This is a genomic window from Pseudomonas sp. CCI1.1, from assembly GCF_034348165.1.
GTDB classification, from domain to species: Bacteria; Pseudomonadota; Gammaproteobacteria; order Pseudomonadales; family Pseudomonadaceae; genus Aquipseudomonas; species Aquipseudomonas paracarnis.
This window is the reverse complement of the sequence record NZ_CP133780.1, coordinates 1-56,948: the sequence shown is the minus strand read 5'-3', so window position 1 is coordinate 56,948 and position 56,948 is coordinate 1. Positions and strand designations below refer to the sequence as shown.

The 56,948-nt window shown below is 59.3% G+C and carries 55 protein-coding genes and 2 pseudogenes (1 of these 57 running past the window's edge); 29 read left to right on the top strand and 28 right to left on the bottom strand.

What is annotated here, in order from left to right:
* Nucleotides 1–673, bottom strand: partial view of a glycine betaine ABC transporter substrate-binding protein gene (locus tag RHM69_RS00280; protein WP_003233255.1) — the 5' portion only. Its footprint begins 179 nt before the window's first position; only the first 673 of its 852 coding nucleotides appear in the window; it begins with the start codon at nt 671–673; its stop codon lies off the left edge, out of view.
* 332 nt (nt 674–1,005) lie between these two features.
* Between RHM69_RS00280 and RHM69_RS00275 the strand changes: the two genes are divergently transcribed.
* Entirely contained in the window at nt 1,006–2,559 is a 1,554-nt protein-coding gene (locus tag RHM69_RS00275; protein WP_014717725.1) for a glycosyl hydrolase family 17 protein, read from the top strand.
* Between the two features lie 106 nt (nt 2,560–2,665).
* Here RHM69_RS00275 and RHM69_RS00270 read toward each other — a convergent pair whose 3' ends face one another.
* The gene (locus tag RHM69_RS00270; protein ID WP_014717724.1) at nt 2,666–3,034 is read right to left on the bottom strand and encodes a hypothetical protein; all 369 of its coding nucleotides are present in this window, start codon (nt 3,032–3,034) and stop codon (nt 2,666–2,668) included.
* Nucleotides 3,035–3,267: 233 nt separating this feature from the next.
* Between RHM69_RS00270 and RHM69_RS00265 the strand changes: the two genes are divergently transcribed.
* The 3 genes from RHM69_RS00265 to RHM69_RS00255 all read left to right on the top strand — a co-directional run bounded on the left by RHM69_RS00265 (nt 3,268) and on the right by RHM69_RS00255 (nt 6,093).
* A complete protein-coding gene (locus RHM69_RS00265) occupies nt 3,268–4,566 on the top strand; it encodes a serine protein kinase PrkA (protein ID WP_003189995.1) in 1,299 nt (432 codons plus the stop codon).
* Complete coding sequence (locus tag RHM69_RS00260; protein ID WP_014717723.1) at nt 4,559–5,347, top strand: VacJ family lipoprotein; 789 nt, start codon at nt 4,559–4,561, stop codon at nt 5,345–5,347. Before RHM69_RS00265 ends, RHM69_RS00260 begins: the two co-directional genes overlap by 8 nt.
* Nucleotides 5,348–5,556: 209 nt before the next feature.
* The gene (locus RHM69_RS00255; protein WP_019820397.1) at nt 5,557–6,093 is read left to right on the top strand and encodes a hypothetical protein; all 537 of its coding nucleotides are present in this window, start codon (nt 5,557–5,559) and stop codon (nt 6,091–6,093) included.
* A 70-nt stretch (nt 6,094–6,163) separates the two neighbouring features.
* Here the strand turns inward: RHM69_RS00255 and RHM69_RS00250 are convergent, their stop codons facing one another.
* Nucleotides 6,164–7,084: a DUF808 domain-containing protein gene (locus RHM69_RS00250; RefSeq protein ID WP_014717722.1), complete on the bottom strand. Its 921-nt coding sequence runs from the start codon at nt 7,082–7,084 to the stop codon at nt 6,164–6,166.
* Between the two features lie 134 nt (nt 7,085–7,218).
* On the opposite strand from RHM69_RS00250, the gene RHM69_RS00245 reads away from it, so the two are divergent.
* Together RHM69_RS00245 and RHM69_RS00240 are read left to right on the top strand one after the other, a co-directional pair.
* The gene (locus tag RHM69_RS00245) at nt 7,219–7,824 is read left to right on the top strand and encodes a TetR/AcrR family transcriptional regulator (RefSeq protein ID WP_014717721.1); all 606 of its coding nucleotides are present in this window, start codon (nt 7,219–7,221) and stop codon (nt 7,822–7,824) included.
* A gap of 203 nt (nt 7,825–8,027) precedes the next feature.
* Nucleotides 8,028–8,486 carry an REP-associated tyrosine transposase gene (locus RHM69_RS00240; protein ID WP_102667021.1) on the top strand — a complete coding sequence of 153 codons (459 nt, stop codon included), beginning with the start codon at nt 8,028–8,030 and terminating at the stop codon, nt 8,484–8,486.
* A gap of 131 nt (nt 8,487–8,617) precedes the next feature.
* Here RHM69_RS00240 and RHM69_RS00235 read toward each other — a convergent pair whose 3' ends face one another.
* Nucleotides 8,618–9,058 carry a GlcG/HbpS family heme-binding protein gene (locus RHM69_RS00235; RefSeq protein WP_014717719.1) on the bottom strand — a complete coding sequence of 147 codons (441 nt, stop codon included), beginning with the start codon at nt 9,056–9,058 and terminating at the stop codon, nt 8,618–8,620.
* Nucleotides 9,059–9,314: 256 nt separating this feature from the next.
* Between RHM69_RS00235 and gcl the strand changes: the two genes are divergently transcribed.
* The 9 genes from gcl to RHM69_RS00190 all read left to right on the top strand — a co-directional run bounded on the left by gcl (nt 9,315) and on the right by RHM69_RS00190 (nt 20,160).
* Nucleotides 9,315–11,090 (top strand): glyoxylate carboligase, encoded by a 1,776-nt coding sequence (gcl, locus tag RHM69_RS00230; protein WP_003189987.1) that lies wholly within the window; start codon nt 9,315–9,317, stop codon nt 11,088–11,090.
* Nucleotides 11,091–11,100: 10 nt separating this feature from the next.
* The gene (gene hyi / locus RHM69_RS00225; RefSeq protein ID WP_014717718.1) at nt 11,101–11,883 is read left to right on the top strand and encodes a hydroxypyruvate isomerase; all 783 of its coding nucleotides are present in this window, start codon (nt 11,101–11,103) and stop codon (nt 11,881–11,883) included.
* Between the two features lie 128 nt (nt 11,884–12,011).
* Nucleotides 12,012–12,902, top strand: coding sequence for a 2-hydroxy-3-oxopropionate reductase (locus RHM69_RS00220; RefSeq protein WP_019820390.1), 891 nt, complete (start codon nt 12,012–12,014; stop codon nt 12,900–12,902).
* Nucleotides 12,903–13,059: 157 nt separating this feature from the next.
* Nucleotides 13,060–14,340 (top strand): glycerate kinase type-2 family protein, encoded by a 1,281-nt coding sequence (locus tag RHM69_RS00215; RefSeq protein WP_102667019.1) that lies wholly within the window; start codon nt 13,060–13,062, stop codon nt 14,338–14,340.
* Entirely contained in the window at nt 14,330–15,745 is a 1,416-nt protein-coding gene (gene pyk, locus RHM69_RS00210; protein WP_014717715.1) for a pyruvate kinase, read from the top strand. Before RHM69_RS00215 ends, pyk begins: the two co-directional genes overlap by 11 nt.
* A 131-nt stretch (nt 15,746–15,876) precedes the next feature.
* Complete coding sequence (locus RHM69_RS00205) at nt 15,877–16,752, top strand: urea transporter (RefSeq protein ID WP_019820387.1); 876 nt, start codon at nt 15,877–15,879, stop codon at nt 16,750–16,752.
* 31 nt (nt 16,753–16,783) lie between these two features.
* Entirely contained in the window at nt 16,784–17,608 is an 825-nt protein-coding gene (locus RHM69_RS00200; RefSeq protein ID WP_102667018.1) for an ion transporter, read from the top strand.
* 93 nt (nt 17,609–17,701) lie between these two features.
* On the top strand, nt 17,702–18,703 hold the full coding sequence (locus RHM69_RS00195) for a sulfate ABC transporter substrate-binding protein (RefSeq protein WP_102667017.1): 1,002 nt from the start codon (nt 17,702–17,704) through the stop codon (nt 18,701–18,703).
* 251 nt (nt 18,704–18,954) lie between these two features.
* Nucleotides 18,955–20,160, top strand: a complete 1,206-nt coding sequence (locus tag RHM69_RS00190) for an MFS transporter (protein WP_014717711.1) — start codon at nt 18,955–18,957, stop codon at nt 20,158–20,160.
* 118 nt (nt 20,161–20,278) lie between these two features.
* Here the strand turns inward: RHM69_RS00190 and RHM69_RS00185 are convergent, their stop codons facing one another.
* From RHM69_RS00185 to RHM69_RS30950, 6 genes and pseudogenes are all read right to left on the bottom strand, one after another.
* The gene (locus RHM69_RS00185; RefSeq protein WP_233098571.1) at nt 20,279–22,069 is read right to left on the bottom strand and encodes a M10 family metallopeptidase C-terminal domain-containing protein; all 1,791 of its coding nucleotides are present in this window, start codon (nt 22,067–22,069) and stop codon (nt 20,279–20,281) included.
* A gap of 381 nt (nt 22,070–22,450) precedes the next feature.
* Nucleotides 22,451–23,968, bottom strand: coding sequence for a M10 family metallopeptidase C-terminal domain-containing protein (locus RHM69_RS00180; protein ID WP_322255454.1), 1,518 nt, complete (start codon nt 23,966–23,968; stop codon nt 22,451–22,453).
* Nucleotides 23,919–24,968: a M10 family metallopeptidase C-terminal domain-containing protein gene (locus RHM69_RS00175; RefSeq protein WP_322255452.1), complete on the bottom strand. Its 1,050-nt coding sequence runs from the start codon at nt 24,966–24,968 to the stop codon at nt 23,919–23,921. Before RHM69_RS00175 ends, RHM69_RS00180 begins: the two co-directional genes overlap by 50 nt.
* A gap of 922 nt (nt 24,969–25,890) precedes the next feature.
* The gene (locus RHM69_RS00170; protein ID WP_322255450.1) at nt 25,891–27,444 is read right to left on the bottom strand and encodes a M57 family metalloprotease; all 1,554 of its coding nucleotides are present in this window, start codon (nt 27,442–27,444) and stop codon (nt 25,891–25,893) included.
* A 405-nt stretch (nt 27,445–27,849) separates the two neighbouring features.
* Nucleotides 27,850–28,416 (bottom strand): phosphonate metabolism protein/1,5-bisphosphokinase (PRPP-forming) PhnN, encoded by a 567-nt coding sequence (phnN, locus tag RHM69_RS00165; RefSeq protein ID WP_014717708.1) that lies wholly within the window; start codon nt 28,414–28,416, stop codon nt 27,850–27,852.
* Between the two features lie 79 nt (nt 28,417–28,495).
* Nucleotides 28,496–28,593 (bottom strand): annotated as a pseudogene (locus RHM69_RS30950) (hypothetical protein); the annotation flags it as partial.
* 216 nt (nt 28,594–28,809) lie between these two features.
* On the opposite strand from RHM69_RS30950, the gene RHM69_RS00160 reads away from it, so the two are divergent.
* The gene (locus RHM69_RS00160; protein ID WP_102666505.1) at nt 28,810–30,159 is read left to right on the top strand and encodes an MFS transporter; all 1,350 of its coding nucleotides are present in this window, start codon (nt 28,810–28,812) and stop codon (nt 30,157–30,159) included.
* Nucleotides 30,160–30,806: 647 nt separating this feature from the next.
* Here the strand turns inward: RHM69_RS00160 and RHM69_RS00155 are convergent.
* The 10 genes from RHM69_RS00155 to ccmA form a co-directional block, all read right to left on the bottom strand.
* On the bottom strand, nt 30,807–31,202 hold the full coding sequence (locus RHM69_RS00155) for a hypothetical protein (RefSeq protein WP_005786516.1): 396 nt from the start codon (nt 31,200–31,202) through the stop codon (nt 30,807–30,809).
* 16 nt (nt 31,203–31,218) lie between these two features.
* Nucleotides 31,219–32,409, bottom strand: coding sequence for a c-type cytochrome biogenesis protein CcmI (gene ccmI, locus RHM69_RS00150; RefSeq protein WP_014717707.1), 1,191 nt, complete (start codon nt 32,407–32,409; stop codon nt 31,219–31,221).
* Nucleotides 32,402–32,875: a cytochrome c-type biogenesis protein gene (locus RHM69_RS00145; RefSeq protein WP_014717706.1), complete on the bottom strand. Its 474-nt coding sequence runs from the start codon at nt 32,873–32,875 to the stop codon at nt 32,402–32,404. Before RHM69_RS00145 ends, ccmI begins: the two co-directional genes overlap by 8 nt.
* Nucleotides 32,872–33,408 carry a DsbE family thiol:disulfide interchange protein gene (locus RHM69_RS00140; RefSeq protein WP_014717705.1) on the bottom strand — a complete coding sequence of 179 codons (537 nt, stop codon included), beginning with the start codon at nt 33,406–33,408 and terminating at the stop codon, nt 32,872–32,874. The genes RHM69_RS00145 and RHM69_RS00140 overlap by 4 nt, the downstream gene beginning before the upstream one ends.
* Entirely contained in the window at nt 33,405–35,393 is a 1,989-nt protein-coding gene (locus RHM69_RS00135) for a heme lyase CcmF/NrfE family subunit (protein ID WP_014717704.1), read from the bottom strand. The genes RHM69_RS00140 and RHM69_RS00135 overlap by 4 nt, the downstream gene beginning before the upstream one ends.
* 3 nt (nt 35,394–35,396) lie before the next feature.
* The gene (ccmE, locus tag RHM69_RS00130) at nt 35,397–35,855 is read right to left on the bottom strand and encodes a cytochrome c maturation protein CcmE (RefSeq protein ID WP_014717703.1); all 459 of its coding nucleotides are present in this window, start codon (nt 35,853–35,855) and stop codon (nt 35,397–35,399) included.
* Nucleotides 35,852–36,028, bottom strand: a complete 177-nt coding sequence (ccmD, locus tag RHM69_RS00125) for a heme exporter protein CcmD (protein WP_003172771.1) — start codon at nt 36,026–36,028, stop codon at nt 35,852–35,854. The genes ccmE and ccmD overlap by 4 nt, the downstream gene beginning before the upstream one ends.
* Complete coding sequence (locus tag RHM69_RS00120; protein ID WP_014717702.1) at nt 36,025–36,780, bottom strand: heme ABC transporter permease; 756 nt, start codon at nt 36,778–36,780, stop codon at nt 36,025–36,027. Before RHM69_RS00120 ends, ccmD begins: the two co-directional genes overlap by 4 nt.
* An 87-nt stretch (nt 36,781–36,867) precedes the next feature.
* Nucleotides 36,868–37,536, bottom strand: a complete 669-nt coding sequence (gene ccmB, locus RHM69_RS00115; RefSeq protein WP_014717701.1) for a heme exporter protein CcmB — start codon at nt 37,534–37,536, stop codon at nt 36,868–36,870.
* Nucleotides 37,533–38,168: a cytochrome c biogenesis heme-transporting ATPase CcmA gene (ccmA, locus tag RHM69_RS00110; protein WP_014717700.1), complete on the bottom strand. Its 636-nt coding sequence runs from the start codon at nt 38,166–38,168 to the stop codon at nt 37,533–37,535. The genes ccmB and ccmA overlap by 4 nt, the downstream gene beginning before the upstream one ends.
* 200 nt (nt 38,169–38,368) lie before the next feature.
* Between ccmA and RHM69_RS00105 the strand changes: the two genes are divergently transcribed.
* Together RHM69_RS00105 and RHM69_RS00100 are read left to right on the top strand one after the other, a co-directional pair.
* Entirely contained in the window at nt 38,369–39,946 is a 1,578-nt protein-coding gene (locus RHM69_RS00105; RefSeq protein ID WP_014717699.1) for a flagellar hook-length control protein FliK, read from the top strand.
* Nucleotides 39,943–40,272, top strand: a complete 330-nt coding sequence (locus tag RHM69_RS00100) for an EscU/YscU/HrcU family type III secretion system export apparatus switch protein (RefSeq protein WP_102666504.1) — start codon at nt 39,943–39,945, stop codon at nt 40,270–40,272. The genes RHM69_RS00105 and RHM69_RS00100 overlap by 4 nt, the downstream gene beginning before the upstream one ends.
* A gap of 70 nt (nt 40,273–40,342) precedes the next feature.
* On the opposite strand, the gene glp is transcribed toward RHM69_RS00100, so the two are convergent.
* Nucleotides 40,343–41,569 (bottom strand): gephyrin-like molybdotransferase Glp, encoded by a 1,227-nt coding sequence (gene glp / locus RHM69_RS00095; RefSeq protein ID WP_073453039.1) that lies wholly within the window; start codon nt 41,567–41,569, stop codon nt 40,343–40,345.
* On the bottom strand, nt 41,553–42,092 hold the full coding sequence (gene moaB / locus RHM69_RS00090) for a molybdenum cofactor biosynthesis protein B (RefSeq protein WP_014717696.1): 540 nt from the start codon (nt 42,090–42,092) through the stop codon (nt 41,553–41,555). The genes glp and moaB overlap by 17 nt, the downstream gene beginning before the upstream one ends.
* Nucleotides 42,093–42,168: 76 nt before the next feature.
* Here moaB and mobA point away from each other — a divergent pair, with 76 nt between their 5' ends.
* Nucleotides 42,169–42,771, top strand: coding sequence for a molybdenum cofactor guanylyltransferase MobA (gene mobA, locus RHM69_RS00085; RefSeq protein WP_073453087.1), 603 nt, complete (start codon nt 42,169–42,171; stop codon nt 42,769–42,771).
* 79 nt (nt 42,772–42,850) lie between these two features.
* Nucleotides 42,851–43,072, top strand: coding sequence for a YgdI/YgdR family lipoprotein (locus RHM69_RS00080; RefSeq protein WP_003189935.1), 222 nt, complete (start codon nt 42,851–42,853; stop codon nt 43,070–43,072).
* A gap of 55 nt (nt 43,073–43,127) precedes the next feature.
* Here RHM69_RS00080 and RHM69_RS00075 read toward each other — a convergent pair whose 3' ends face one another.
* From RHM69_RS00075 to RHM69_RS00065, 3 genes are all read right to left on the bottom strand, one after another.
* A complete protein-coding gene (locus RHM69_RS00075) occupies nt 43,128–44,018 on the bottom strand; it encodes a pseudouridine synthase (RefSeq protein ID WP_014717693.1) in 891 nt (296 codons plus the stop codon).
* 69 nt (nt 44,019–44,087) lie between these two features.
* A complete protein-coding gene (locus RHM69_RS00070; RefSeq protein ID WP_003189932.1) occupies nt 44,088–44,423 on the bottom strand; it encodes a hypothetical protein in 336 nt (111 codons plus the stop codon).
* Nucleotides 44,424–44,497: 74 nt separating this feature from the next.
* The gene (locus RHM69_RS00065; RefSeq protein ID WP_014717692.1) at nt 44,498–44,734 is read right to left on the bottom strand and encodes a glutaredoxin family protein; all 237 of its coding nucleotides are present in this window, start codon (nt 44,732–44,734) and stop codon (nt 44,498–44,500) included.
* A gap of 173 nt (nt 44,735–44,907) precedes the next feature.
* Between RHM69_RS00065 and RHM69_RS00060 the strand changes: the two genes are divergently transcribed.
* Nucleotides 44,908–46,638 (top strand): cation:proton antiporter, encoded by a 1,731-nt coding sequence (locus RHM69_RS00060; RefSeq protein ID WP_032903008.1) that lies wholly within the window; start codon nt 44,908–44,910, stop codon nt 46,636–46,638.
* On the opposite strand, the gene RHM69_RS00055 is transcribed toward RHM69_RS00060, so the two are convergent.
* Nucleotides 46,625–47,833, bottom strand: a complete 1,209-nt coding sequence (locus RHM69_RS00055; RefSeq protein ID WP_014717690.1) for an ammonium transporter — start codon at nt 47,831–47,833, stop codon at nt 46,625–46,627. The two genes, RHM69_RS00060 and RHM69_RS00055, sit on opposite strands and share 14 nt — an antisense overlap.
* Before the next feature lie 345 nt (nt 47,834–48,178).
* Between RHM69_RS00055 and RHM69_RS00050 the strand changes: the two genes are divergently transcribed.
* The 8 genes and pseudogenes from RHM69_RS00050 to RHM69_RS00015 all read left to right on the top strand — a co-directional run.
* A complete protein-coding gene (locus RHM69_RS00050; protein ID WP_019820355.1) occupies nt 48,179–48,493 on the top strand; it encodes a DUF883 family protein in 315 nt (104 codons plus the stop codon).
* A 2-nt stretch (nt 48,494–48,495) separates the two neighbouring features.
* On the top strand, nt 48,496–48,900 hold the full coding sequence (locus RHM69_RS00045) for a phage holin family protein (protein ID WP_005786473.1): 405 nt from the start codon (nt 48,496–48,498) through the stop codon (nt 48,898–48,900).
* Nucleotides 48,897–49,238, top strand: coding sequence for a hypothetical protein (locus RHM69_RS00040; protein WP_014717689.1), 342 nt, complete (start codon nt 48,897–48,899; stop codon nt 49,236–49,238). Before RHM69_RS00045 ends, RHM69_RS00040 begins: the two co-directional genes overlap by 4 nt.
* Nucleotides 49,239–49,403: 165 nt before the next feature.
* A complete protein-coding gene (locus tag RHM69_RS00035; protein ID WP_014717688.1) occupies nt 49,404–50,735 on the top strand; it encodes a deoxyguanosinetriphosphate triphosphohydrolase in 1,332 nt (443 codons plus the stop codon).
* A 168-nt stretch (nt 50,736–50,903) separates the two neighbouring features.
* Entirely contained in the window at nt 50,904–51,236 is a 333-nt protein-coding gene (locus RHM69_RS00030; protein ID WP_322255448.1) for a response regulator, read from the top strand.
* Between the two features lie 83 nt (nt 51,237–51,319).
* Nucleotides 51,320–52,282, top strand: a complete 963-nt coding sequence (locus RHM69_RS00025; RefSeq protein ID WP_004577240.1) for an IS30-like element ISPpu17 family transposase — start codon at nt 51,320–51,322, stop codon at nt 52,280–52,282.
* 341 nt (nt 52,283–52,623) lie between these two features.
* Complete coding sequence (locus tag RHM69_RS00020) at nt 52,624–53,250, top strand: response regulator transcription factor (protein WP_014717686.1); 627 nt, start codon at nt 52,624–52,626, stop codon at nt 53,248–53,250.
* 8 nt (nt 53,251–53,258) lie between these two features.
* Nucleotides 53,259–55,472 (top strand): annotated as a pseudogene (locus RHM69_RS00015) (transporter substrate-binding domain-containing protein); the annotation flags it as partial.
* Nucleotides 55,473–55,593: 121 nt separating this feature from the next.
* Here RHM69_RS00015 and RHM69_RS00010 read toward each other — a convergent pair.
* The gene (locus RHM69_RS00010; protein ID WP_282376610.1) at nt 55,594–56,055 is read right to left on the bottom strand and encodes a hypothetical protein; all 462 of its coding nucleotides are present in this window, start codon (nt 56,053–56,055) and stop codon (nt 55,594–55,596) included.
* Complete coding sequence (locus RHM69_RS00005; RefSeq protein ID WP_322255446.1) at nt 56,052–56,645, bottom strand: replication/maintenance protein RepL; 594 nt, start codon at nt 56,643–56,645, stop codon at nt 56,052–56,054. Before RHM69_RS00005 ends, RHM69_RS00010 begins: the two co-directional genes overlap by 4 nt.
* Nucleotides 56,646–56,948 lie beyond the last annotated feature (303 nt).

Below are 56,948 nucleotides of genomic sequence, written 5' to 3'. Positions count from 1 at the left end.
TGCTGCCGATGCTGTTGACGGTTTCAGCAGCACCATAAATCCCTTTTGGGTCGTCCAGGAAACGCAGTTTCCACTTGGCGAACATCCAGTGCGGTACCCAACCGGTGACCGCAATCGACTCCTGCTTGTCTTCGGCGCGGGTCAGTTCGGCAATCATCGCCGCACCCGAGCTGGCTTGCAGTTTGTAGTCCAAGCCATATTGCTTGATGGCTTCGTCGGTCTTGAGCATTACGCCTGAACCGGCGTCGATGCCGACGATCTTGTTCTTGAAGGTGGTGTCGGTCTTGAGGTCTTCGATGGACTTGGCCTTGACGTACTCCGGCACGATCAGGCCGATCTTGGCGTCCTTGAAGTTGGGGCCGTAGTCGACCACCTTGTCCTTGTTCTTGGTCCAGTATTCCCCGTGGGTCACCGGCAGCCAGGCGGAGAGCATGGCATCGAGTTTGCCAGTGGCAACGCCCTGCCACATGATCCCGGTGGCAACCGCTTGCAGTTTTACGTCGTAGCCGAGTTTTTGCTTGATCACCTCTGCCGCCACATGAGTGGTGGCCACGCTGTCGGACCAGCCGTCCACGTAGCCGATGCTCAGGGTCTTGCTGTCGGCACTGGCCAGTGTGGAGCCCATCGCAACTACCAGAGTGGCAGCTGCGCCCAAGAGTCGTCGCATCTTCATAGTACTTCCCCGAAAGTGCTGCGCCCGACGGATGCCGAGCGACGTCAAACTATTGTTATAGGGTGCACCGCGCCCCCTTCACGCGCATCGATCCGGTTGCTGAGGCATCAGTGGAGTACTGACAGTTTTATCTTCAACCTGCGTAGGCATTTGCCCTGCTCTGTCAGCGACCTTGGTTGAGCAGGAAACGACATCACATCGCCAGCAGGACGCTTTGTAGGCGTTATCGCCAGAATCCCGCCCGAAGTTTGCATGTCAAAATTATGCAGCCGCACTGGGCTGCGGCAAATCCGGGTAAGATGCGCGCCTTTGCTCCCCCAGATAAGCCGACCATGCCCGCGACTGCCCGCTTCCCTGCCCTGCCCTATTTCTTCGCCTTGATCCTCGGCGTGCTTGCCCTTGTCGGCTACTGGTACGGCCTCGGCCGGCCCGTGGTGTTGCCAGACGTCGCCAGCGCCAGCCATAAGCTGCAATGTGCGTCCTACACACCGTTCGACAAAGACCAGTCCCCATTCGACCAACCGTTCACGCTGCGCCCCGAGCGCATGGACGCCGACCTGGCGCTACTGGCTACGCGCTTTGAATGCATTCGCACCTATTCCATGACCGGCCTGGAGGCCCTGCCGGACATGGCGCGCAAGCATGGGTTGAAAGTGATGGCCGGGGCCTGGGTCAGCAGCGACCCTGTGGCGACCGAAAAAGAGATCAACGAGTTGATCGCGGCGGCCAACGCTAGCCCGGATGTAGTGACCTCGGTGATCGTCGGCAACGAAGCCCTGCTGCGCAAGGAAGTTACTGCCAAGCAACTGGTGGCGCTGATCCATCAGGTTAAAAGCCAGATCAAGCAGCCCGTCACCTATGCCGATGTCTGGGAGTTCTGGTTGCAACACCCGGAAATCGAGCCGGCGGTGGACTTCCTGACCATTCACCTGTTGCCGTATTGGGAAGATGAGCCGTCCGGCATCGACCAGGCGCTCAAGCACGTGGGCGATGTGCGCCAGACCTTCGGCCATAAATTCGCGCCCAAGGACATCGTGATCGGCGAAACCGGCTGGCCCAGCGAAGGCCGGCAGCGCGAAACCGCCGTGCCCAGCCGGGTCAATGAGGCCAGGTTCATGCGCGGCTTCGTGGCCATGGCCGAAGCCAATGGCTGGCGCTACAACCTGATCGAAGCCTTTGACCAGCCATGGAAACGTGCGAGTGAAGGGGCTGTGGGTGGTTACTGGGGGCTGTTCGATGCAGACCGTCAGGACAAAGGTATCCTCGCCGGCCCGGTGACCAATGTGCCCTACTGGCGGCTGTGGCTGGGCGTCGGCGGGCTCATCCTGCTTGGCACCCTGGTGCTCGGCGGCCGCGTTCGCAGCACTCGCTCTGCATTAATACTGCCGTTGCTAGGGGCCGTCGCAGCGTGCTCCATCGGCAGTTGGGCCGAACTGACCCGCGTTACCGCGCGCTTCAGCGATGAATGGGTATGGGCAGGCTTGCTGGTGATGTTGAACTTGCTGGTGCTGGCCCACGCCGCACTCGCCCTCAGCGCACGGGAAGGCTGGCGTGAGCGCGGGTTCAGCTGGCTGGAGCAACGCGCGGGCTGGCTGATGGCAATCGCCGGGTTTGCCGGTGCGGTGATGATGCTAGCGCTGGTGTTTGACCCGCGCTATCGCAGCTTCCCAAGCGCGGCGCTGGTGTTGCCGGCCCTGGTGTACCTGGTACGCCCGGTGACCGGACCACGTCGGGAGATTGCGTTGCTGGCCTTTATCATCGGTGCCGGCGTTGCGCCGCAGTTGTACCGTGAAGGGCTGTTGAACCAGCAGGCCTGGGGTTGGGCAGTGGTCAGCGTGCTGATGGTTGCGGCTTTGTGGCGGTGCTTGCGAGTGCGCAAGGCGTAACACCGCTATCGCAGGCAAGCCAGCTCCTACAGTTGATTGGGTTCACACATTTCTATCTGTGAGCACGGTCAAATGTGGGAGCTGGCTTGCCTGCGCTGAGGCCACATCAGGCGCCGCGCGGCTTCCTGACCAACCGCAACCCCGCAATCACCACCGCAAACACCGCAAACGTCGTGTTGTACAACGCCAGCGCCGGCAACCCGAACACCAAGCCCACCACCGCCAACGCCCATCCCGCACGCCCCGGTACAAAAAAGCCCAGCACCGAGGTGATCAACGCCGCCCACCCCAGCAGCTTGAAATGGATCATCAAACCCAGGTTCGAACGCACCTGGCATTCCCAGCGACTGGCCTCATCAGCACAGATGCCAACCCACTGCCCATCTTCCATGAAGCCGTAGCGTGCGGCATAACTGGCGGCCAGCCATAACGGCAAGGCAATAAGCAGCAGAATCAACGGCAAACGACGGGACATGGGGCACTCCGATAGGCAAAAACGGCGCCCAGCTTAATCCCACGGCGGCCGTTAGCAAGGTGTTCGCACAGATATCTGTTCAACAAAGCATGGCAAAGTGTATCGTCTCGCTACTATTACCCCGATTCCGACGTTTTTTCCGACTTTTCGTGCCGAGTGCTGGCACTTCGGTGACAAGGCGGTGGTCATAGCCTGCGAACTTCATTCAGCCCGTTCCTCTTAGGGATTAAGTCATGCTCCGTTCCTTGCGCTGTGCTGCCTTGCTGGGCAGCCTATTTTTGAGTGCGTCAGCACTGGCCGTCGATATCGACCAAGCCAGCTATGGCTACCCTTTGACCAACCCGTTCGAAGCAACCATCGCCACCACGCCTCCCGATCTGCGGCCAACCCTGCCGACAGATGACGAGATCAACCAGTCCGACTACACCCTGACGATGCGCCCCGAGCGCGAGTTCAGCCTGCCGGACAATTTCTGGGCGGTGAAGAAACTCACTTACCGCATTGCCAAGCAGGACCGTGCTGCGCCTTTGATCTTCCTGATCGCCGGCACCGGTGCACGCTTTGATAGCAGCATCAATGAATACCTGAAAAAGCTGTATTACCAGGCCGGCTACCATGTGGTGCAGCTCTCCTCGCCAACCAGCTTCGATTTCATCAGCGCCGCTTCGCGCTTCGCCACCCCGGGCATCACCCAGGAAGACGCCGAAGACATGTACCGCGTGATGCAAGCCGTACGCGCGCAGAACGCCTCGTTGCCAGTGACTGATTTCTACCTCACCGGTTACAGCCTGGGCGCCCTGGATGCGGCGTTTGTCAGCAAGCTGGATGAGACCCGCCGTAGCTTCAACTTCAAGAAAGTGCTGCTGCTCAACCCGCCGGTCAACCTCTACACCTCGATCACCAACCTCGACAAGCTGGTACAGACCGAGGTCAAGGGCATCAACAACAGCACCACCTTCTATGAGTTGGTGCTGAGCAAACTGACGCGTTACTTCCAGCAGAAAGGCTACATCGACCTCAACGATGCCTTGCTCTATGACTTCCAGCAGTCCAAGCAGCACCTGAGCAATGAACAGATGGCCATGCTGATCGGCACCTCGTTCCGCTTCTCGGCCGCTGACATTGCGTTCACTTCCGACTTGATCAACCGTCGCGGCCTGATCATTCCACCCAAATACCCGATCACCGAAGGCACCAGCCTCACGCCGTTCCTCAAGCGTGCCCTGCAGTGTGACTTCGACTGCTACCTCACCGAACAAGTGATCCCGATGTGGCGCGCGCGTTCCGATGGCGGCAGCCTGCTGCAACTGATCGACCAGGTCAGCCTCTACGCCCTCAAGGACTACCTGCGCGACAGCCCGAAAATTGCCGTGATGCATAACGCCGACGATGTAATCCTCGGCCCTGGCGACCTGGGCTTCCTGCGTAAAACCTTCGGCGATCGCTTGACCGTCTACCCGCTGGGCGGCCATTGCGGCAACCTCAATTACCGCGTCAACGCCGACGCCATGCTGGAGTTCTTCCGTGGCTAAATATCTTCTGCTGCTCGCCGCACTGATGTGCGCAGGCGTGGCCAATGCCGACAACAGCAAGGCCCAAGAACCCGTCAAGGTCGATGCCGACGGCTTCAAGGAGCCGCTGACCAAGCTCAAGTTCAACCCAGGCTTGGACCAGCGTGAGTTCGAACGCTCCACGCTCACCGCGCTTAACGTCTACGACCCACTGGAGTCGTGGAACCGCCGCGTGTACCACTTCAACTATCGCTTCGACCAGTGGGTATTCCTGCCGGTAGTAAACGGTTACCGCTACGTCACGCCGAGCTTCCTGCGCACCGGCGTGAGCAACTTCTTCAACAATCTGGGCGATGTGCCCAACCTGATGAACAGCTTGTTGCAGCTCAAGGGCCACCGCTCGCTGGAAACCACCGGGCGCCTGCTGGTCAATACCACCATTGGCATCGCCGGCCTGTGGGACCCGGCTACCGCCATGGGCCTGCCGCGCCAGAGCGAAGACTTCGGCCAGACTCTGGGCTTCTACGGCGTACCGGGCGGCGCCTATGTGGTGTTGCCGATCTTTGGCCCGTCGAACCTGCGTGACACCACCGGCTTGCTGGTGGACTACAGCGCCGAATCGCAGATCAACTTCCTCAACGTATCCGAAGTCAGCTCCAACCATCCGGAAGTCTGGGCCCTGCGCGCCGTGGACAAGCGCTACCAGACCAGCTTCCGCTACGGCCAGATGAACTCGCCGTTCGAGTATGAGAAGGTGCGGTATATCTATACGGAATCGCGCAAATTGCAGATTGCCGAGTAAACGTCATTGACCAAAGCCAAGGTCATCGCAATGGCCTTGGCCTCAATCCTGTAAACGCCATCTATCGTCACACTTTGAGCCATTGATCACCGCCAGACGGCGAAAACAGTGGAACCTCTTGAATGAAAGTTTACACACAGGTACTGACCCGGCGGCTCACCCAAGGCCGCCGAGGTATTCCTGATTAAACTTCTTCAAAAGGACACATCATGTTCATTCCGAACACCTTGAATTTGGCGGCTGGCTCGATAGACGCCATTGCACAACAGTTTGGTATGCCGAAGCTGCAAGCCCCAACCGAAAACACCGGCCGGGCAGCTGGCGATTATCGGACCGTAGACGAAATCACCAAAAACCCCTTGTTCGACAATCTGCTTACACCATTGCCCGCCGATAAAATGCCGACGTCCGCTCACCTGGATCCATTCACGAATCCCTATGCAGCGCGGCTTGAAGAACACAGGATCGACGATTTCTACGATAAGGTTGGAGGCAATTGGAACGATCCCAGCCTCAGCGACAGTGAGCGCGCTGATATCGCCGCGAATGCGGAGCGAGTGCTTGAATATATCGATAGCCTAGGAGGAAACAATTCGACAGTGGGCGACCAAATGATTAACGGGATGAGCAGCGCCTTGCCTCGCTTGTACTATAACAGGCTGACCACTGAGCATCTGACGACCGAGGGTTCCGAGGCAAGGCTTCTACTGAATTTTGCCGATCACGGTTACGATGTCTTTCATTAAGTGAAGCGCTGTTAGCTGAAAAACAAGCAGCGCCGCCTGGCACTGCTTGTTTTGAGAAAGCATGGGCACGTTATGGTTTGGATTTTAAAACAACCCAGAGCTTGGTCACTAAGGTGAGCAATACCAGAACCACCCCACCGGCAATAATCCCCGCCACCGCATTCAGCAACGTCGGCATCAGCCACGCCAGCGCCCCTGTGCTTTGGCTCACCGTCTCGATCCAGTGGTGCACCACGGGCACGCCATGGGTGAGAATGCCACCACCGACCATAAACATCGCCGCCGTGCCGATCACCGACAAGCTCTTCATCATGTACGGCGCCGCACTCAGAATCGCGCCGCCTATACTGCGTGCCACCTGGCCCGGCTTCTGCGTCAGCCACAGCCCCAGGTCGTCGAGCTTGACGATACCAGCCACCAATCCATATACGCCGATGGTCATGACAATGGCGATACCCGACAGCACAATCACCTGCTGTGTGAGCTGCGCGTCGGCGACAATGCCGAGGGTGATGGCAATGATTTCGGCGGACAGAATGAAGTCGGTGCGGATGGCACCCTTGATCTTGTCTTTCTCGAACGCCACCAGATCGGTTGCCGGATCGGCCACCGCTTCAGCCAACTGTGCGTGTTCGGCTTGATCTTCAGCCTTGCTGTGCAGGAATTTGTGCGCGAGTTTTTCGAAGCCCTCGAAACACAGATAGGCACCGCCAAGCATCAACAGTGGTATCACCGCCCACGGAGCAAAGGCGCTGATCAACAGGGCCGTCGGCACCAGGATCAACTTGTTGATAAACGAACCCTTGGCCACCGCCCACACCACGGGAATTTCCCGCTCGGCCCGCACGCCGGAGACCTGCTGGGCGTTCAGTGCAAGGTCATCGCCCAGCACGCCCGATGTCTTCTTGGCGGCCATTTTTGTCATCAGCGCGACGTCATCGAGTACCGCCGCGATATCGTCGATCAACACCAACAAGCTGCTTCCTGCCATGAACCGAACTTCCGTTAGAGAGAGATGGCGCGAGCATAGCGCGGCGCAAGGCGTTGCGGGCAGATTGTTGAGGCTTGCGGATGGCCGGTGCTACCATGCGCAACCGCCTGTCATGGCAAGGAAACGTCTGGTTTATGAGCAGCATTCGCGAGCGCAACAAAGAAAAAATCCTGCGGGCGGCGAGCGAGGAGTTTGCCGACAAGGGCTTCGCCGCGACCAAAACCAGCGACATCGCCGCCAAGGCCGGGCTGCCCAAGCCCAACGTCTATTACTACTTCAAATCCAAGGACAACCTTTACCGCGAGGTGCTCGAAAGCATTATCGAGCCGATCCTGGCCGCCTCCACGCCGTTCAACCCCGAAGGCGAGCCCAAGGAAGTATTGAGCAACTACATCCGCTCCAAAATCCGCATCTCCCGCGACCTGCCGTTTGCCTCCAAGGTGTTCGCCAGCGAAATCATGCACGGCGCCCCACACCTGAGCACCGACCAGGTTGAACAGCTCAATGCCCAGGCCAAGCACAATATCGACTGCATCCAGAGCTGGGTTGACCGTGGCCTGATCGCAGCAATTGACCCCAACCACCTGATGTTCAGCATCTGGGCAGCCACCCAGACCTATGCCGATTTCGACTGGCAGATCTCGGCGGTAACCGGCAAGGCCAAGCTGGATGAGGCCGATTATGAGGCGGCGGCGCAGACGATCATTCGGTTGGTGCTCAAGGGGTGTGAGCCGGATTGATAGACCGCGCAGAGGCTATCGCAGGCAAGCCAGCTCCCACACGGATTTGCGCGGGACACAAAATGTAAATTGGTCATAATCCCCTGTGGGAGCGGGCTTGCCCGCGATAGCGCCCATCCAGACACATCCTGCTAAAAGCCTGCCGATCAGCCTTCGCCCCTCAGTCTAGCCTCTCAGAACACCATCTGAAGAGAGGCCAAGGAATGCCTGATCTACCTGCTTCAAAACGCCTGCGCAACGGCCGCTATAACGAATCCAACCGCATTTACCTGCTCACCACCAACACCCTTGAACGTGAGCCCATCTTCAGCGACTTCAGACTTGGCCGTCTGGTCGTACACCAATTCAGAATCGTTCAATATAAAGGGCTCGCAACCTCATTGGCCTGGGTAGTAATGCCTGATCATTTCCATTGGCTTGTTGCTCTGGAGAAAGGTTCGCTTGCCGACTTGATGCGACAAGTGAAGTCCAAGAGCACCCGAATTGTGAATGCGGTGGCTGGCCGCCAAGGTCGCCTCTGGCAGCCGGGCTTTCATGATCATGCCGTGCGTCGAGAGGAAAGCCTTGAGGGGATTGCACGCTACATCGTAGCTAATCCACTCAGGGCTGGGCTGGTAAAGAAGTTTGGCGACTATCCGCTGTGGGATGCTATTTGGGTTTGACTGTAGACCGAGTCGACTGCATCGCAGGCAAGCCAGCTCCCACACTGATTGGATTCACACAGTTGGATTTGTGAACACCGCCAATGTGGGAGCTGGCTTGCCTGCGATAGCTTACTCACAGTCAGAACGATTCAAGCCGACACCCCCGCATCCGCCATCAACCCCACCCCCTCTATCGCCGTGATCGCACACTGCTCGTCAATATCGGACGTGTCCCCGCTGATCCCAATTGCGCCGAGCACCATGCCACTCTGATCCCGAATCAACACCCCACCCGGTGCCGGCACGACGCTGCCGTGACCCAGACTGTTCAACGCCGCGATAAACGCCGGGCGCTGTTGGGCGTCCAGTGCCAGCAAACGTGAACCCTTGCCCAGGGCAATGGCGCCCCAGGCTTTGCCGATGGCGATTTGCGGGCGTAGCAGGCTGGCGCCGTCTTCGCGTTGCAGGGTGACCAGATGGCCGCCGCTGTCGAGCACGGCGATGGTCAGTGGCGCAGCCGAAATGGTGCGGCCTGCAGTAAGGGCCTGGGTGGCCAGTTGGGTGGCGAGTTTCAAGGTTAAAGCGCTCATAGGTGCCGTCCTTATCTTGTTATGGGTAACGCGGTGAGGTCTGTTTGATCAGATGCTCGATGATACAAATAGAACACAATGATATTTGTTTTTGTATACAATATTTTCCAACAAAGGCTCCATACGTCGAAAAAAGCGCTTCCGACGAACGCAAAGGTCAGTTTACGAAAGGCATTGACCAACGCCGCTCGCCGTGAATACACTTTGGACAGACACCACTTGTATACAATTACAAAACGCAAGAGGCACCAAAACCATGAGCAAAATGAGAGCAATCGAAGCCGCCGTCCTGGTGATGCGCCGTGAAGGTGTGGATACCGCCTTCGGTATCCCAGGCGCCGCGATCAACCCGCTGTATTCGGCCTTGCAGAAGGTGGGTGGCATCGATCACGTCCTTGCTCGCCACGTTGAAGGCGCCTCGCACATGGCCGAGGGCTACACCCGCACCAAGGCCGGCAATATCGGCGTGTGCATCGGCACATCGGGCCCGGCGGGTACCGACATGGTCACCGGCCTGTATAGCGCCTCGGCCGACTCGATCCCGATCCTGTGCATTACCGGCCAAGCCCCCCGCGCCCGGATGCACAAGGAAGACTTCCAGGCCGTGGACATCACCAGCATCGTCAAGCCAGTGACCAAGTGGGCAACCACGGTGCTGGAACCCGGCCAAGTGCCTTACGCGTTCCAGAAGGCCTTTTATGAAATGCGCTCCGGCCGCCCTGGCCCGGTGTTGATCGACCTGCCGTTCGACGTACAGATGGCCGAGATCGAATTCGACATCGACGCCTACCAGCCGCTGCCTCTAGCCAAGCCGCTGGCGACCCGTGTGCAAGTGGAAAAAGCCCTGGCTCTGCTCGACGCAGCCGAACGCCCATTGCTGGTGAGCGGTGGCGGCGTGATCAACGCCGACGCCAGCGAGTTGCTGGTGGAGTTCGCTGAGCTGACCGGCATCCCGGTGATCCCGACCCTGATGGGCTGGGGCACGATCCCGGACGACCATCCGCTGATGGTGGGCATGGTCGGCCTGCAAACCTCGCACCGCTACGGCAACGCGACGATGCTCAAGTCGGACGTGGTGCTGGGCATCGGCAACCGCTGGGCCAACCGTCACACCGGTTCGGTCGAGGTGTACACCGAGGGCCGTAAATTCATTCACGTCGACATCGAACCGACCCAGATTGGCCGCGTGTTCACGCCGGACCTGGGCATCGTTTCTGACGCCGGCTCCGCGCTGACGATGTTCATTGAAGTGGCCCGCGAGTGGAAAGCCGCCGGCAAGCTCAAGGACCGCAGTGCCTGGTTGCATGACTGCCAACAGCGCAAGGCCACCCTGCACCGCAAGACTCACTTCGACAATGTGCCGGTCAAGCCGCAACGCGTGTACGAAGAGATGAACCAGGTGTTCGGAAAAGACACCTGCTACGTCAGCACCATCGGCCTGTCGCAGATTGCCGGCGCGCAATTCTTGCATGTGTACAAGCCCCGCCACTGGATCAACTGCGGGCAGGCCGGCCCATTGGGCTGGACCATTCCCGCAGCGCTGGGCGTGGTCAAGGCCGACCCGAGCCGCAAAGTGGTGGCCTTGTCGGGCGACTATGACTTCCAGTTCATGATCGAAGAACTGGCGGTGGGCGCGCAGTTCAAGCTGCCGTACATCCATGTGGTAGTGAACAACTCTTACCTGGGCCTGATCCGTCAGGCCCAGCGTGGGTTCGAGATGGACTACTGCGTGCAGCTGTCCTTCGACAACCTCAACGCCCCCGAACTCAACGGCTACGGCGTCGACCATGTGGCGGTTGCCGAGGGCTTGGGCTGCAAGGCTCTGCGTGTGTTCGAGCCAGGCCAGATCCAACCTGCCTTGCGCCGCGCCCAAGAGATGATCGAAGAATTCAAGGTGCCCGTGATCGTTGAGATTATTCTGGAACGGGTGACCAATATTTCCATGGGCACCGAGATCAACGCCGTCAATGAATTCGAAGATCTGGCCCTGGTCGGCAACGATGCGCCGACTGCCATTTCCCTGCTCGATTAAGGAGAACCCTATGCCGCGCTTTGCTGCCAACCTGTCCATGTTGTTTACCGAACAGGATTTCCTTGCCCGCTTCAAAGCGGCTGCCGATGCCGGTTTCCAGGGCGTGGAGTACCTGTTCCCGTATGAATTCAGCTCTGCCGATATCAAGGCGCAGCTGGACGCCAACGGCCTGACCCAGGTGCTGTTCAACCTGCCAGCCGGTGACTGGGCCAAGGGCGAGCGCGGCCTGGCTTGCCACCCGGACCGGGTCGAGGAGTTCCGTGCCGGGGTCAAACTGGCGATCGCCTATGCCCAGGTCTTGGGCAACACCCAGGTCAACTGCCTGGCGGGTATCCGGCCACAAGGCGTTGATGACGAGACCGTAGAAAAGACCTTCGTCGCCAACCTCAAGTACGCCGCCGAGAAGCTGCAGGCGGCGGGTATCAAGCTGGTGATGGAGATGATCAACACCCGCGACATTCCGGGCTTCTACCTCAACAACACGGCGCAGGCCCTGTCGATTCGCGAGCAAGTGGGCAGCGCCAACCTGTTCCTGCAATACGACATCTACCACATGCAAATCATGGAAGGCGACCTGGCGCGGACCATGGCGGCGCACCTGGGCGAGATCAACCACATCCAACTGGCGGACAACCCAGGGCGCAACGAGCCAGGTACCGGTGAGATCAACTACCGCTTCCTGTTCGAGCATCTGGACCGCATTGGTTACGCGGGTTGGGTCGGCTGTGAGTACAAGCCGTTGACCACTACCGAGGCGGGTTTGGGCTGGCTCAAAACCCATAACGCCATCTGACAACTGACACAACACAAAACACTGTGGGAGCTGGCTTGCCAGCGATGCGGACACCTCGCTGTATCAGGCATACCCAGGTGATGCCATCGCAGGCAAGCCAGCTCCCACATTAAACGAGGATTTTGATCATGGCTAAAATCGGATTCATCGGCACCGGCATCATGGGCCAACCCATGGCCGCCAACCTGCAGAAAGCAGGCCATCAACTGTTTCTCTCCGAACATCACGGCAAGGCTCCGGCTGAACTGATCAGCGCCGGCGCCGTGGCGCTGGCCAACCCGCAACAAGTGGCCCAGGAAGCCGAGTTCATCATCGTCATGGTGCCCGACACCCCTCAAGTCGATGACGTGCTGTTTCGCGCCGACGGCGTAGCTGCGGGCCTGTCACCGAACAAGGTGGTGATCGACATGAGCTCGATCTCCCCTACTGCGACCAAAGCATTCGCCGCCAAGGTCAACCAGGCCGGCGCGCAGTACCTGGACGCACCGGTGTCCGGTGGTGAAGTCGGTGCCAAGGCCGGCACCTTGAGCATCATGGTCGGCGGCGAACCGCAGACGTTCGAACGCGCGTTGCCGCTGTTCCAGAGCATGGGCAAAAACATCACCCTGGTAGGCGGCAATGGCGATGGCCAGACCGCCAAGGTGGCCAACCAGATCATCGTCGCGCTGAACATCCAGGCGGTGGCCGAAGCGTTGTTGTTCGCCTCCAAAAACGGCGCCGACCCGGCCAAAGTGCGTGAAGCGCTGATGGGTGGCTTTGCATCGTCGAAGATCCTGGAAGTGCACGGCGAGCGCATGATCAAGGGCACCTTCGATCCGGGTTTCCGCATCAACCTGCACCAGAAGGACCTGAACCTGGCGCTGGCCGGTGCCAAGGAACTGGGGATCAACCTGCCGAACACCGCCGGCACCCAGCAAGTGTTCAGCACCTGCACGGCAATTGGCGGCGGCAACTGGGACCACTCGGCGCTGATCAAGGGCCTGGAGCATATGGCGAACTTCTCGATTCGCGAAAAATAACCCACACCGCTGATCGTTCCCACGCTCCGCGTGGGAATGCCTCTTGTGACGCTCCGCGTCACGCTTTGGGCGCAGAGCGTCCCGGACTGCATTCCCACGCAGAGCGTGGGAACGATCGCTGCACCTCTAATAACAAGAATCCCCCGGGAGCCCGCTTATGTCGGTCGATCCGCAACACCTGCTTCGCGAGCTGTTTGCCACAGCCATCGACGCCGCCCACCCCCGGCAAGTCCTTGAACCCTACCTGCCTGCCGACCGCAGTGGCCGTGTGATCGTGATCGGAGCCGGCAAAGCCGCGGCCGCCATGGCACTGGTCGTCGAAGACTGTTGGCAGGGCGAGGTCTCGGGCCTGGTGGTCACCCGCTACGGCCATGGCGCGCCATGCAAAAAAATCGAAGTGGTCGAAGCCGCCCATCCGGTGCCGGATGCGGCCGGCCTGGCCGTGGCCCAGCGCGTGCTGGAACTGATCAGCCATCTGGGTGAAGACGACCGCGTGATCTTCCTGCTCTCCGGCGGTGGCTCGGCACTACTCGCCCTGCCCGCCGAGGGCATCACCCTGGCGGACAAGCAAGCCATCAACAAAGCCCTGCTTAAATCCGGCGCCACCATTGGCGAGATGAATTGCGTGCGCAAGCACCTCTCGGCGATCAAGGGCGGTCGGTTGGCCAAGGCTGCGTGGCCGGCCACGGTGTACACCTACGCGATCTCCGATGTACCGGGCGACCAGGCCACGGTGATTGCCTCGGGCCCGACCGTCGGTGACCCGAGCACCTCACAACAGGCCCTGGCGATCCTCAAGCGTTACCACATCGACGCCCCCGCTTCGGTGCGCAGTTGGTTGCAGAACCCGGCCTCGGAAACCGTCAAGCCCGACGACCCGGTGCTTGCCCGCAGCCACTTCCAATTGATCGCCCGCCCGCAGCAATCCCTGGAAGCGGTAGCAGTAAAAGTGCGCCAGGCCGGTTTCAGCCCGCTGATCCTCGGTGATCTGGAAGGCGAAGCCCGCGATGTGGCCAAGGTACACGCCGGCATCGCCCGCCAGATCGTGCAGCACGGCCAGCCACTGGCGGCGCCGTGCGTGATCCTTTCGGGGGGCGAAACCACCGTCACCGTACGCGGCGACGGCCGTGGCGGGCGCAACGCGGAATTCCTCTTGAGCCTCACCGACAGCCTCAAGGGCCTGCCCGGCGTGTACGCCCTGGCCGGCGATACCGATGGCATCGACGGTTCTGAAGACAACGCCGGCGCGATCATGACCCCCTGCAGCTACCGCCGTGCCGAAGCCCTGGGCCTGTCGGCCAGTGATGAGCTGGACAACAACAACGGCTACGGCTATTTCGCCGCCCTGGGCGACTTGATCGTCACCGAGCCGACGCGCACCAACGTCAACGACTTCCGCGCCATCCTGATCCTTGAGACTGCCAACCATGACGCCTGACAAGAAGGTCAAAATCCTCGCCACCCTGGGCCCGGCCACCGACGGTATCGATGACATCCGCGAGCTGGTGGAGGCCGGGGTAAATATCTTCCGCCTCAACTTCAGCCACGGTGACCACGCCGACCATGCCCAGCGCTACCAGTGGATTCGCCAGGTCGAGCGCCAGCTCAACTACCCGCTCGGTATCCTCATGGACCTGCAAGGGCCGAAGCTGCGGGTGGGACGCTTTGCCGAAGGCAAGGTGCAGCTCGTACGCGGCCAGGCCCTGCGCCTGGACCTGGATGAAACTTTGGGGGACCAACGCCGGGTCAACCTGCCCCACCCGGAAATCATCGCGGCCCTGGAGCCGGGCATGGACCTGCTGCTCGACGACGGCAAGCTGCGCCTGCGCGTGATCACCAAGCATGCCGACGCCATCGACACCACCGTGCTCAATGGCGGCGAACTGTCTGACCGTAAAGGTGTGAACGTCCCACAAGCGCTGTTGGAACTGAGCCCACTCACCGCCAAGGACCGCCGCGACCTGAGCTTCGGCCTGGAGCTGGGTGTGGACTGGGTGGCGCTGTCGTTTGTGCAGCGCCCGGAAGACATCCGCGAAGCCCGCGAGCTGATTGGTGATAAGGCGTTTTTGATGGCCAAGATCGAAAAGCCGTCAGCGGTGCAACGGCTGCGCGAAATCGCCGAACTGAGCGACGCGATCATGGTGGCCCGGGGTGATTTGGGCGTGGAAGTGCCGGCCGAGAGCGTGCCGCAGATCCAGAAAGACATCATCAGCACCTGCCGCCAACTGGGTAAGCCGGTGGTGGTGGCCACGCAGATGCTCGAATCCATGCGCTTCTCGCCAGCACCCACCCGCGCCGAAGTCACCGATGTCGCCAATGCGGTGGCTGAAGGTGCGGACGCGGTGATGCTGTCGGCGGAAACCGCCTCGGGCGAGTACCCGCTGGAAGCGGTGCAGATGATGAGCAAGATCATCCGCCAGGTGGAAAACGGCCCAGACTACCAGGCACAGTTGGATGTCAGCCGGCCCAAGGCAGATGCCACGGTGTCGGACGCCATCAGCTGCGCGATCCGCCGCATCAGCAGCATCCTGCCGGTAGCGGTGCTGGTGAACTACAGCGAGTCCGGCAGTTCCAGCTTGCGTGCGGCGCGGGAACGGCCCGTGGCGCCGATTCTCAACCTCACGCCCAACCTGTCCACGGCGCGACGCCTGAGCGTGGCATGGGGCGTGCACTCGGTAGTCAATGATCGGCTGCGCCAGGTGGATGAGGTGTGTTCCACCGCGCTGGAAATTGCCCAGGCCCAGGGCATGGCGCAGCGTGGCGATACCTTGGTGATTACCGCAGGGGTGCCGTTCGGGCAGCCGGGGTCCACCAATTCGCTGCGTATAGAGACGCTGATTTAGCGCCTGTCAGGGCCTCATCGCGGGCAAGCCCGGCTCCCACATTTGATCGAGTTTGCATGTCGAACATCAATCAAATGTGGGAGCTGGCTTGCCTGCGAGGAGGGCAACTCGGTCTTATTGACTCAACCCAAATGCACAACCCAACCTGCCCCGACTGGGCCGAAGCCCTGCTCAACGGCTTCAGCCAAATCTTCCTGCAGCGCCACCCGCTGTGCGGCCTGCTGTGCCTGCTGGCGATCCTGATCGGCGCCCCGGCGTTGCTCGGCGGTGCCTTGCTGGGAGGTGTCGCGGGGTTGCTCACGGCCCAGCGCCGGGGGTATCCCAAGGCCGAGCGCCAGGCCGGGCTGTATAGCTACAACGGCGTATTGCTGGGCCTGTTGATCAGCCTGCACTTTGCCTGGTCGGCGCTGGTGCCGCCGCTGATCCTGGCGTGCGGCGGCTTGAGTGCCATCCTCACCCGGCACTGGTTGAAACACGCGACCCAACCCCTGGATTTGCCAGCGTACACCGCGCCCTTTGTTGGGCTGGGCTGGTTGCTGCTCGGCCAGGTCCCGCAGAACACCCTTGCGCTGAGCGAGCCCGACACTGTCGCTATACTGGCCGCGCCCTTCACCGGCCTTGGGCAAATCATGCTGCTGGACCAGCCCCTGGCGGGGGTGCTGATCGCCTTGGGCTTGCTGCTGGCCGACCGTCGCGCCGTCGCGTGGGCCTTGGGCGGCGCCACTCTCGGCATGCTGGCCGGCCTGTGGTTGAACGACGCCACTGGCGCTCTGCTCGGCCTGCACAGCTATAACCCCGCGCTGGCCGCCCTGGCTCTGTGCTCGTCGCGTCGCCAGCCTTGGTTGCCACTGCTGGGTATCGGCCTGGCCATCCTGCTCACCCCAGGCTTCGCCGCCCTGCACCTGCCCGCGCTGACCGCGCCGTTTATCCTCGCGTGCTGGCTGGTGCGCGCCGGTCAGCGAATGCTGCACAAGCCTCACATGGACAGCCCGTACGAATCGCCCTAGGCTTGCTCGATATTCGTTTCAGGCAGGGTTTATGGACAGCGACAACGACTGGCGCCAGCGCCTCTACATCATGGTGTTCCAAAGCGACACCGTCGCCGGGCGGCGCTTTGACGGCATCCTGCTGCTGATCATCCTCGCCAGCCTGGTGATCGTGATGCTCGACAGCATCGACACAATTCACCAGAACTACGCCGACGTGCTGGCCTATATCGAGTGGGGTTTCACGCTGATCTTCGCCATCGAGTACGGCCTGCGCCTGTATTGCTCGCCCAAGCCGCTGCGCTATGCCTTCAGCTTTTATGGCTTGGTGGACCTGCTCGCCATCGTCCCCGGCATCCTCGCGCTGTACTACAGCGACGCCCAGTATCTGCTGATCATCCGCATCATCCGCATGCTGCGCATCTTCCGCGTGCTCAAGCTCAGCCCGTATCTCAAGCAGGCCAACTACCTGATGGCGGCGCTGCGCGGCAGCAAGCAGAAGATCGTGGTGTTCCTGGTCAGCGTGTGCACCCTGGTGACGGTGTTCGGCACCTTGATGTACGTGATCGAAGGCCCGGAACATGGCTTTACCAGTATTCCCAAGGGCATCTACTGGGCGATCGTCACCCTGACCACCGTGGGCTTCGGCGATATCGTGCCCAAGACGCCCCTGGGCCAGGTTATTTCATCGCTGGTGATGATCACCGGTTACTCGATCATCGCCGTGCCGACGGGTATTTTTACCGCTGAACTGGCCAGTGCCATGCGCGGCGAACAGCTGCATACCGACTGCCCAGTGTGCAAGAAGGACAGCCATGAACCCAACGCCGCGTTTTGTGCGCGCTGTGGCAGCAATCTGTTTCGCAAACTGGAATAAGCAAAGTTCTTTTTAATCTTTAAAGCTCTATGAAGGCCCGGCTATAGTCGCTGGCAAATTGCCTCCCTCTTCTCGAACAACAAGGAATGAGCAGTGAAAAAAATCCTCAGCGCCTCCCTACTGGCCGCCGGCATGGCCCTGGCGGGCTCCGCCCAGGCAGCGACCACCCTGCTCAACGTCTCCTACGACGTGATGCGCGATTTCTACAAGGACTACAACGCCGCCTTCCAGAAGCATTGGGCAGCCGAGCACCCGGACGACAAGCTGACGTTGCAGATGTCCTTCGGCGGCTCCAGCAAACAGGCGCGCTCGGTGATCGACGGCCTGCCCGCCGACGTGATCACCATGAACATGGCCACCGACATCAATGCCCTGGTCGACAACGGCAAGCTGGTGCCGGACAACTGGGTGACACGCCTGCCGAATAACAGTGCGCCATTCACCTCAGCCACAGTCTTTATCGTGCGCAAAGGCAACCCCAAGGCGTTGAAAGACTGGCCCGACCTGCTCAAGGATGGCGTGCAAGTGATCGTGCCCAACCCGAAGACCTCGGGCAACGGCCGCTACACCTACCTGTCGGCCTGGGGCTACGTGTTGAAGAACGGCGGCGATGAAGACAAGGCCAAGACCTTCGTTGGAAAGTTATTCAAGCAAGCGCCCGTGCTGGACACCGGTGGCCGCGCCGCCACCACCACCTTCATGACCAACCAGATTGGCGACGTGTTGGTGACCTTTGAAAACGAAGCGGAAATGATCGCCCGTGAGTTTGGCCGTGATCAGTTCGAAGTGGTCTACCCAAGCGTCTCCGCCGAAGCCGAACCGCCGGTGTCGGTGGTGGATAAAGTGGTCGAGAAAAAAGGCACTCGTGCGGTGGCTGAGGACTACCTCAAGTATCTGTGGTCGCCCGAAGGCCAGGAAATTGCGGCCAACAATTACCTGCGCCCACGGGACCCTAAGGTGCTGGCCAAGTACACCGACCGGTTCCCCAAGGTGGACTTCCTGTCGGTGGAGAAGACCTTCGGCGACTGGCGCACAGTGCAAAAGACCCATTTCAATGATGGCGGGGTGTTTGACCAGATCTACTCTGGCCAATAATCCATCTGACTGAATCAACTCGGTCAAACCTGTGGGAGCTGGCTTGCCTGCGAAAGCGATCTATCAGTCATATTTCTGGTGACTGGTGCACCGCCATCGCAGGCAAGCCAGCTCCCACTTTTTTGCGTAGGGCAGATGTGTCTGAATGTATCATCAGCCGGCATAAGTGATATCACCACAAGCAGCCTACTCACTTGCGAGCCTTGTCTTTACTCTCTCACGCCATCGTCCTTCGCCTTTATGAGTACACCATGAACGCAACCTCTCACGCTGCAGGCACCATGACCCGGGGCATGGTCATGCTGTTCGCGTTTTGCTGCGGCGCCATTGTCGCCAACATCTACTACGCGCAACCGATCATCGAGCTGATTGCCCCGGACATTGGCCTGACGCCGGCAATGGCCAGCCTGATCGTTTCCCTCACGCAAATCGGCTATGCCCTGGGCCTGTTTTTCCTGGTGCCTCTGGGCGACCTGCTGGAAAACCGCAAGCTGATGATCGCCACCACCGTCGTGGCGATCGCCAGCCTGCTGGGTGCGGCGTTTATCGAACAGCCGAACCTGTTCCTGCTGGTGTCGCTGCTGATCGGTTTCAGTTCCGTCTCGGTGCAGATCCTGATTCCGCTGGCCGCACACCTGGCGCCGGCCGAGTCCCGTGGGCGGGTGGTCGGCAGCATCATGGGCGGCCTGCTGCTGGGCATCCTGCTGGCACGGCCGGTGTCGAGCGTGGTGGCCGATCACTTCGGCTGGCGTGCGATGTTCATGGCGGCCGCCGCACTGATGGCGTTCATCAGCGTGGTGCTGATGCTGACAATCCCCAAGCGCCAACCCGATCACAGTGCCAGCTATGGCCAGTTGCTGCGCTCCCTGGGCACCCTGTTGCGTGAACAACCGCTGTTGCGCCAGCGGGCGTTCTACCAGGGTTGCATGTTCGCCGCCTTCAGCCTGTTCTGGACTGCCGTACCACTGGAACTGGCGCGTAACCACGGCCTGAGCCAAAGCGAGATCGCACTGTTTGCCCTGGTCGGTGCACTTGGCGCCATCGCCGCGCCCATGGCCGGTCGCCTGGCCGACGCAGGCCATACCCACCGCGCCTCGTTGCTGGCGATGCTGTTTGGCGCGCTGAGTTTCCTGCCGGCGTTGGTACACCCGCTTTACAGCGTGATCGGCCTGGCAGTCACCGGTGTGGTTCTGGACTTCTGCGTGCAGATGAATATGGTCCTCGGCCAGCGCGCCATCTACGCCCTCGATGCCAACAGCCGCAGCCGCCTGAACGCGCTGTACATGACCAGCATTTTTATCGGCGGTGCGTTCGGTTCAGCGATTGCCAGCAGCGTGTATGAACATGGCGGCTGGTTGGCCGTCATGCTGGTGGGCAGTGCATTTGCGCTGGTTGCGTTGTTGCGTTTCATGAGCGTTGCACGTAAAGCCGCGTTGGCCACCGTCCAAGCATCCTGACGAGCCCGTGCGCCACTTCAAAACGCACAAAAGGGCGGGACTTAATCAACACGTGAGTAAGTCCCGCCCCCGCCTTGCTTCCAGCAGTGGCGCCCGTCAAAGGCGCGCGATCAAGGCATTAGAGATAACTGCCCTCTTTGATGTTGAGCCCGATGACATCTTCTGGACTGATCATTCGGGTGCTTTTGATCAGGAAGTCGGTCTTGCCATCGCCATCCAGGTCGACCGCCAGCAAGTAACGTCCCGTTTGCGGATTAAACTTGATGATGGTGTCGCCTGCCGCCCCCGTATAGTTCTCGACGAAGTTCAACGCTACCTTGCCGTCGAGCACCATTTGCGACAGGTCGATCTTGTCCTGCCCCGTGTTGAAGTCCAACAACAAGTCGGCATTGGCACGGGTTGAATCGCTAAAGGCGTTGAACTTGAAGGTGTTCCAACCGCCGCCGCCCACCAACGTATCGGCCCCCGCGCCACCGGTGAGCACATTATCCGCACTGTTACCGATGATGCGATCGTTACCATGGCCCCCCACAGCATTTTCGATCACCGTCTTCTCGCCGATCCTGACGTTTTCCTTCATCCCCCCCACGCTGGAAAACGAACCACCGCGCAAGTTGATGATTTGATCCTGCTTGAAGCCAGAGAAATCAAAGGTATCGTTCCCACGCTCATCCCATACGTTGAAGTCTGGCTTATCAGCCGCGGACGTCAGGGTCGTTTCCGCCTTGCCAGTATTCGAGTTGAATCCATAGGTGGTGTCATCGGTTCTGGTGTCACGGGGTTGCTTGGGTTTATCAACGACTGGCAGGGTGTCGACGTTGAGCTTGGGCTTATCAACGACTGGCAGGGTGTCGACGTTGGGCTTGGGCTTATCAACGACTGACATGGTGTCGATGTTGGGCTTGGGCTTATCAACGACTGGCAGGGTGTCGATGTTGGGCTTGGGCTTATCAACGACTGGCAGGGTGCCGACGTTGGGCTTGGCCTTATCAACGACTGGCAGGGTGCCGACGTTGGGCTTGGCCTTATCAACGACTGACATGGTGTCGATGTTGGGCTTGGGCTTATCAACGACTGGCAGGGTGCCGACGTTGGGCTTGGCCTTATCAACGACTGGCAGGGTGCCGACGTTGGGCTTGGGCTTATCAACGACTGGCAGGGTGTCGACGTTGGGCTTGGACTTATCAACGACTGGCAGGGTGCCGACGTTGGGCTTGGGCTTATCAACGACTGGCAGGGTGCCGACGTTGGGCTTGGGCTTATCAACGACTGGCATGGTGTCGACGCTGGGTTTGGGCTTATCAACGACTGGCAGGGTGTCGACGCTGGGTTTGGGCTTACCACCGACTGGCGTGGTGTCGATGTTGGGCTTGGGCCTATCACTTACTGGCGTGGTGTAGCCACTTGGCCGAGGCTGATCGGCTATCGGCTTGGTACCGCCGTTTGGCCGGGGCTGATCGGCTGCCGGCTTGGTAACGCCGTTTGGCTGAGACTGATCTGTTGCCCCCTTGGTACCGCCGTTTGGCTGGGGCTGATCGGCTGCCGGCTTGGTACCGCCGTTTGGCCGGGGCTCAGGAGTGGGTTTGGTATTTTCCTCTGCCATCGGATAGCAACGGGCCGTCACCACGTTGCCGGAATGGATGTCTCCAAGTCGAAGCAGCCCCGAGTTTAGACTCAATCCATACATTCGCTGCTGATGAGTGCGTGCCCCTATCAGCGGAGCAGAAAGATTAAGCAATTGAGAGTTTGTTGAGGCTTGTTTGTCGGCTGCTAAGTTCGCGTCGCGATGAAGGAAACTGGCAGCCTCACTTTCAGCTGGATTGCCAGAACGTAGCACCTGAGACGGCTGAGGGGCCGCGTTCGGTGTGGGCACATAATAATTTGCAGCGGGTGTATTTGCATTGATCATAATCACGTTTCTCAGTTAGTTAAAAACAACAACACAACACTTCACACGTAAGTCACCGGTGAATTCCTAGACATCCAACTTCATTAATAGCCATTCAAATCTTTAAGTCGATCAACCTCCCCTTCCGAGCCGCTACGGCCAGTCCGTGCATAACCGCCCACCCATTCAACCATTCACAACCCAAGAAAATTAATTACCCGACAAACCAATCTTTATATAAGTATCACAGCACCCGCTTTACTGACGAACATCAAGCCATTGCTGATTGTTTGCACTTATACACTGCGTAATACATGATTTGATTTTGCAACAGACTCGATTTAAATCGAGCAATCAGCGCGACTTTTTTACTTATAAAAGCAGCACGCTACTTGAACGTATTCAGCGTGCGGCTGCCGGTGAATGGCGCCCGTTCCAAGACCGCGCTGAATACGCCGACTGATCGTTTCGACTGGCAGCTCTCGGCTCGCAAGGATCCGGTTGCGGATCACAGGGATCTGGACGAGGCGTCGGCTCGCGGGTCACCGGCCATGGCCGGGGCTCACGCGGGTTCGGGCGCGGCATGGGCTCACACGGGGCCGGACGTGGTGTCGGCTCGCGGGGCTCAGGCCGTGGCCTGGGGTCACGCGGGGACGGGCGCGGCATGGGCTCACACGGGTCTGGACGTGGTGTCGGCTCGCGGGTCTCCGGGCGTGGCCGGGGGTCACGCGGCTTCGGGCGCGGCGTTGGCTCACACGGGTCTGGACGTGGTGTCGGCTCGCGGGTCTCCGGGCGTGGCCGGGGGTCACGCGGCTTCGGGCGTGGCGTTGGCTCCCACGGGTCTGGACGTGGCGTCGGTTCGCGGGTCTCCGGGCGTGGCCAAGGGTCACGCGGGTGCGGGCGTGGCGTGGGCTTCCACGGGGCTGGACGTGGCGTCGGCTCGCGGGTCTCCGGGCGTGGCCGAGGGTCACGCGGCTTCGGGCGTGGCGTTGGCTCCCACGGGTCTGGACGTGGCGTCGGCTCGCGGGTCTCAGGCCGTGGCCTGGGTTCACGCGGGGACGGGCGCGGCTTTGGCTCACACAGGTCTGGACGTGGCGTCGGCTCACAAGGCTCTGGCCGTGGCTTCGGCTCACAGCGGTCCGGACTTGGCTTCGGCTCACAAGGGTCTGGCTGTGGCTTCGGCTCACAGCGGTCCGGACTTGGCTTCGGCTCACAAGGGTCTGGCTGTGGCTTCGGCTCACAGCGGTCTGGACTTGGCTTCGGCTCACAAGGGTCTGGCTGTGGCTTCGGCTCACAGCGGTCTGGACTTGGCTTCGGCTCACAAGGGTCTGGCTGTGGCTTCGGCTCACAGCGGTCTGGACTTGGCTTCGGCTCACAAGGGTCTGGCTGTGGCTTCGGCTCACAGCGGTCTGGACTTGGCTTCGGCTCACAAGGGTCTGGCTGTGGCTTCGGCTCACAGCGGTCTGGACTTGGCCTGGGCTCCTCAGGCTTTGGCTCCTTCGGTTTGGGCTCAGGCTTGGTTTTGGGCTCGTCGAATTGAGGCCGCGGCGCAGGCTTGGGGTCTTTCGGTTCAGGGTTTGGCGTAGGGGTATCGCCGTGTGCCACGACATCACCCGCGTTTATCCGGCCGATGCTTTTTACGAACAGGTCAGCCTTGCCGTTGCCCGTCAGGTCCAGGGCCAGACTTCCCTCATTACTGCCCTCGCTGTAACTCATCACAGCCTGGCCGGGTTGACCCGTTAAGCGATCAACGAATTTAAGCGCACTGAGATTGGCCCTTTTCAAAGCCCCGGAGACGTCAATTTTGTCTGCACCACTTTCAAAATCCAGAATTACATCGGGGTTATCCGGCGTGGAATCATTGGCATGGTCATAGACAAAAGTGTCTGCCCCCCTCCCCTGACAACCGGTCTGCTCCACCGCCCCCTTTGAGACGATTGGCGACCTGGTTACCTATGAGAGCGTCATCTCCCTTGCCGCCCACCGCGTTTTCCAGTGTGACGCCCTTGGCTATGGAGACATTACCCTTCAACGCACCGACATCCGAAAAAGACTCGGCATTGAGATTGATTTTCTGAGGCTGTGAATACCCAGAGAAATCCAACGTGTCTTTCCCACCACCATCCCACACACAAAAAACAGGGTTGTCATTTGGCGACTTCAAACTAAGCGCTTCACGGTTCGTATTGGAATTAAACCCATAGGTTGTATCGGTATTGCGCGTATTGGTATTCGGCCCATACAGTTTCTGGACAGCCGAGATGTCATCCATCATCGGCGCAGAAGGGTTCAACAATTTGAAGTCGTGGCCTGGCTGGTTTTTTTCTGAATAGTAACTCATCACCGAACGCGCTCGAGTATCCCCTGCATAGACTGCGTCACGCCCATAGTTACCAAAACCATCATAACGCCCCGGGTGTTCCAGGCCGATTGAATGACCTATTTCATGGATAAGCACTCCGCGAAAATAATGACCCAGTGGAGGGTTCGCCCCCGCATTCGCCGTTCCAATATTTACGAAGGTTCGAGTCATGAACTTATCAGGCAGTGAGGCCACTCCCCCCGGTGTTCCGGGCATTTCACTGATATCAACATGACCGTCTGAATGTTGCGGTTTTTCAGTAAATGTAACGTTAGCGACATCCTGCCAGGATTGCAGTGCCTGCCTGACCTGCTCTGCCTGCTGCGGGGTAAAGCCCTTGGAGACGCGAACGGACAAGGTAATTTTGCCGTCACCATTATTATCATGAACCTTGAAACCGTTGCGGGTGATGTGTTTTCCCGCCTGTTCCGTAGTAAACACCGGCTTTTTACTATTGCGTGTATAGGCCCCGGCAGCGCTTTCTGGGCTGATACTGCTATTAAGAGCTGGTTCCTTGGGTATAACAATATTAGGTGTGGATGGTCCTGGCACTCTCATAAACCAACGTCCTCATAAAAATCAGACTCGAGGCTGTAACATCAGCACGTTCGAGATACCGATTCCCGCCCACCAAGAGCAGCAGTAGTTATCGGCACAGCGTTAAATTCGCACACTCCCTTGCCGTACACCAGCGGTGAAATAATTCAACTCGACACACTCTAAAATTTAAAAACACTTTAATCTTATACTTGAAAACTTCCGAAACCCCAGAACAGATAGCACTTTAACCGCAAACATGATAACTCTTTGTTTTGCATGAACATTAAACCTCACAAACACACTTTACATAATTTTTATTGCAAAGCGTTATTCACAATCAGACAACACCCCAATCGCCCAAAAACCTATACCCGACTGGCAACTTTTAACCCGTCCTACACAACAACCCAATGCACAGACGAATAGCAGAGTTCGTATTGAAAGAAAAAACCTGCAGTGCTCATACAACGGCTTTAGTCTGGCCGAGGACGGTCATTGAATGTACTGCAACAACCGATCCGGCTGACGCTCCAAAACTGAAACATGAAAAACGCACTGCAATACGGCCAGTGTGTGCCTCAACGGGAGTGTTCGACGGTTGAGCAGAGCCTTGCAGGCGCCCTATGAAGCGACGAAGCAGAACGATCACCGAGCGCTGATAGCTCGCTGCAAAGGACACGGCTGAAGGGAGAAAACGTACGGCAGGCAGGCTTGAACGCGGTGATGCGCGCGTCCAAGCCTGGACAGAGGTAACCGGGAGAGCGGCGCTACGGCACAAAGGTGCAAGCGCAATCGTTGGGTTGCAGGGGCTGGCATTCCCAGGCAATCACCGTCAGGAAAAGCTGCAAGCTCAAGGCGGTGAAAGGTACGCGTGTTGTTGGTCAGACGCTGCGATGGCATGCTCTGGGCTGATCAAGGGACTAGCCAATAGCCACCGGACTCACCGGAATATCGACCGCACCTTATTTACAAACCCCTTGAACGATGAAAAAACTTTCTGGATAAACCTTCTCCCCGGCCGGGGCGCCGGGCCGGGGCTTGGCCTCGGCTCTGGCTGTGGGTCAGGGTCAGGCTTGGGATCAGGCTTGGAGTCAGTCGGCTCCGAAATGGGACTGGGAACGGGTTCCGACACAGGGACAACAGTGGGCCCAGGCGTCGGTGTGACAGTCGGCGCCTCACCGTTCCAGATCACATCCGTCTGCTTGATCTGGCTTTGGCTGGCGATCATCAGATCCGCCGTGCCGTTCCCCGTTGTATCCACAGCCAACGTGGAACGGCCAGTCTTCGAGTCATGACCGAGCACGGCATCTCCCACTTTTGTGCCGAATTTATCAACGAAATTCAACGACTTGAACCCTGCCTCCTGGAGAACGCCGGTGAGGTCGATCTTGTCGAGCCCGCTTTGGAAGTCCTGAATAACGTCTGGGTTCTGCGGTGTCGAATCGCCGATGCGGTGATACACAAACGTGTCTGCCCCTGCACCGCCGTGCAACTTATCGGCACCCTTGCCGCCCGTAAGGCGATTGTTGCCCTCGTTTCCCGTCAAGGTATCGTTGCCGGCACCGCCGATGGCATTTTCGACAATGACGCCCTTGGCAATCGATACGTTCCCGCGCAAGCCTCCCACGTCCGAAAACGCCTCAGCCTTGAGGTTGATGGTTTGGTTCTGGGTAAACCCGGAGAAATCGAGCGTATCGTTACCGCCGCCATCCCAGACGGTAAAAATCGGCTTGTCACTCCCCTGCTTGAGGCTGTAGACCTCGCGACCGGCATTGGAATTGAAGCCATAGGTAGTGTCGGTATTGCGGGTCTTCGTATTGGCGCCATAGAGCCGCTGTGCTGCCGCGACATCGTCCATCATCGGTGCCGCCGGGCTGCGGCCGGCAAACTTGTGCCCCGGTTGATGGGTCTCGGCCCAATAGCTCATGACACTGCGTGCCTTGGTGTCCTGTGCATATTCGGCACTGCGCTCGTAGTTGAAGCCCTGGCCATTGTATTCACCTGGATGACTGAGCCCCAGGGTATGCCCCAGTTCATGGATCAACAAACCCAGAAAGTGGCTGCCCATGGTCGGGTTCTGCCCACCCGAAGTGCCTATATTGGCCTGGACTTTTGCATGCTGACCGAACGGAAAGGTTGCCCAGCCTCCCGATCCGCCAGTCCCCTTGATAGTGATCTTGCCATCGGTGTTTGAGCCATTTTCAACAAATTCGATATTGGCGATATCCGCCCAGTATTGAAGGGCTTGCCTGGCTCGCTCTTTCTGCGCCGCATTGAACCCCCCGGAAAAGTTAAACCCCACCACAACTTTTCCATCTCTATTACTGTCCTTAAACTTCGCATTACTGCGCGTAATATGTTTCGCCGCCTGGTCCGTGGTGAAAGATTTTTTATTATTGGCCCAACGAATAACTTGCTTCTCATCAGGTGAAAAATTGGAGTTCAATGTCTCAGGGGGATGCGACTGGAAAGACTGTCTAACTGGGATATGCATGGCACTTTACTACTCTGAACAGTGAAATGAATCGTCCATGTACAGGAGTTATCGATGCCGACTGTTCCGTAGTCAGCCCGATAAAGCTCCCATATTGAAAACGCCTTCACCATCGCTAATTCTTTGCAAGAAAACCCTATAAACACGACCGCAAAAAATCCGCACACAGTTTATTCAGCGCAGCACAGCCGCCCCTTATCAATCACGCTAAAACCCTGATACTACAGACGTAAAAACGCGCAAAGCGTTAATTTAATCGGGTCGACAGTTAAACTTCAAACATTCAGCAACCCACTCAAACACATCAGAAAGAAATAAGCTCAGTGCCAGGGTTTTATCTGAGACCTGGCCTCATCAAGCACTACATGACGGGGTTGTCCTAACCTACCGGGACTTGGGTCAGGCTCATACGCAATGCCGGTGGTCCAGGCAGCACAGCAAGCGTTCAACGGTGTGCGCCAATGGGCCGGAATTATCCAACACGAACAAACCCGCGCCGTGACCTGCGATCAATTCGGCAGTGAACCGCGCATTGCGCGCCAGGCGTTGCTCGATATCCGCCAACGACTCCCGCCCACGCGCAATCAGACGTTGGCGCAACACCGCTTGGTCCACCGTCAGCAGCAATACCAGCAAGGTCGGATAACGCTCGCGGGTCTGCGCCAGGTGGGCACGGGAGCCGTTGACCAAAACATCGTCGCCGGCGGCCAGCCAATCGTCGATGTCCTTGGAGATGCCGTAGGACAAGCCATTAGCCTGCCAGCTCAAGGCAAATGCACCCTCGGCCTCCATCGCCGCAAACTGCTCGGGGCTCACGCCTTGCGCCGCTTCGCCCACCGCCTCCGCTGACCGTGTGATTACCCGCCGCACCAGGCGACACCCACGCTCGACCAGGCGTGGGCGCGCGGCGTCCAGCAGGCTGTCCTTGCCCGACCCCGATGGCCCGATGAGATAGATCAACCTGCCCGCCATCAAAACACCCTCTTCGCTTGTCTCCAGACCTGTACCGGCGCCCCGGTGTCAGCATTCGGCGCGTCAAGCCATCGTCAGGGCTGGAAAGTATTTCCAGCCAACCTGCCCTTGCAGGCCGGCGGCGGCCACATTACCCGAGTGTGACCCACCGCGCACCACGCTCGGCACGTGCACCAGGCTTTCCGGACTTATTGGAGTGAGTATGTAAATTTGTAACAACGATACAACATGAAACAAATGCTCAATGGTCGCCCCTACTCACAATCTATAGAAAGCTCAGCACGTTCCTACATGGGAATGTTTTTCATCCTACAGCTGACAGTTTAAACAAGAATCTAGAACATAGCGTTCGACGTAATTGTAGTAGGCGCGTGCCGTTCAGGGAGTGTGCATGTGCCGAATGAATTGATGGCCCTGTGTCAGGCATTGCCCCATGCAGCCATTCTCGGCTTCGGCATGGCCTTGGCCCAATCTTCGGTAGACCTGGACATCGTGGCGGAGGTCATGCCGCCGCCCATGCTGGCAGGATTGCTCATTTCCATGGGTAGCCTGGGGGATCGCAAAGGCCATCGCAAACTCCTGCTGATCGGCTCACTGGGGTTTACCCTGGTGTCGGTGATGACCGCTTATTCCAGCACCGCCACGCAGCTGGTCGTGGGACGCGCATGCATGGGGGTTTTCGGGGCGATGTTGATGCCGTCAACGCTGGCGCTGATTCGCTCAGTGTTCGAGGACCGGGAAGAGCGTCGCCTGGCCGTGGCGATCTGGGCAACCACCTTGACCGTCGGTTCTGCGCTTGGGCCGTTGGTCGGCGGCATATTGCTGGAGTTCTTCAGTTGGGGGTCGATTTTTCTCCTGGCCGTACCGGTGCTGGTGCCTCTGTTGATCCTCGGCCTCTGGCTGCTGCCTGAGTCCGAGCCGGACGCGTCGGGGCCGATGGATGTCATCAGCATTGCGCTCTCGATGGTCGCCCTCAGTGCGCTGGTGTACAGCATCAAGCATGTCGCCAGTGAAGGGCCGGACGCCTGGGCACTGGCGGTATTGGCCGTTGCAATCGTGAGCGGCTGGCAATTCGTACGCCGTCAGTTGCGCCTCCCTACCCCCTTGATGGACCTGAGCCTGTTTCACAACAAGACGTTCAGCGGCTCGGTGACCATTAACCTGATGAGCCTGGCCTTCCTGATCGGCTTCGTGTTCTTTGCCACTCAGTTGCTGCAAATCGTCCTGGGCATGTCGCCCTTGAACGCCAGCCTGGCGCTGATACCGGGCCAACTCATGGCAATTGTGGTGGGGATCCTGATCGTCCCGGTCGCCCAGCGCGTCTCGGTCAATGTCCTGATTCCCATCTTGCTGGCCTTCACCGCCGGCGCGTTTTTGCTGGTGGCCAGCCTCGGTAGCAGTTTGACGGTGATCGTGGTTGCGTTTGCCTTGTTGAACATTGGCGTCGGCGCCATTGCTACCGTCTCTAACGACGTGATCCTGTCGGCCGCCCCAGCCAACAAAGCCGGCGCCGCGTCAGCCATCAGCGAGACGGCCTATGAAGTCGGCGTAGTACTCGGCACCACCGTGCTCGGTGGCCTGGTGACGGCGTACTACCGTGGCACGCTGCACCTACCGGACTTCTTGAGCGCTATGCAAATGCAACTGGCAAGCGAAACCTTGGCAGGCGCCACGCAATCTCGGCCACCCTGGCGCACGACCAGGCCAGTGAAGTCATGGGCAACGCTATACAGGCATTTGTAGGAGGGACTCAACTGATGGTCTGGGCCACCTTCAGCTTGGCGGTGCTGGCCATTGTCATCGCCAGGCGCACATTGAAAGGCCAGGAGACTGCGCCGGTGTGAAGTGGGTGCGGGCGGACGAACCAAGTACATCTTGAGTGCGGGGGTAACCCGACAGGACGCCGGGTTAGATCCAACATCCCGATCGACTGTCAGGCCGCCTTCGCGAGCAAGCCCGCTCCCACACTTGGATTGCGGGGCGTCAGGTAGATAGGTATCGGCTGGCAGGCCGTCATGGCAGGCAAGCCAGCTCCCACAATTGGTCAGGTGTCGGCTGTCAGGCAAGCTGCCGCCCAACTATAGGGCGATGCGAGGGAGCTTGCTCCCGTGACGGCTTGACAGCCGACGCTGGGCCAACTGAAGCGCTGCGATCCAAATGTGGGAGCTGGCTTGCCTGCGAAGGCGGCTTGGCAGCCGACCAATATGTTGGATCCAGACCGAGTACATATCCGTTATTGAGGTAACAGCCACTTAGGGTTCCGCCCAACGGCGGCTACAATCTACAAAGTTGTGTAGATACCTATAGTCATCGCAGGCAAGCCCGCTCCCACAGTGGAGAGCATTTCAAATCGGAAATAAAAAAGGCGACCTGAACACGGTCGCCTTTTGTCATTGCGCGTACTGCTTGCTCAGCCCCGGCGGCACGCCCTGCACGTTGGTTTCTTCCCATGGCCCGTTGGGGCTGATGGACCGGCTCCAGCCGTTGCTCCAGCGGTAGTAGGTGCGCTGGCGGTAGAAGGTGTCAGGCTGGTCATCCAGCACGTACACCTGCATCTTGCCGTCCCAGTGGCTGGCGGCGCCCGGCGGTGGGGCGAAGGTCGGGGATTTGCTTGGCAGAGGCTTGGGCGGCGGCGTCACCGGGCCAGATGGTTTGGTGCTCGGCTGGGTCGAGGGGCCAGACGGTGGAATAGTCGGGCCGGTCGGCGCCGCAGGTGGGCGGTGGACCGCACAGGCGCTCAGGCCCAGTACCAGGCTGAGCAGGGTGATGCGTGCAAATGCGGTCATGGGTGTGTCCTCAGAATTACTGGTCCGGAGTGTCGATGGTCAATTGCTGCAGCGCATTGGTGCTGCTGGCCAACGGTTGGCTGCGGCCGATCCATTCGCCAGCGGTCGGTTGGCCGGCCCGGGATATGCGCGCAACCAGTTGGACTTCGGGGAAGTTGGACAGTTTCAACTGCGGCATCATCGCGTCGGCATCGCCCAGTTCGACGGTGACCGGCAATGCGTCGACGGTTACACGCTTGGCCGCCAAGGGCGCCGGGGGGCCGTTTACGGCGCGGGCGAAGATGAACACGCTGTCGCCTGGCAGGGCCTTGGCTTTCACCTCGGCAGATACGTCCACCCGCACGGTCAGCAGCGCCTTGGGCGCCTGAGCCAGGCTGCCACCGCTCTCCTTGAGCTTCTCTGCTGCGCGGTCAATTCCGCCTTGCAAGGCGACACGGGAATTGTCCTCTGGCGGCAGTTGCGCGAGCAGGCGGTTCCAGTAGTCGATGGCTTCCTGATAACGCTGGCCCTCAAAGGCAGCGATACCCAACAGGCCAAGGCTGGTGACTTCCTTGGGGTCGAGCTTCAAGGCTTCGTCGGTCAGCGCCTGAACCTGAGGCGACCATTGTTTGTTGTCGGCAAAGTACTGCGCCTGGGCCCATTGGCCGAGCAGTTCCGGTTGGCGCCCGGCCAACGCAACCGTACGTTCAAAGACTTTGGCGGCATCGGCGGCACGGTCCTGGGCCATATAGGCGCGCCCAAGGAAGTACAAACCTTCTGCCGAATCCGGTTGCGCGGCGGCGGCGCGTTCCAGGCGGCGGGTCATGTCGGCCATGGACACCGGCGGTTGGGAAAACTCACGGGTCAGTTCAACCTTGTCGCTCGCCCCATAATGCAGGTACAGCGCCACGCCCAGCACAGGCACCAGAAACGCCGCCAAAAACGGCAGCGGTTTGCCTAACCGCGATTCGCGGGGCTTTTCCACACCTTCGGTGTCGGCCAGCAACTCGCGGGCCGCTTCGGCGCGGCCGGTGTCGAGTTGCGCGGTATTCAACACACCTTCGTCCTGCTGCGCTTGCAGCTCGGCGACGCGTTCCTGGTACAGCGCCACGTTCAACGCGGTGCGATCCTCTTCACGCTGGGCACGACGGCCACGCAACACAGGGATCAACAGGAAACTCAGGGCAATCAGTAGCAGCAAACCGGCTGCGAGCCAGAAATCAATCATCAGTCTTGGTGTCCAGCAATTGGTCGAGGCGTTTACGCTCTTCAGGGGACAGCGCATCGGCGCCATCAATCGGTGCGACACGGCGCCGACGCACGATCACAGCCATCACCACCACGCCGGCCAGCAGCAGCCCGGCCGGGCCAAACCACAGCAGCGCGGTCTTGCCGGTGAGTGCCGGTTTGTAGCGTACGAAATCACCGTAGCGGTCGACCATGAAGTCGATGATCTGCTGGTCGTCCTTGCCCTCCCCCAGCATGCGGAAAATCTCTCTGCGCAGGTCGGTGGCGATCGGGGCGTTGGAGTCGGCGATGTCCTGGTTCTGGCATTTGGGGCAGCGCAGTTCCTTGGTCAGGTCGCGGAAACGCTCGCGCTCGGCGTCGTTGGCAAATTCGTAGGTGTCGATGGCGGCGTGGGCCACGCCGGCCAGGCCCAGGGTTAAAACGGCAGCGGTCAACCAACGCTTCATGGCTTGGCCTCATCGACCAGGGCCTGGTACTTGGCGGCCAGTTGCTCGCGCCACACCGTTTCGTCGATCACGCCGACGAACTTGTCACGAATCACACCCTTGGCATCGATGAAGAAGGTTTCCGGCGCGCCGTACACGCCCAGGTTCAACCCCAGGTTGCCGTCTTCGTCGCGGATATCCAGCTGGTACGGGTTATGAAATTCCGCCAACCACTTCACGGCCGCCGCATTGTCGTCCTTGTAGTTGATGCCGTAGATCACCACGCCCTTCTCGGCCAGCTTGTTCAGCACCGGGTGTTCGACGCGGCAAGAGATGCACCAGGTGGCCCACACGTTGACCAGCGCCGGCTTGCCCTGCAAATCTGCCTGGGTCAGGGTCTTGTCACCCTGCACCGTTGGCAGGTTGAAGGCGGGGAACGGCTTGCCGATCATCGCCGAAGGCAGCTCGGCCGGGTCCAGGTACAACCCGCGATACAGGAACACCGCCACCAGCAGGAACATCGCCAGCGGCACAACCATCAACCAACGCTTCATACCGCAGCTCCCGAAAGGCCAAGCGCTTCACGCACCCGGCTCTTGACCTTGACCCGATAGCGCCGGTCCAGCGCTGCGAGCAACCCGCCGAACCCGGTGAGCAACCCGCCGAACCAGATCCAGCGCACGAACGGTTTGACATGCACGCGCACGGCCCAGGCGCCATCGCCCAGAGGTTCACCGAGGGCCACATACAGGTCACGGGTGAAACCTGCGTCAATGCCAGCCTCGGTCATCATCGAACTTTGCACGGTGTACAGGCGTTTCTCCGGGTGCAGCACGGCGATTTCCTTACCATTGCGCACCACGCGCACCGTGCCTTTGTCGGAGGTGAAGTTCGGCCCTTCAAAGTGCTTGGCACCTTCGAAGATGAAGTGGTAACCGGCCAGGTCCATGGACTCGCCCGGCGCCAGGCGCAGGTCGCGCTCGGCGCTGTTCTGGCTGGACAGCACCACCCCAAGGGCGCACACCGCAATACCAATGTGGGCGATCTGCATGCCCCAATAGCTGCGGGTCAGAGTGGGCAGGCCTTTGATCAGGCCTTTGTGGCGCGTCTTGTCGACGATGTCCCGCGCCCCCGCCAGCAACACCCAGGCCGCCAGCAGGAAGGTGGCGAGTACCGCCCAATTGAAGTCGCCGTAGGCAAACCCGGCGATCACCGCCAGGGCCACGCTGCCGAGCAGCACCGGCATCAGCATGCCCGCCAGCCATTTCACCGGGGTGTCTTTCCAGCGCACCAGCACGCCGACCGCCATCACTACCATCAACAGGCCCATCAACGGGATGAACAACGCATTGAAGTACGGCGGCCCCACGGACAGCTTGGCGCCGCTCAAGGCATCCAGTACCAGCGGGTAGAGGGTGCCGAGCAGGATCATCGATGCAGCCACCACCAGTACCAGGTTATTGCCCAGCAACAGGGTCTCCCGCGACCACAGGTTGAAACCGACGTGGCTCTTGACCACCGGAGCACGCAGGGCGAACAGGGTCAGGGAACCGCCGACCACAAACAGCAGGAAGATCAGGATGAACACGCCGCGCTCAGGGTCTGAGGCAAACGCATGCACCGAGGTCAGCACGCCCGAGCGCACCAGGAAAGTGCCGAGCAGGCTGAGGGAAAACGCCGCGATGGCGAGCAATACCGTCCAGCTCTTGAACACGCCACGCTTTTCGGTGACGGCCAGGGAGTGAATCAGCGCGGTACCCACCAGCCACGGCATGAAGGAGGCGTTTTCCACCGGGTCCCAGAACCACCAGCCGCCCCAGCCAAGTTCGTAATAGGCCCACCACGAGCCCAGGGTGATACCGATACCGAGGAAGGCCCAGGCGACGATGGTCCATGGCCGTGACCAGCGCGCCCAGGCGGCGTCGAGACGCCCGCCGAGCAAGGCGGCGATGGCGAACGCGAAGGCCACAGAAAAGCCCACATAGCCCATGTAGAGCATCGGCGGGTGCACGATCAGGCCGATATCCTGCAGCAACGGGTTGAGGTCGTGACCGTCCACCGGGATCTGCGGCAGGATGCGGGTGAACGGGTTGGAGGTCATGATCAAAAACAGCAGGAAGCCGATGCTGATCATGCCCATCACCGCCAGCACCCGCGCCAGCATCACTTGCGGCAATTGGCGCGAGAACACCGATACAGCGAAGGTCCAGCCGCCGAGGATCAAGGCCCACAACAGCAATGAACCTTCGTGGGCGCCCCACACGGCGCTGAACTTGTAGTACCAGGGCAAAGCGCTGTTGGAATTGTTGGCGACGTAGGCGACGGAAAAATCGTCGGTCATGAAGGCGTAGGTCAGGCAACCAAAGGCGAACAGCAAGAAGGCAAACTGGCCCCAGGCGGCAGGCTGCGCCAGGCTCATCCACAGGCGGTCGCCGCGCCAGGCACCGAGCAAGGGCACCACGGCCTGGACCACGGCAAAGCACAGCGCGAGGATCATCGCCAACTGGCCCAGCTCCGGAATAAACAGTGCGGACGTCATGGCTCAGCCCTCCTTGACTGGGGTGGCGGGCGCGGTTTGGCCGCTGTCTTTCAAGGCTTTGGTGACCTCGGGCGGCATGTATTTTTCATCGTGCTTGGCCAGCACTTCGTCAGCCACCACCACGCCGTCGGCGTTGAGCTTGCCCAGGGCGACAATGCCCTGGCCTTCACGGAACAGGTCCGGGAGGATGCCGCGATAGGTGATGGTCACAGCCTTGTTGAAATCGGTGACCACGAAGGTCACGTCCAACGAATCGCCGGAACGCTTCAACGAGCCCTGCTCCACCATGCCGCCAGCGCGGATGCGCGTATCGACCGGTGCCTCGCCATTGGCGATCTGGGTGGGCGTGTAGAACAGGTTGATGTTCTGCTGCAGGGCGCTCAGGGCCAGGGTCACGGCAATGCCGACGCCGGCCAGGATGGCAAGGATGATCAACAGACGCTTTCTACGCAGCGGATTCACTTTTCGGTCTCCCGGCGCAGACGTCGCGCCTCTTGTTGCAGGTAACGCTTGCGGGCCAGGATCGGCGCGGCGACGTTGAGGGCCAGCACCGCCAGGCAGATGCCATAGGCCGTCCAGACATACAGGCCGTGGTGGCCCATGGCGAGAAAATCACTGAAAGAAGCAAAACTCATCCACGTGCTCCCAGGCAGCTTTGCACTTCGGCCTTTACCCAACTGGTACGGGCTTCACGCTTGAGCACTTCAAGGCGCATGCGCAGCAGCAGTACGGCGCCGAAGAAACAGTAGAAACCCAGCACCATCAGCAGCAACGGCGCCCACATTTCCACGGGCATCGCCGGTTTTTCGGTGAGGGTGAAGGTGGCGCCCTGGTGCAGGGTGTTCCACCACTCCACCGAGTACTTGATGATCGGGATGTTGATCACGCCGACAATCGCCAGCACCGCGCAAGCCTTGGCGGCGCTGTCGCGGTTGCTGATGGCGTTGCCCAGGGCGATCAGGCCGAAATACAGGAACAGCAGGATCAGCATCGAGGTCAGGCGCGCATCCCACACCCACCATGAGCCCCAGGTCGGCTTGCCCCAGATCGCACCGGTCACCAGCGCCACGGCGGTCATCCACGCACCGATGGGCGCGGCGCATTGCAGGGCTACATCGGCCAGCTTCATCTTCCATACCAGGCCGACGATGCCGCACACCGCCAGCATCACGTAGCAGGACTGTGCCAGCATCGCGGCAGGCACGTGGATATAGATGATGCGAAAGCTGTTGCCTTGCTGATAGTCCGGCGGCGCAAAGGCCAGGCCCCAGACCAGGCCGATGCCGATCAGCAGGATGGCGGCGATACTCAACCACGGCAGCAGCTTGCCGCTGATGCCATAAAACCATTTGGGCGAGCCGAGCTTGTGAAACCAGGTCCAGTTCATTGCTGTTTCCATCACGGTGCTTTTCGTCGTGGCGAAAAGCTCAGGGTCTTTACTGACTCAGCGTTATTGACGCCGGGTCAGACCTCATTATTCACCGACGCTGATTTTCAGGCCGGCGGCTATAGCAAAGGGTGTCAGGGTTACCGCCAGGGCGGTCAGGCTACCCAGCCACAAGAGGTAACCGGTCGCCGGCATCCCCATAAGCGCGGCTTGCAAAGCGCCGCTGCCCAGGATCAACACCGGGATATACAAAGGCAGAATCAACAGGGCCAGCAACAGGCCGCCCCGTTTCAAGCCGACGGTCAACGCTGCGCCCACCGCCCCCAACAGGCTGAGCACCGGCGTGCCGAGTAACAAGGACAGGAGCAACACCGGCAGGCATTCAACGGGCAACCCGAGCATCATGGCAAGCAGTGGCGAGAGCAAGACTAGCGCCAAGCCGGAAAAAACCCAGTGTGCCAGCACCTTGGCCAGTACCAGAAGTGGCAAAGGGTGCGACGAAAGGACCCACTGTTCCAGGGAACCGTCTTCGAAATCACTGCGAAACAGCCCGTCCAGCGAGAGCAGAACCGATAAAAGTGCGGCGACCCACACCAGTCCTGGGGACAAGGTTTGCAACAGTTTAGTCTCCGGGCCAACCGCCAGCGGGAACAGCGCGATCACGATGGCAAAGAACACCAGCGGGTTGGCCAGTTCGGCGGGGCGACGGCACAACAGCCGGGCTTCGCGGGCGACCAACAGGGCGAACACACTCATAGCGACCACCGCCCAAGGTCCAGCTCACGGTAGCCAGCGGGCATACGCGCCAAGGTGTGGTGGGTGGTGAGCACCACCAGGCCACCTTGCTCGCAGTGCTGGGCCAGATGTGCTTCGAGTTGAGCCACGCCTTGTTTGTCGAGGGCCGTGAAAGGTTCGTCGAGAATCCACAACGGCGGGCCGGGCAAGTACAAGCGGGCCAGGGCCACGCGGCGCTGCTGGCCGGCGGACAGGGTGTGGCAGGGGACGTCCTCAAAGCCCTTGAGGCCCACCGCGGCCAGGGCCTGCCAGATGGCGTCACGGGAAGCAGGATGATGCAGGGCGCTGAGCCAACTGAGGTTTTCTTCAGCGGTGAGTACGTCCTTGATGCCAGCGGCGTGGCCGATCCAGACCAGGTTGCGCGCAAGCTCGCTACGCTGCTCGTGCAACGGTTTGCCGTTGAGCCGCACCACGCCGGCCGTCGGCTGCATCAACCCGGCCAGCAGGCGCAGCAGGCTGGTCTTGCCGCTGCCATTGGGGCCACTGATTTGCACCATGTCGCCCCCCGAAAGCCGCAGGTCGAGTTGCTCGAACAGCAGGCGCAGGTCGCGTTCACAGGCAAGCGCTACGGCTTCAAGAAGAGGGCTGGTCAAAAGATCGCGGGCCTTTACGGTTCAAGTCGGCGGTGCAGCGGCCGTTATAGTGAGATGCACAATAACGACTTTGGCGACCGATTTTAGAGAGCTGGATCAAATAGTTGTGAGGTTTTTACCGCTCTCTTTGCAGACGGACGGCATTATACATGCGATGTCCTACTCTAAAGAGGGCAATTTCCCCAGAGACGATGCGCACGATGACCGGCGAGATCAACCTTCCTCCACTGCCGCCAACCTCCGCACCCGGGCCCACTCCGCTGCCTGGGGCCGGCGCGTTGCTCAAACTGCTGGAGCCGCAGGCCGGGTTGATCGACCCGGGGAAAACCGTGAACGCCGAGGTCATCGCGCTTAAACAAGGCGGCGAGGCCTTTCAGTTATTGCTCAAACTGACCCTCGCCGGCGGTCGCCAGACGCTGGTGCAAGCCAGCAGCGCCCAGCCCTTGCCCCTGGGCAGCAATGTGGCGGTGAGCCAGACGCCTGCGGGCAACCTGGCCATTACCTTGCAGCAAGCCATGAGTGCCAACGTGGCCGCCCTCACCCGCCTCGACACTAACCAAATACCGGTGGGTACGTTATTGCAGGCCAAGGTGCTGACCACGCAGATGCTGCCCCAGGGCACGGCGCAACCGGCGATCTATCGCTCGCTGGTGAGTGTGCTCAATAACGCCCTGGCCGGTGCCACCCTCACCCTGGAAAGCCCTCAACCGCTGAGGGTGGGCAGCTTGCTCAGCGCCGTGGTGCAGAACGCGCAGACCCTGAACTTCGTACCGCTAAGCGGCCTGAAGGACCAACTGGCCGTGACGCAGCAACTTGCCACTCAGCAAAGTCGCCAAGGCTCGCTGGATGCGGTGTTCACCGCCTTGCAAAACCTGCCCCGTGGCGACAGCACATCGGCCGAGCTGCGGGCCGCCGCCGAGCGCTTGCTGGCGGCGTTGCCCGATCTGGCACAGGTCAGCAACCCCAAGATACTGGCCCAGGTGGTGCAGAACAGCGGCGCCTTTCTGGAAGCCAAATTGCTTGCCGGGCAGAACCCGCAAATCCCACCGCTGGACATGAAAGGCGCGCTGTTACGCCTGGTCGCAGACCTTTTGCCCGCCTTGCCTGCCAGTACCAACCTGAATGCGATCCTCGCCGCCAATACCCTGGCCCAGGTGTTGCCGCACTTCGTGCGCAGCCCGTTGAACACCCTCGGCCAGGTCGGCGCCCGGCAGATACCCGCCGGCTTCCCGCTGCCCGAGCGGCTCATGGCAAAACTGGAAGGTGAAGGCGACTTGGAAAGCCTGCTACGCCTGGCCGCCGGGGCGATCTCGCGCTTGCAGAGCCATCAACTGTCGAGCCTGGAACAGACCGGCATCACCGCCGATGGCCGCCTGCAAACGACCTGGCAGTTGGAGATCCCCATGCGCACCCTGCAAGACATTGTGCCGTTGCAGGTCAAGTTCCAACGCGAGGAGCCCGCGCCAGACAAGGACCAGCCCGAGCGCAAGGATAAAAAAGACCCGAAACAGATGCTCTGGCGCGTAGAACTGGCCTTCGACATGGAGCCGCTGGGGCCACTGCAGGTTCAGGCGCAGTTGTCTCAAGGCAAACTGTCCAGTCAGCTGTGGGCCAGCCGCCCATTCACCGCCAGCCTGATCGAAAGCCATTTGGGCAGCCTGCGCGAGCGCCTGGTGTCATCCGGGCTTAACGTCGGCGACCTGGATTGCCATCTGGGCACCCCGCCCCGTGGGCCAAAAACCGGACTGGAGCAACGCTGGGTGGATGAAACCGCATGAAAAACGCCGCCCCACCCCGCCAGGCCATCGCCCTCAAGTACGACGGCCAACAGGCCCCCACCCTGACGGCCAAAGGCGACGACGCCCTGGCCGAAGCCATCCTCAAATTGGCACGGGAGAATGAAGTACCGATCTATGAAAACGCCGAGTTGGTGAAGCTGCTGGCGCGCATGGAACTGGGGGACAGCATTCCGGAAGAGTTGTACCGCACGATTGCCGAGATCATTGCGTTTGCCTGGACGTTGAAGGGCAAGTTCCCGGCCGGCTACGACCCGGAAGCAGGGCCAGTAGAGCGGGATGTCACTGAGCAGGGTAACGATTACTGATTGCTCATGAGCTCCCCACACATCCAACTGTGGGAGCTGGCTTGCCTGCTCCCACATTTTTGATCTGTGTTCAGTTCAGGACTTCGCTCAAAGGAATGAAGTTGACCCGGTCGCCGATGGCCAGCGTGGTGCCTTCCACTACCTCCACAAAGCCTTCAGCCCACGCCGCACTGCGCAGCACCCCGGAGCTTTGGTTGCGGTAGATGATCGCCTTGCCCTGTTCGATCCGCCCGCGCAGGTACTCGCGGCGGTTGCCGGGCTTGGGCCAGACGAACCCTGCCGGCACTTCGAAGCGCAGCGGCTGCACCTGCAGCACACCTTGACGGCGCAGCAGATACGGGCGCGCCAACAGCGCAAAGGTCACCAGGGTCGAGGCCGGGTTTCCCGGCAGGCCGATCACCGGCACGCCACGAAAATGCCCGAAGGTCAGCGGCTTGCCCGGTTTGATCGCCAGTTTCCACAGCGCCAGCTCACCCTCTTCCCGCAAGGCAATGCCAAGGAAGTCCGCTTCGCCCACCGACACACCGCCGGTCGAGAGGATCAGGTCAACGCTGCCCAGCCCCGCCAGGCGCGCGCGGGTCTGTTCCAGATCATCCGGTAGAATCCCGGCATCAATCACTTCGCAGCCCATGCGCCCAAGCCAACTGCACAGCACGCGGCGGTTGCTGTTGTAGATCTGCCCAGGGCCGAGCGGCAACCCTGGCTCAATCAGTTCATCGCCGGTCGACAACACGGCCACGCGCACGCGCCGCACCACCTCGAGTCGATCACGTCCAAGAGACGCGGCCAAACCGAGTTCGATAGGGCCCAGGCGGGTACCGGCACTGAGTACGGTCTCGCCGACCGTGGTCTCTTGGCCCTGAGGCCGGATGTTGTCGCCCATCTGCAATGGCTCGGTGAAACTCACGCGCTGGTCGGCATGCACCACGGCGTTTTCCTGCATTTGCACGCAGTCAGCGCCTTGGGGCACCGGCGCGCCGGTAAAGATGCGTGCGCAGGTGCCGGCCGCCAAGGGTTCAGGGGCAGTGCCGGCGAAAATCCGCTGGCTCACCACCAAGGGTTCGCCGGTCCAGTCCGCCAGGCGCACGGCGTAGCCGTCCATGGCACTGTTGGGCCACGGTGGCAGGTCGAGTGTGGAGATCAGATCCTGGGCCAATACCCGGCCATCACACTCAGCCAGGGACAGTACTTCCTCCTCGCGGATCGGCGCGGCGGCGGCCATGTCGAGCAAACGTTGCAGGGCTGCCTCCACCGGCATCAGGGCGCCGGTCTTGCCGGGCTTATCCACGGGATTCACAAGGTTCTGCCTGCTTCAGATGCGGGACGAAGTTGCACGGACGGTGACGGTTATCCAACTGCTCGGCGAGGATGCCGTCCCAACCGGTGCGCACGGCATTGGTGGAGCCTGGCAGGCAGCACACCAGGGTGCCGTTGGCCAACCCCGCCAAGGCGCGCGATTGTACGGTGGAGGTGCCGATATCGGCCACGGATATCTGGCGGAACAGCTCGCCAAAACCATCGACCTGCTTGTCGAGCAGGCAGCTCACTGCTTCAGGGGTACTGTCGCGACCGGTGAAGCCGGTGCCGCCGGTAATCAGCACCACCTGCACCACGTCTTCAGCGATCCAGTGGGCCACCTGGGCGCGAATCTTGTAGAGGTCGTCCTTGAGCAGCACGCGCTCGGCCAGGCGGTGGCCGGCGGCGGTGAGGCGGTCGACGAAGACCTGGCCGGAGGTGTCAGTCTCCAGGGTGCGGGTGTCGCTGACGGTCAATACAGCAATATTCAGGGGTACAAAGGGCGCATCGGCCTTGGCTTTCATGGCACGGTCCGGTTGTCGAAGGAACAGCCCGGTGTTATATCACAGGCCCCTGTTTCCCTGCCGCAGCGCAACCACCATGACGTTTGAATTTTCCTCACTGCCGTGTTCGATCCTATTGCTCGCCGGTGGTCGCGGCCAACGCATGGGCGGCCAGGACAAAGGGCTGCTGGAATGGCAAGGCCAGCCCTTGATCGCCCACCTGCACCAGTTGGCCCGGCCGCTCACCGATGACCTGATCATCTCGTGCAACCGCAACCATGAACGCTACGCGCCCTATGCCGACCAGCAGGTGAGTGACGACAACCCGGACTTCCCCGGCCCGCTGGCCGGTATCCGTGCCGGACTCTTCGCCGCACGCCATGCGCATCTGCTGATATTGCCTTGCGATGTGCCGCAGGTCGATGCGCGACTGCTGGCCGACCTGCGTGCGACCGCACGACGCAACCCGCAGATACCGGTGATGGTGCGCCAGGGTGAATGCTGGGAACCCTTGCTGTGCATCATTCCCACAAGCCTGAAAAACCAGGTGGAAGAGGCATGGCAAGCGGGTGAGCGCAGCCCGCGCAAGCTCTGGCTGCAACTGGGCGCGGTGGCCGTGGAATGCCCGGCCGATGACCCACGCCTGGCCAATCTTAATACGCCCGAGCTGTTGCACCCCGGGGCTGGCATGTCAGAATGAACCCTGCACAAGGAACTTTGCCGGCGTCCCGTACGTCACAAGGTCAGCAATTTAAAAGTATTCTCTCGGAGACAAACTCATGACTCAACGGACCATCGCCGCTCTCATGCTTGCACTGGGCCTCGCCACCCTCGCCGGTTGCGCCTCGCCAACAGTGATCACCCTGAATGACGGTCGCGAAATCCAGGCCGTCGACACCCCGAAATACGATGAAGATTCGGGCTTCTACGAATTCGAACAACTGGACGGCAAGCACACCCGTATCAACAAAGATCAGGTTCGCACCGTTAAAGACCTGTAAGCCTTAACGCTTGCACACAAGGCCCGCCTAGCGCGGGCCTTGTTGTTCCTGGGGTTTACCAGTCCAGGGTGATCTGGCTGCGGAAGCTGCGTTGTTCACCGCTCACCGGGTCGATAAAGCGCACGCCCTGGGCCAGCAGCTTAAGTGGCTTGGCGTAATCGTCCTCGGCATCCTTGATTACTTCGGGGTAAAACGGGTCATTACAGATGCTTGCCCCCAGCGCCGTCATATGCACGCGCAGCTGGTGCTTCTTACCGGTCACCGGGAACAGGCCGTAGCGCCATAGATCAGCGTTTTTCTCGCGCACTTCTACCGCCGTCTCGGTGTTGCTGGCCCCCGGCCCTTCCTGCATGCGAAAGAAAGGCTCGCCATCCACCAAACGGCTTTTGTGCACCAACGGGAAGCTGAGGTGCGGCAAGGCCGGTGCGATGGCTTCGTAGAATTTGTCGATACGCCGTGTGGGAAACAATTGCTGATAGGCCGAACGGCTGTGCGGGTTGGCGGAGAACAGCACCAACCCCGCCGTATGCCGGTCGATGCGGTGCAGAGGCACCAGGGCGGGATTGTCCAGGCGCCGGATCAAGCGTCGCAACAAGGTGTGCTCGACGTACTCGCCAGCGGGTGTCACTGGCAGGAAATGCGGTTTGTCCGCCACCACCAGGTGTTCATCGGCGTACAGGATGTTTTCCTGCACCGGAATCACTTTCTCGTTGAGCACTTCGCGAAAGTAATAGATGCACAGGCCTTCCTTGTAGCCCAGGCCCAGGCTGATCGGGTTGCCATTGACATCCAGCACCCGGCCGCGGGCAATGCGGTCCAGCCACTGTTCGCGGCCAATGGCCGGGAAGTGTGCGCACAGGCAATCGAGCACCGTCACCCAGGAGCCCGGCGGCAAGTACAGGGTGCTGGCTTGGTGCTGGGAGGGGGAAAAAACCAAAGTGGACATGCCGACGCTCAAAGCCTGGAAAACAGGCGGGCATTATCGCCCATGGCGCGCGATTGCCTAGGGCCTATCTCAGGCCTTGGCCAGTTGAGCCCGCAGCACCGGCGAGGCGCTCGCCGCCTCGGTGAATTCCTTGAGCCAGCGCAGCACGTCCACCGCTTCCCAACGGCCTGGGTCATACAGCGCGTAGAGCAAGCCCTGATAACCCACCACATCCAGCTGCTTGTGATAACCGGCGCGCTGGAACAGCGCCTCGATTTCCGCGAAGCAGGTGTTGAAATGCACTTTGTTAAACGGCGTCTTGCCTTCCGTGACCAAGCCATCGAGGCGCAGTTCGTTCACCGCGTCACGCACCACATCGGCGGACATGCGATTGACGCTGCTTTTAAGTTGTTCAACATTCACCACGGGCGTTCCCTCTATTCAATCGCTGTACGAATATACAGTAACTGAATATTTGAAAAGCCGCCATCGCATAAATCTCAGCGCAGGAAGGCAACCACCTGCTCGGTGTCGAACGGCCAGTCCAGTTCCGCCCCGGTGTCCGTGCGGCGAAGCACCGGAATCCGTAGGCCGTAGACGTCTGTCAGGTCCTGCGGATCGGTGATATCCACCAACTCCACCAACAGCCCGTGTTCGACGAGCGGCATGACTTCGGCTTCGGCGATCTCACACAAATGGCAACCCAGGGTGCCGAACAGCTGGCATTCAGGAAGCATGATGAAAGGACTCGGTCACAAAACGAATCTCCATTCTAAGCCCAACAAGCCCCTTGTAGGAGCGAGCTTGCTCGCTCCTACGGTGCAAAAAGCCTGACCCAGATCACCATGGCCTATAACTGATTCAGCGATTCTCGCGGCTTTTTGCCGCTCACCCTGCAACGGAGATGCCTGTGTTCGCCAACCTGCTGATTATTCTGGCTTCATCCCTGGTGGTGATTGCGTTGTTTCGCCGGCTGCAGTTGCCTCCCGTGCTGGGCTACCTGTGCGTGGGCCTGGCAGTGGGGCCCACCGCGCTGGACTGGGTCAATGACAACGAAGACCTGCCGGACCTGGCCGAGATGGGCGTGGTGTTCCTGCTGTTTTCCCTGGGGCTTGAGTTTTCCCTGTCGAAAATGTTGGCGCTGCGCAGCGTGGTATTTGGCCTGGGCAGCCTGCAGGTGCTGGGGTGCGGGGCATTGCTGGGCGTTTTGTTGATGAGCTTAGGCCTCGCGCCTGGCATCGCGTTATTGCTGGGCGCAGGGCTGGCGTTATCGTCCACGGCCATTGTCAGCAAGGAATTGACCAGCCTCGGGGAAATCTTCAGCAGTCATGGCCAGAATGCGATAGGCGTGTTGCTGTTCCAGGATGTCGTGGCGGTGTTGCTGCTGACACTGGTGCCGGTGTTTGCCGGCAGCAGCGACCACGCCTGGTACTGGGCGCTGCCGTTGACGCTGGCTAAGACCGTGGTGCTGTTCGTGGGCCTGTTGTTCGCCAGCCGCTGGTTGCTGCCGCGCCTGTTCCGTGAAGTCGCCGCGTCTCATTCGGCGGAGCTGTTTGTGCTGCTGGCGCTGGTGATTGTCTTGCTCACCGCCTGGCTCACCCACCTGCTGGGCCTGTCCCCTGCCCTCGGCGCGTTCCTGGCCGGCATGCTGCTGGGCGAGAGCCATTACCGACACCAGATCGAAGCCGATATCCGCCCGTTTCGCGACATCCTGCTGGGGCTGTTTTTTGTCAGCATCGGCATGCTCATCGATCTGCAGTTGTTCGTCAGCCACAGCCTGTTGATCCTCGGCCTGACGCTCACGTTGATGCTGGTCAAAGGCATGGTCGTCGCGGCGCTGGTCAAGTGGCGTGACAGCGACACCGAAACGGCCTGGCGCAGCGGCCTGGCACTGGCCCAGGGCGGCGAATTCTGTTTTGCGCTGATGGCGCAAATGCAGCAGAGCCGGTTGATTCCCGATGAGTTCAACGGCCTGCTACTGGCTGCCACCTTCTGCTCAATGCTGCTGACACCACTGCTGTTACGTGCGGCACCGGCCATCGCCCTGCGCCTGCATCGCAAGCCCAACCAACAAGTGCAACTGGAACACATCACCGCGCTCAACGCCCAACTGCATAGGCACGTGGTGATTTGCGGGTATGGCCGGGTAGGCCAGTCCATCGGGCGCTTTATGCGCCGCGAACAACAGGCGTTTATCGCCCTGGATGATGACCCCGAACGGGTGCAGGAAGCCGCCACCGAGGACAGCAGCGTGCATTACGGCGACTGCCGCCGTGGCGCTTTGCTCAGCGCCGTCGGCCTGGAACGGTCGCGGTTGGTGGTGATCGCGGTGGACAACAGCGATGTCGCGCTGGTGGTGCTCAAGGAGGCACGGCAGATCAACCCTGACGTGCCGATTTTGGTGCGCACCCGCGATGACAGCCAGTTGGCTGAGCTCAAGGCCGCGGGCGCCAGCGAAGTGGTGCCCGAGCTGTTGGAGTCGAGCCTGATGCTCGCCTCCCATGCCCTGATCCTGCTGGGTCTGCCGGACCAACAGGTGCAGGCGCGAGTGAACGAAGTACGGCGCAACCACTATCGCCTGCTGCACGGTTTCTACCCACCGGAACACACTGACGAAGACGCGCCGATCAGTCCTGACTGACCGCGCCGATTTTGTGAATCGACAGGTCTGCGCCGTAATACTCCTGCTCCTGGCTCAAGCGCAGCCCTTGCACACGCTTGATCACACCGTACACCAGCAAGCCGCCGCCAAACGCCACGGCCACGCCCAACCCGGTGCCGATCAACTGGCTGATCAGGCTCACGCCGCCCAGCCCACCGAGGGCGGCCTGCCCGAAAATACCGCAGGCAATGCCGCCCCACACACCGCACAAGCCATGCAATGGCCACACGCCCAGCACGTCATCGATCTTCCAGCGCGACTGGGCAGCGATAAAACACCATACGAACAAGCCACCAGCCACCACGCCCGTGACCAGCGCGCCCACCGGGTGCATCAGGTCGGAACCGGCGCAGATTGCCACCAACCCGGCCAAAGGACCGTTGTGCAGAAACCCAGGATCGTTACGGCCAATTACCAGAGCAGCCACGGTGCCGCCGACCATGGCCATCAGCGAATTGACGGCCACCAGGCCACTGACGCCATTGAGGGTTTGGGCGCTCATCACGTTAAAGCCGAACCAGCCCACGATCAAAATCCACGAGCCCAGCGCCAGGAAAGGAATGCTCGACGGCGCGAACGCCACCAGACGCCCTTCACGATAACGCCCATTGCGCGGTCCCAGCAGCAACACCGCCGCCAGCGCCAGCCAGCCGCCCATGGCGTGAACCACCACGGAACCGGCAAAGTCGTGGAAGCTGGCACCAAAGGTTGCGAGCAGCCAGGCTTGCAGGCCAAGGTTGCCGTTCCACACCAGACCTTCGAAGAACGGGTAGATAAACGCCACGATCAACGCGGTGGCACACAGCTGCGGCGCAAACTTGGCACGCTCGGCAATCCCACCGGAAATGATCGCCGGAATCGCCGCGGCAAACGTCAGCAGGAAGAAAAACTTCACCAGGCCGTAGCCATGATCGGCGCTGATCACGGCGGCCGGTTGCAGGAAGCTCACACCGTAGGAGATCCAATAGCCTATAAAGAAATAGGCCAGCGTTGAAATCGCAAAATCACTGAGGATTTTCGACAAGGCGTTGACCTGGTTCTTCTGGCGCACCGTGCCAACCTCAAGGAAGGCAAAGCCGGCGTGCATGGCCAGCACCATGACCGCGCCAATCAGAATGAACAAGGTGTTGGAACTGTGGACGAGGGTGTCCACCGCGCTTTGCAAGTTTTCCATGGAGGTTGGCAGGCCTGCATCAAGGCAAAAAGCACCAAAGCGGTTCAAGCCAGGGTTTCGCGCACTAAATTGGCACCGCCGGCCTCGCCCATCTTCAGAGGGCGTGAACCGCTTTAGCGCAGCGATCAACACAACAGGCCGTTGCCGACAGGGTTTTTCCGCGAAGTTAAGTGATTTAGGGTAAGGTTTTTCAAGGTTTTCACCTCGACCGCCCGGATTCAGCGCAGGCTCCAGGGCCTACGCACCAAGGCAAAGCAAAAGCTGTACCACACAATTGCAGTGAACCTTCAGCGAACGCCGCGACTCGAAACCACACGTACAGATCAGCTACCCACGGAGATAACCATGGCCGGTAAAACAGCAAAGACTGCTCAAGAGATACTGATGGAGGATTTTCAAACCCTGGTCAGCGATACCGAAAAGCTGCTGGACGACACTGCCGTGCTGGCCGGTGACCAGGCTGACGAGCTGCGCACCAAGATCCATGAGAGCCTGCTCAAGGCCCGCCAGACCCTGCAACTGACCGAAGACTCATTGCGCGAGCGCGGCCAGGCGGCGATCACTGCCACTGAAGACTACGTGCAAGCCAACCCATGGCAGTCAGTCGGCATTGCTGCCGGCGTAGGTTTTTTGATCGGTCTATTGGCTACAAGGCGCTAACCATGTCTATCGGCGAATCCAGCTCATCCACGAGCGCACATTCCTCAGCAAGCGGTTCAACTTCCCGACGCCTGGGCGCAGCTGTGCTGGGCTTGCTGCACAGTCATGTCGAGTTGTTCGGCATTGAATTACAAGAGCAAAAGGCCCGTACCGTCAGCCTGTTGCTGTTTGCCGGCCTGGCATTGGTGTTTGCCCTGCTGTTGCTGGTGGGCTTGTCGACGCTGGTGATGATCCTGGTGTGGGACACGGGCTATCGCCTGACCGGCATCATCTGCCTCTGCGTGTTCTATAGCCTGGCCGCTGCGTTCTGCGGCGTGCGCTTGAAGGCGGCGGTATTCGATGAGTCCACGCCCTTCCATGCCACGCTCGAAGAACTGGCCAATGACCGGGAGCGCCTGCTGCCATGAGCATGACTGAGATCCCGCAAAATACGTCACGCCGGGAAATGCGCAAAGCCTTGATCCGCCTGCGCATGGAAATGCACCGCCAGGAAATCCGGCATGAGTCCCAACAACTCATGGCCCCCCTGCACAAAATGCGCAACATGCGCCACAACTGGCAGGACAGCCTGGGCATCAAGCACGCGCCGTTGTGGGGCGTGGCGGCGGTTACGCTGATGGGCTTCTTTACCGGCAAGGGCGCCAAGGGCGGCAGTATCAGCAGCATCACGCGCCTGGTGCGGCTGGGTGCCGGGTTGATCCCACTGATCAAGTTGGCCATGCAAGGCGCTTCGCGCAAAAGCTGACCTTCGAAAGCCAATGACCGCAACGACCAGACAACTGCTGGTCATTGCGGTTTTTTGCGCTGCCTGTTAATTGATACTGACGCGGCCGACCGCTGGATTCGCTTGCCCCATAAAGGCCGAACCGGGAAGCTGGCGCTGTCATTCACCCTACGGAGAGCCTCTGCCTTGGATTGGCCCACCCTGTTGACCCGCGAACGTCTTGGAAAACCCCTGCACAGCCCTGAAGAACTGGGCCGCAGTCCCTTTCACAAAGATCACGACCGCATTATTTTCTCTGGCGCGTTCCGGCGCCTGGGGCGCAAGACCCAAGTACACCCGGTGACGAGCAACGACCATATCCACACACGCTTGACCCACTCGCTGGAAGTCAGCTGCGTGGGGCGCTCCCTGGGCATGCGCGTAGGCGAAACCCTGCGCGGCGCCCTGCCCGACTGGTGCGACCCGAGCGACCTGGGCATGGTGGTGCAATCGGCCTGCCTGGCCCATGACATCGGCAACCCACCGTTCGGGCACTCTGGCGAAGACGCCATTCGCCACTGGTTCCAACAGGCCGCCGGGCGCGGCTGGCTGGATGACATGAGCAGCGCCGAACGCAATGACTTCCTTAACTTCGAAGGCAATGCCCAGGGTTTTCGGGTGCTCACCCAACTTGAATACCATCAGTTCGACGGCGGTACGCGGCTGACCTACGCCACCTTGGGCACTTACCTTAAATACCCCTGGACCGCCCGCCACGCCGACTCGCTGGGCTACAAGAAACACAAGTTTGGCTGTTACCAGAGCGAGCTGCCGATTCTTGAGCAAATCGCCCACAAGCTGGGGTTGCCTCAGTTGGAGGAACAACGTTGGGCGCGTCACCCGCTCGTGTATCTGATGGAGGCCGCCGACGACATCTGCTATGCGTTGATCGACCTGGAAGACGGCCTGGAAATGGAGTTGCTGGAGTACGCCGAAGTCGAGTCATTGCTGCTGGACCTGGTCGGCGATGATCTGCCACAAACCTATCGCCAACTGGGGCCAATGGACTCGCGCCGCCGCAAGCTGGCGATCCTGCGCGGCAAAGCCATCGAGCACCTGACCAACGCAGCGGCGCAGGCGTTCGTCGAACAACAGGACGCCCTGTTGGCCGGCACGCTGCCGGGGGATCTGGTGGAGCACATGCACGGCCCGGCAAAGCGCTGCGTGCTGGATGCCAAGGACATGGCGCGCAAGAAAATCTTCCAGGACAAGCGCAAGACGTTGCATGAAATCGGGGCCTACACCACCCTGGAAATCCTGCTGAACGCCTTCTGCGGCGCGGCCCTTGAACAACATGGCGGGCGCACCCCGTCGTTCAAGAACCGGCGCATTCTCGACCTGCTAGGCAATAGCGCGCCAGACCCCGCCTGGTCACTGCACGCCTCGTTCCTGCGGATGATCGACTTCATCGCCGGTATGACCGACAGCTACGCCACCGAAATGGCACGAGAAATGACCGGGCGCTCCGGCCCCCAATAACGACTTCATCAGGCAACCTGTTCCCTGAAGCGAATTGCCCTACGACGGGAACAGAGCGGCCTGATCGAATTCGTACAGACACTCGAAGAATAATCACGCGCGCTCCCAACGGACCAGCCGAGTCATTCCTACTGCCCCCATCGACGCTTGCCTTACTGTGTGCTCTTTATGCCCAGCTATTCTCTCCGTATTCTTTTGGTGGAGGATCACCCCTTTCAACTCCTGGCCACCCAATGCCTGCTCAGAAGTTTCGGCTTCGACCAACTGACCGCGGTGGAAAACGCCGAGCAGGCCATACGCGCGATGAGCCAGTCCGAACACCCTTTCGACCTGATGTTATGCGACCAATGCCTGCCAGACCTGCCTGGGCTTGAACTGGTGGAAATCGCCAGCCGCCGACGCTTCATCAGCAGTGCCATCCTGTTGAGCGGCTTACCTACGCCAGAACTGGTCAACCTGACGACACAAGCCGCGCAACGAAATCTCCCCCTGAATTCATAGAATAAGCGCAACGCTTGAAACGAGAGGCAGAGAGCCAGCCACCGGTAGAATCCAGGCTCTCACACCGAAGGATTCAAGCGCAGATGACTACGCATTACCGGCAGCTGACTCAGGGACAACGTTACCAGATTGAGGCTGGCTTGAGCGCCGCAGAGAGCCAGGCGAGCATTGCAAAGCGGGTCGGCGTGCATCCCTCGACGATCAGTCGCGAGGTTCGCCGCAACAGCACCCAGAATATCTACAAGGCTGTTTCTGCGGCCCATGAAAGTGATGCTCGTCGAGCGGGTGCGCGCAAGTTTTGCAAGCCGGCGACATGGCTCAGCCATCATCTCCCGGTGTGGCTCAAGCATGGCATGAGTCCGGAGCAGATCGCCCAGCGGTTGAAGCAGGAGCAGCCAAGCCGGGCGGTCAGCCATGAGTGGATTTATCGGTTCATTGCCGCCGAACAGCGCGCCGGTGGTGAGCTTTATACCTATCTGCGACATCGCCGAAAGCGCTACCGGAAACGCTATGGAAGCCACGATCGGCGCGGGCAGCTGCGTAATCGCGTGTCAATCAGTGAACGCCCAGCCGAGGTCGAAAGCCGCGAGCGCCTGGGGGACTGGGAGGGCGATACGGTACATGGACTGGGCGGTAACCTGGTGACCCTGGTTGATCGCAAAAGCGGCTATCTGAGCGCCTATCCGGTCAAGCGCAGAACGCGCCGGCAGGTAACGCGGGCGATCAATCTGATGCTTCAGGGCCATGCCGCTCACACGCTGACGCTGGATAACGGAAGGGAGTTTGCCGGGCATGAACGCATCGCGCTACGGAGCCAGTGCCAGGTCTTTTTTGCAGACCCCTATTCATCCTGGCAACGTGGCACCAATGAAAACACCAACGGTCTGCTCCGCCAGTATTTCCCCAAGGGCAGCGACTTCAGCAAGCTGACCGTCGAAGCCGTCAATCGGACAGTAGCGAGGATCAATCTACGCCCGCGCAAGCGCTTGGGCTGGAAGACGCCGTACGAAGTGCATACAGGGGTGAGCGTTGCACTTATGTGTTGAATTCAGGCCCCCTCCTTGGCTATTTGCCAAAACCTTTGAACAAAGATGATCTTGAAATATTAATCGGCTTAACTTTCGACCCCCTCATGTAGGATTTTAAACATTCCTTTCAACGAAAATAGATACGAGGCCCGCCGTAAATTCCCCAGCCTTGCGTCTTGTCATGATCGACCTCGAAACGCTCACATGCCTTGTCACGATTACCTAACAACTTGTAGGTCTATACCTTTTTAAATGTAGGAACTTTCCTGTTCTGCATCTACTCCTTGCGAGCTTCATACTGCGGACTCACCTTCTGAGCTAATGTGCCCGCTTTATCTGCACCTGCATGGAATGTGACTATGAACTCAGTTTTTATTATCGACGACCATCCCGTTATCCGGCTTGCCATTCGAATGTTGCTGGAACATGAAGGTTACAAAGTCGTCGGCGAAACAGATAACGGGTGCGATGCCATACAGATGGTGCGTGAATGCCTTCCAGACTTGGTGATTCTCGACATCAGCATCCCGAAACTTGATGGCCTTGAGGTGCTCTGCCGGTTCAACGCCATGAACACCTCGATGAAAACCCTGGTCCTCACGGCTCAATGTCCGACGTTGTTTGCCACGCGGTGCATGCGCTCGGGGGCAGAGGGCTATGTGTGCAAGGAGGGTGACCTGAGCGAGTTGCTGAGCGCCATCCGCGCGGTGCTATCCGGCTACAACTACTTCCCCAGCCAGGCCTTGAATGGCCCCGGAACGGAAGGCATGGATGCTCAGGAGCTGGAACTGTTCAAGACCGTCAACGACCGGGAGCTGATGGTGCTGCAACTGTTTGCACAAGGTCGCACTAACAAGGAAATCGCCAAAGGTATGTTCCTGAGTAACAAGACCGTCAGTACTTATAAGAAAAGATTAATGCAAAAACTCCAAGCCAAATCCTTGGTCGACCTCATCGAGTTGGCAAAACGAAACGCGCTAGTGTGAGAAAGCGGATGCCCAGGCGTATAAAGGACTATCTGATTATATTAAGTGCCGGTTTGTACTTCAGCACAACTGTGCTGGCAGAGCACCAAACCAGCCCGGAACGCTTCACCCTCTTGAGTCGTGCGGGAGCTGTACAACTGGACACTCATTTTGACAAGGCCCAGCGCCAGTGGCTGCATAACAAACGTGAACTAACGCTGGGTACATCCAGTCCTGACTACCCACCCTTTGACCTCACGTCCAGCGGACATGATTATGAAGGCCTTACCGCCGATTACGCGGGATTGCTGGCCAAGGCACTCTCCCTGCCCATCACTGTGATGCGCTACCCGTCCCGGGCGGCTGCCATTCGCGCCCTGGAAGCCGGGGAAATCGACTTGTTGGGCTCCTCCAACGGCTTTGAGGCTGCAACGCCGAATCTGATCCTCTCCGAACCCTATGCGGTAGACCAGCCAGTCCTGGTCACACGCGAGGGAGAAACCCGCAGCCTCAGTGAAGGCCTCGACGGGCTGCGCCTGAGCCTTGTCTATCACTACCTGCCGCTTAATGAGGTGGAAAAGCTGTACCCCAAGGCGATCATCCGCGCCTACCCCTCTTATCAGAATGCCTTGAATGCAGTGGCCTTCGACCAGGCGGATGTGTTTCTCGGTGACACCATTTCCACCCATTACATGATCAACAAGGGCTACCTCAAAAACATTCGCATGGCCAACTTCGGCAAGCATGAAGCTTATGGTTTCAGCTTTGCCACGCGTGAGGACAACCGGATGCTCTTGAGCATTGTCGATTCAGCGCTGGCTTCGGTGCCCATCAATGAACGGGAGAGCATCGCCAAGCGTTGGAGCGCCGGCAGCGATATCCTGCTGACCGACAAGAAACTGCAACTGACCCAGCGCGAAGAGCGTTGGCTCAAAGACCACCCGGTGGTGACGGTCATCGTCAACGAAACCTTCGCGCCACTGACATTTTTCGATGCGGACGGCAACTTTCGCGGGATCACCGCGGACCTGCTGGAATTGATCCGCCTGCGCACCGGCCTGCGTTTTTCGGTACAACGTGGGCGCGACGTCAACGCGATGATCGACCAGGTCGCGACCCAGAAAGTCGATATGATCGGGGCCATCGTTCCCAGCAACGAGCGAGACCCACAACTTAATTTCAGCCGCCCTTACCTCGAAAACTCCTATGTGCTGTTGACGCGCAAAGAGCCAGGAGCGCCGTCGAACATGGAGCAAATGGCCGGAAAGCGCCTGGCGATAACCCAGGGTAACCCCTTGGCCGCAACCTTGACCAAGGACTTTCCTGAGATTCACCTGGTGGAAACCAGTGATACATTCAGAGCATCCGAGCTGCTCGCACAGGGACAAGTAGATGGGGCCGTGAACACCCTGGTGATCGCCAACTACTTCCTGTCTTCCCAGGTTTTCCAGGACCGCCTGCAAATCAGCGCCAGCATCGGCACCACCCCCGCAACATTCACCCTGGCCACCTCGCGCCAAGCCACGGAGTTGAGCTCGATCCTCGACAAGGCCCTGCTGAGCATTGCCCCGGATGAAATGGGCGTGATCAACAGCCGCTGGCGGGGCTACACCGCCGCGTCCGACAGTTACTGGCGAAACTATCATCAGTTGATCGCGCGCATCATCATCGGCACCGGCCTGTTGCTGTTGATTTCCTTGGCCTGGAACGCCTACATGCGGCGCCAGATCAAGCATCGAAAAATGGCCGAACGCGCCCTCAACGATCAGTTCGAGTTCATGCGCGCGCTGGTCAATGAGACGCCGCATCCGATCTACGTGCGCGACCGCAATGGCCTGCTGCAGACCTGCAACGACAGCTACCTGCAGGTGTTCGACGTCAAGCGTGAAGACGTGATCGGCAAAAGCGTGACCCAGATGAGCATGGCCCTGGAGTCGGAGGCGGCCCAGTACCATGCTGACTATCTGCGCGTGGTGGCCGAGGGCAACCCGCTGATCCTCGATCGCAGCCTGCATATCCACGACAGGAAACTGACCATCTACCACTGGATCCTGCCTTACCGCGACTCCACGGGTGAAGTCCAAGGCATCATCGGTGGCTGGATCGATATCAGTGACCGACGCCAGCTATTCGATGAACTGCGCGCCGCCAAGGAGCGTGCCGACGAGGCCAATCGCGCCAAGAGCACGTTCCTGGCCACCATGAGCCACGAGATTCGCACCCCGATGAACGCAATCACCGGCGCAGATTGTAGAAAATAAAAAAATTGTACCTTGACGTGCCTTTTTTTGCAAAGCCGTATGCTTTGCCCTGCACAAAGTGCAGGGATAGCCGAAACGCTTTTAACCGCTTTTTGCTTTTGACTTACTGACGATAAACGAGCATATAATCTCTTAACTCACTACGAACAAACTCAGTTTCATAAGTGATTTTAAAATTTTCCCTATACTCTCCTGTAGTGCCAGGAGTTAGATCTCCCGTCATTGTTGTTTTGCTACATGTTTTAGTGTAAGAATTGAAGCGGTACTCAACAGATATTGCACTTGTCGAACCATATTTTTCGTAAGACTTGCCATTACAATCTTTATATGCCTGTGCATATTCGGCTTTAATTTCTTCCGCTTCTTTTGCAAGTTGCTCAACTCGTTGCTTTTCTTTTTCTTTGTTTATTACTGCTTCTTCGTGTGTAACTACAATCACTTTTCCCGATCCGTCTTTTGCCATTCCGTTTGTAAACGGTGGCAAAAAAGGATATTTAACGTTCAAAAGAAACATAAAAACGATAAGAAAAGGCAATATCAAAACATCAAATCCTCTTCCATTCATTGTTCTATTTCCTCATCTTGATTTTCTGCATTTAAGAAAAAATCCATTTCATCTTTTTCTAACTCTTTGAAAAGTTCTTCTGTTGTAAGATTTTTTGACTGTGCTACTAACTCAATCTTCTCTTCATCATCAACACATTTAACATTGAATTTTGCATCTTTTATATCTTTCATATCATTTGTAATTTCAAAACTCACACATAACTTTTGAAATTTCGCTCTATACTTATAAATTTCTTTCCAATCTCCTTTCCCGAAAATCTCGGGATTAATCATAAAAATTCCGCGATAATTTGTTGCTCTGATAATTTTATGTCTTTTTAATGTTGAGATATAATTATCAATTGTTTGTGCTTTATATCCAGTCTTTTCTGAAATTCTTTTCTTAACGCCGCTATTCAGCGTAATTTCATTATCGTATGTAACGTACTTTAATAGTTCGATTAGAAATTTATTTTCACCCCCGGAAAGGTCAAAAATTCGGCTCAAACCATCTATGTATAATTTAACGAAATTAGGCTCGCGTGGAACGCTCATTTCTTTGATGTTCGTTTCTTCTATGACATTACAAAATGAAAATAACTCAATCATGTTGTTGATTCACACACACACACACACACACACACACACACACACACACACACACACATATATATATATATATATATATATATATATATATATATATATATACACACACACATGTGTACTTGTTTTTTTTTTTTTACCTAGCTTTTATATACTTTTTTGCACATGTATCTATATACACACACACACACCCATTTTTTTTTTCTTTTTTTCTTTTTACCTGTTAACACTTTTGTATACCACTTTTGGCAAGAAAATGGCTTTGAAAAATCGTCAATGCATTTCAATCAATGTTAGATAGTACAA

Coding starts and splice junctions, on each gene's coding strand:
- RHM69_RS00275 (WP_014717725.1), top strand. CDS start 1,006: ATGCCCGCGACTGCCCGCTTCCCTGCCCTGCCCTATTTCTTCGCCTTG.
- RHM69_RS00270 (WP_014717724.1), bottom strand. CDS start 3,034: ATGTCCCGTCGTTTGCCGTTGATTCTGCTGCTTATTGCCTTGCCGTTA.
- RHM69_RS00265 (WP_003189995.1), top strand. CDS start 3,268: ATGCTCCGTTCCTTGCGCTGTGCTGCCTTGCTGGGCAGCCTATTTTTG.
- RHM69_RS00255 (WP_019820397.1), top strand. CDS start 5,557: ATGTTCATTCCGAACACCTTGAATTTGGCGGCTGGCTCGATAGACGCC.
- RHM69_RS00250 (WP_014717722.1), bottom strand. CDS start 7,084: ATGGCAGGAAGCAGCTTGTTGGTGTTGATCGACGATATCGCGGCGGTA.
- RHM69_RS00245 (WP_014717721.1), top strand. CDS start 7,219: ATGAGCAGCATTCGCGAGCGCAACAAAGAAAAAATCCTGCGGGCGGCG.
- RHM69_RS00240 (WP_102667021.1), top strand. CDS start 8,028: ATGCCTGATCTACCTGCTTCAAAACGCCTGCGCAACGGCCGCTATAAC.
- RHM69_RS00235 (WP_014717719.1), bottom strand. CDS start 9,058: ATGAGCGCTTTAACCTTGAAACTCGCCACCCAACTGGCCACCCAGGCC.
- gcl (WP_003189987.1), top strand. CDS start 9,315: ATGAGCAAAATGAGAGCAATCGAAGCCGCCGTCCTGGTGATGCGCCGT.
- hyi (WP_014717718.1), top strand. CDS start 11,101: ATGCCGCGCTTTGCTGCCAACCTGTCCATGTTGTTTACCGAACAGGAT.
- RHM69_RS00220 (WP_019820390.1), top strand. CDS start 12,012: ATGGCTAAAATCGGATTCATCGGCACCGGCATCATGGGCCAACCCATG.
- RHM69_RS00215 (WP_102667019.1), top strand. CDS start 13,060: ATGTCGGTCGATCCGCAACACCTGCTTCGCGAGCTGTTTGCCACAGCC.
- pyk (WP_014717715.1), top strand. CDS start 14,330: ATGACGCCTGACAAGAAGGTCAAAATCCTCGCCACCCTGGGCCCGGCC.
- RHM69_RS00205 (WP_019820387.1), top strand. CDS start 15,877: ATGCACAACCCAACCTGCCCCGACTGGGCCGAAGCCCTGCTCAACGGC.
- RHM69_RS00200 (WP_102667018.1), top strand. CDS start 16,784: ATGGACAGCGACAACGACTGGCGCCAGCGCCTCTACATCATGGTGTTC.
- RHM69_RS00190 (WP_014717711.1), top strand. CDS start 18,955: ATGAACGCAACCTCTCACGCTGCAGGCACCATGACCCGGGGCATGGTC.
- RHM69_RS00185 (WP_233098571.1), bottom strand. CDS start 22,069: ATGATCAATGCAAATACACCCGCTGCAAATTATTATGTGCCCACACCG.
- RHM69_RS00175 (WP_322255452.1), bottom strand. CDS start 24,968: ATGAGAGTGCCAGGACCATCCACACCTAATATTGTTATACCCAAGGAA.
- RHM69_RS00170 (WP_322255450.1), bottom strand. CDS start 27,444: ATGCATATCCCAGTTAGACAGTCTTTCCAGTCGCATCCCCCTGAGACA.
- phnN (WP_014717708.1), bottom strand. CDS start 28,416: ATGGCGGGCAGGTTGATCTATCTCATCGGGCCATCGGGGTCGGGCAAG.
- RHM69_RS00155 (WP_005786516.1), bottom strand. CDS start 31,202: ATGACCGCATTTGCACGCATCACCCTGCTCAGCCTGGTACTGGGCCTG.
- ccmI (WP_014717707.1), bottom strand. CDS start 32,409: ATGATTGATTTCTGGCTCGCAGCCGGTTTGCTGCTACTGATTGCCCTG.
- RHM69_RS00145 (WP_014717706.1), bottom strand. CDS start 32,875: ATGAAGCGTTGGTTGACCGCTGCCGTTTTAACCCTGGGCCTGGCCGGC.
- RHM69_RS00140 (WP_014717705.1), bottom strand. CDS start 33,408: ATGAAGCGTTGGTTGATGGTTGTGCCGCTGGCGATGTTCCTGCTGGTG.
- RHM69_RS00135 (WP_014717704.1), bottom strand. CDS start 35,393: ATGACGTCCGCACTGTTTATTCCGGAGCTGGGCCAGTTGGCGATGATC.
- ccmD (WP_003172771.1), bottom strand. CDS start 36,028: ATGAGTTTTGCTTCTTTCAGTGATTTTCTCGCCATGGGCCACCACGGC.
- RHM69_RS00120 (WP_014717702.1), bottom strand. CDS start 36,780: ATGAACTGGACCTGGTTTCACAAGCTCGGCTCGCCCAAATGGTTTTAT.
- ccmB (WP_014717701.1), bottom strand. CDS start 37,536: ATGAGTGTGTTCGCCCTGTTGGTCGCCCGCGAAGCCCGGCTGTTGTGC.
- RHM69_RS00105 (WP_014717699.1), top strand. CDS start 38,369: ATGACCGGCGAGATCAACCTTCCTCCACTGCCGCCAACCTCCGCACCC.
- RHM69_RS00100 (WP_102666504.1), top strand. CDS start 39,943: ATGAAAAACGCCGCCCCACCCCGCCAGGCCATCGCCCTCAAGTACGAC.
- moaB (WP_014717696.1), bottom strand. CDS start 42,092: ATGAAAGCCAAGGCCGATGCGCCCTTTGTACCCCTGAATATTGCTGTA.
- mobA (WP_073453087.1), top strand. CDS start 42,169: ATGACGTTTGAATTTTCCTCACTGCCGTGTTCGATCCTATTGCTCGCC.
- RHM69_RS00080 (WP_003189935.1), top strand. CDS start 42,851: ATGACTCAACGGACCATCGCCGCTCTCATGCTTGCACTGGGCCTCGCC.
- RHM69_RS00075 (WP_014717693.1), bottom strand. CDS start 44,018: ATGTCCACTTTGGTTTTTTCCCCCTCCCAGCACCAAGCCAGCACCCTG.
- RHM69_RS00065 (WP_014717692.1), bottom strand. CDS start 44,734: ATGCTTCCTGAATGCCAGCTGTTCGGCACCCTGGGTTGCCATTTGTGT.
- RHM69_RS00055 (WP_014717690.1), bottom strand. CDS start 47,833: ATGGAAAACTTGCAAAGCGCGGTGGACACCCTCGTCCACAGTTCCAAC.
- RHM69_RS00050 (WP_019820355.1), top strand. CDS start 48,179: ATGGCCGGTAAAACAGCAAAGACTGCTCAAGAGATACTGATGGAGGAT.
- RHM69_RS00045 (WP_005786473.1), top strand. CDS start 48,496: ATGTCTATCGGCGAATCCAGCTCATCCACGAGCGCACATTCCTCAGCA.
- RHM69_RS00040 (WP_014717689.1), top strand. CDS start 48,897: ATGAGCATGACTGAGATCCCGCAAAATACGTCACGCCGGGAAATGCGC.
- RHM69_RS00030 (WP_322255448.1), top strand. CDS start 50,904: ATGCCCAGCTATTCTCTCCGTATTCTTTTGGTGGAGGATCACCCCTTT.
- RHM69_RS00025 (WP_004577240.1), top strand. CDS start 51,320: ATGACTACGCATTACCGGCAGCTGACTCAGGGACAACGTTACCAGATT.
- RHM69_RS00020 (WP_014717686.1), top strand. CDS start 52,624: ATGAACTCAGTTTTTATTATCGACGACCATCCCGTTATCCGGCTTGCC.
- RHM69_RS00010 (WP_282376610.1), bottom strand. CDS start 56,055: ATGAATGGAAGAGGATTTGATGTTTTGATATTGCCTTTTCTTATCGTT.
- RHM69_RS00005 (WP_322255446.1), bottom strand. CDS start 56,645: ATGATTGAGTTATTTTCATTTTGTAATGTCATAGAAGAAACGAACATC.